The following is a 57671-nucleotide window of genomic DNA, read 5'->3' on the forward strand; positions in this document are numbered from 1 at the left end:
AATCTGGTGGCGTCGACCATTGCGAAGTTTGAATTCCAGACAGATCGCGTCATCGCCTGTGTCAATAATCCGAAAAACGACTGGCTTTTTACGGCGGAAATGGGCGTCGACGTCAAGATCAGTCAGGCTAACCTCCTGGCCCGCGTCATTGCGGATCAGATTGATATGGATAATATGGTCACGCTGATGCGGTTAAATCATGGTGACAATTCAATTGTCGAAGTAACAGTCCATGGCGGCGCCAAAGCAGACGGCTTTGCCCTGAAAGATATTCCGATTCCGAATGAAACCGTACTCATCGCCATTCAGAGAGGAAACAAAAATATTGTTGCCCGGGGAAATACAGTACTGAAAGCAGGCGACCACATTCTGGCTTATACGAAAACAGCTGATCAAGGCGTTTTATTTGAGTTAATGCGCTGACAGGGAAAATCATAGGATACAAAAAACTGCTCTTCCTCAGGAGAGCAGTTTATTTAGTGTATATTTTTATCCCGCATTAACGGGCAGTAAGATCCCCACCTCAGAGTCATGTGGGTAAATGAAAATACCCGGGTGGGGATCACTGCCCGTAAAAGCCCGATGGGTTCAACGAACAATCCGTGGGGGATGAAGTAACCCCCCCACGGATTGAAGTTTCACCTATCTTCAGACTTCTGTGCCGACTCCTTCGTACGCATTTGTCAGAAGCTGTTTCAGCTCACTGATCAGGGGTTCTTTAGGGTTGGTCGAGGTGCACTGATCCTCATAAGCGAGTTCAGCGAGCTTGTCCACGGTTGCGTCAAAGTGCTTTTTCTCCACCTGATTATCTTTCAGATTCAGTGTAACATCGACATCATGGGCCAGTTTAATAAATTCCTGAACAAAACTTTCAACCAGCTCTTCTGTCGTGCTTCCTTTAAATCCGAGGAACCGGGCGATTGCTGCATAATCCTCATCCGCTCTGAAACGATTATATTTTGGCCAGATGGCAAGCTTCGTTGGTATCTTCGCATTGTAGCGAACAACCTGCGGGAACATAATCGAAATGGCAAGACCGTGTGGCAGACCGAACTCATCGCCCAGCTTATGAGCGAGCGAATGGTTAATCCCCAGAAAGGCATTGGCAATAGCCATACCGGCGATCGTTGAGGCATTATGCATGGCCTCCCGTGCATCCTGATCACCGGCATAAGAAGCGCGCAGATTCTCGAATACCAGCTTGATTGCCTGAAGCGACCAGCCGCGTGTATAATCCGAGGCGTAGACGGATACATAAGCTTCCACTGCATGCGTCAGCACATCCAGCCCGGACCAGGCGACCGTCCGTTTCGGCAGGGTCTCAACAAACTGCGGATCGATGATGGCGACGTCAGGCTGCAGCGCATAGTCTGTAATCGGATATTTGACATGCGTTTTCACATCCGTGATCACGGCATAGGGTGTTACTTCCGAACCTGTGCCGGATGTCGTCGGAATACCAATATATTTTACTTTTTTCAGTTCCGGCACTTTACAGGTCCGCTTATGTGTGTCATGGAATTTCTGCTTGGCGGCGGTAAATAAAACATCGGGGCGTTCGTAAAACAGCCACATCCCTTTTGCTGCATCCATCGCGGAACCACCGCCTAATGCGATGATCGTATCGGGATGGAATTGTTTCATGCTGTCCACACCACGGCAGATCGTATCCGTTGTCGGGTCCGGTTCAACCTGAGAGAAGATTTCAATCGATGGTGCTTCTCTGCGCCGGTTCAGCATGTCAACGACGCGATCAGCATAACCGAGCTTGACCATGTCGGGATCGCAGACCAGAAAGACACGATGGATGTCGGACATCTGTTTCAGATAGCGCAGCGCGTTCCGTTCAAAATAAATTCTCGGCGGCAGTTTAACCCACTGCATGTTATTACGCCGTTTCGCAACAATCTTAATATTAAGCAAATCGAAGTCGGACAAGTTGTGCGAAATCGAGTTATGCCCGTAAGAGCCTGTACCCAGGGTCAGCGACGGGACCATGTTATTGTACAAATTGCCCAGGCCACCGAGAGCAGACGGAGAATTGACGATAATTCGGCAGGCCTTCATTTCAATTCCAAACCGTTTAATCAGTGCCTGATCCTTTGTATGTATCGCCGCCGTATGACCGGCACCACCAAAGTCCAGCAGCTGTTCAGCAATCTTAAATCCCTCTGCATGATCCTTTACCTTGTACATGGAGAGCACAGGGGACAGCTTCTCACGCGACAACGGATAGTCCGGACCTACGCCATCAATCTCAGCAATCAGTACCCGGGTTTCCTTCGGTACGCTGATCCCGGCTAATCTGGCAATCTCATAAGCGGATTTCCCGGCAATCGGCCCGCGGACGCTTCCGCGCTTTGGATCCATCATGGCGTCGCCAAGCGCGTCGTTATCCTTTTTATCAATAACTACGCTGCCCAGCCGCTTAAACTCATCCTTAACCGCCTCATAAATCGCCTCATCAACAATCACACTGTTTTCTGAGGCACAGATCATACCGTTATCGAACGTTTTGGAAAGGGTGATGTCATTGACCGCCTGTTTGATGTCTGCCGTCTTTTCAATATAAGCGGGACCATTCCCGGGGCCGACACCGAGTGCCGGCTTACCGGTTGAATACGCCGCCTTAACCATGCCCGGGCCACCGGTTGCCAGTACGGTCGCGACGCCTGGATGATTCATCAGCGCGCCAGTTGCCTGAATGCTGGGCTTTTCAATCCACTGAATACAATTTTGCGGCGCACCGGCTTTCACTGCCGCCTCGGCAATAATTCTGGCCGTTTCCACACAGGACTTCTGCGCCTGCGGGTGGAAACCGAAAATGATCGTATTACGTGTTTTCAGTGCAATCAGAGATTTGAAGATCACCGTCGATGTCGGGTTGGTTACCGGCGTGACCCCGGCAATGACGCCCACAGGTTCAGCAATCTTAACGATCTGTTCCTGATCATCTTCCTCAATGATCCCAACCGTTTTGTCGTGGCGAATCTTGTCCCAGATGTATTTGCTTGCATAAATGTTTTTGACATCCTTATCCTCAACAACCCCGCGTCCGGTTTCCTCTACGGCCATCTTCGCCAGTTTCATGTGATTGTCCAGTGCGGCAATCGCTATCGCTTCACAGATTTTATCCACCTGACCCTGGTTAAAATGTGCCAATGTATCCAGAGCTTTTGTTGATTTCTGAACCAGACTGTCAATATATTTCTTAATTGATTCCAGATCTGCCTCCGGGCGGCTTGGTCGACCTGCAGCTTTCTGTTCCAGACTTTTCTCTTTGTCATTTTGTTTAGCCGTCTTTAACATAATCAGCCTCTCCTTTGTGAATTTTTTCACAAGAAACTGTTAACAATAAGAGCTCCGGAAATAAAGCCCCTGTGTAAGCGGTTTCTCGGTATTCCAAGCATAATATCAATGGAACATGAAATCAATATGTTTTTGAAAATTCCTAGATTGCCACAATAACTTAGCCACCTGGATATCCGGCGGTCCCACTGGGTTTGTTCTGCCGCCTGGGCGCCAGAAATAAAAGACAGCTCAGTTCGCCCATTGCTGTAGTTCCATTTTGAACGCTTCAGCAGGTGTACGTTGGTTCAGAATTTTCCCTGGGGAGATGGACAATAGCTCGAATCATTCGGTATATTTTTCAATGGATTCCAGATCTGCCTCCGGGCGACTTTGTCGGTTTGCAGTTTTCTGTTCCAGACTTTTCTCTTTGTCATTTTGTTTAGTCGTCTTTAACATAATCAACCTCTCCTTTGTGAATTTTTTCACAAGAAACTGTTAACAATAAGAGCTCCGAAAATGAAAGCTCCTTCTGTAAACGGTTTCTCTATGCTCCAAGCATAATATCAAAGTAGCATAAAGTCAATATGATTTTTGAAAATTTTTTCTCTGCTCATAAATTTTTCTGAAACTCGCCGATGATGTAGCTCATGCTGACAGAGTGCTTAGATCATTTCAGTTATTTCTCTGCCTGACGTTACTGATGATCAATCGGCTGGCGGGTAAAGTGGGAATCCTCGACAGACTGATGCTCAAATCCTGAACGGGTACATGATACATGATTTGATTTGCCAGAAAATCCAGACTCGCCTCCATGACTTTAAGGGTTAACCATTCTCCAGCGCAGCGATGCCCATAATCTCTGTCTCCTCCCCCCTGAGGAATGAAGTCAAATAGACCGCCCGCCCAGTGATGAAAACGATCCGGCCGAAACTCATCCGGCCGATCCCAGAGGCGGGGATCATGATGGGTCCCATATACATCGAGCAGGACCAGTGTGCCCCGCTTGAATGGATACTGCTTCCAGGCGAATTCCCGGCGCACCCGGGCACCCACAAAGGGAGTAAAAGGATAGTAGCGGCGGACTTCCTGAACAAATGGGCGAACGTCCCCTTTTCCAGACTGCAGTTTGTCCATACATTCCGGATGTTCATGAAGCGCATGGGCACCAAAGGTAATATAGGTTGCGATCGCAACAATCGGCCTTAATATATTCAGCAGTTCTACTGCTGCAATTTGCGTGTCAAGGAGCCTGCCATTTGGCTCGCGATACCAGGCCATAGCGTATGCGGCTGCATCTTCCGGGGGATCCATCTCTCCCTTTCGAACGTGTTCAATGATTTGTCCGGCCCATTGTTCAGATCTTACCCGGGCACTTCTTCCCTGCCAGTGCCTCGGTCCCATTGCGCCAAAAGCGTCCACCATCTTGCCAAGATCGTTCGCTCTGTTTTTCACTTCCTGGTCGATGATTGAGACGCCTGCCCATTCGCAGGCGATTTTACACAACATTTCCTGCACTTCATCGAAGAGGACAACCTGATCCCTTTGCATCCACTTTTTACTCGTTTCCCGCCATTGTTTTTTTGTCAGATCGACAATCACCTGCAGGCGTTCAGGACTCATCAGTTTCATGAACATTTGTTTGCGGTGCCTGTGCCGGGCGCCATCCAGTCCCTGAACGCCGTTCTGTCCAAGCAGCGTTTTCTGGACTCTTTTTGGTGCCGCTCCCTTGCGAACAAACCGCTCTTCATCATAAAAGAGTTCTGCCGCTTCAGGTCCGGTCATGCAAATCACATTCTGAGCGAGAAGACGGGTTTGGAAAATATCAGTTTGCAACTGACGGCATCTGTTCCGGATAAACACATACCCTTCCCTTAACAAAGCCAGACTATTATCCAGCCCATCATCACGGGGGATTTCTGTTTCTGTAGTCATGCAGGCCATCTCCTTTGCCTTCAACTGGTTAAACATTATCTGTATTAACTTAGATGAAAGATTTTATTCATCGATTTCTTCGCTAAATTCCTCCTTTGGGTTGCCGCTTATCTCACAAAAAAGCCCGAATGATCAGATTTATATCCGTTCATCTGAATCATTCGGATTTTTATTTTCAAGAATTTCTGTATCCATTTTTTTCTGCACGAGAAACCACTATTCGTCTGATTTCAATGCACTGGACGAGGCCCTTTCGTTTTACTCATCATTCGCTGATCATTCTGCGTTCCTTTTAAACTTTGGTGGCGAGTCAAAGAGTGAAATCATCGCCGGAACAAAGATCGGAAGCATAATGAAGCAGAGTACGATCAGACCGGTAATGACAGCCGTTGCCAGCTCAATAAGGAGCACAATTCCTGACGGCATCAGTGTCGCGAAGGTTCCCCCAAGGATCACGAAGGCCGACAAAATGATGGTGCCCACTCGTTTTGCGGCTTCGACAATCGCTTCCTTGCCCGACATCAGCGGATATTCCTTATAACGCGCCAGCAGAAAGATGCTGTAGTCTACGCCCAGAGCAACGATCACGATAAAGGCGAAGAATGGAACGAAAGAGGAGATTCCCTCCAGGCCAAACATACTGATGAACAAAGCGTTCAGGACAAACATGGCCGCATAGTAGGCCCCCATTAGAGACACCGTGATAAACACCGGGATCCAGAAGGAACGCATCACAACGATCAGTACAAGCAACACGCCAATGAGTACAATAACCGTTAAGCGATTCAAATCTTTTGTCAGAACATTGTTTGTGTCATAGGTTGTCGAGCTTGGACCGGAAACGGCTGCCTTGGCATCAGTCAAAGTTGTTCCTTTCACTCCGTTCTCCACCGTTGTATTCATGTGCCTGATTGTATTTAAAGCTTGCTTTGAATAAGGGTCATTATCGAGAATCACCGTTATTTTGGTAATGGTCCGGTCTTTGGACATGAACGCATCCAAAGCCTGCTGATACTGTTTATCTTTCAGTGCTTCATCTGGTATTGAGAAGCTTCGATTTGTATTAAGCTGCGTGAGAAAAGTGTTGGTCTTTCCCAGGCCGCTGGATATTTGATCCAATCCTTTATTGACATCCGCCAGCTTGTCGCTGAATGTATGGAACCCGTTAAGCCCATCTGCCAGCTTCTGCTGACCGGATTTCATTTGTCCCAGTCCGTCCGTTACCTGGTCCATATTGGTAACGATCTTTCCGATGCCTGAAGAGGCGCTGTCAAGACCGCTTTTCGTTTTTACAAGTCCTTCCGCCATTTTGGACAGGCCGGCACTCATCTCAGCCAGATGCGTGTTCGCCGTTTTGAATCCGGTCGTCAGTGCATTGTAGTTCTTGTTCAATGCATTGATGCCTTCCGGGGTGATCCTGGCCAATGATGCAGACAACTGATCGATGCCTGCTTTTAATTGAAGATAGTTCTGATCACTGGCAACTCCCGGACTGCTTTCACCGAGCGCCGCCGTCAGCATTTGCATCTGCGTGAGTGCATTCTTGACGCCGAGCAGCGCTTTTGCGGTGTCTTGATAACTGGTGCCCATTTTTGCATAGCCGGACTGCATCTGATCATAGTTATCAGCGAGTGTATGCACAGCACCACTCATTTTTTCAAGATTACTTTCAATTTGTCCGATCCCGTCACTGATATTTTGTGATTGACCGGTGCCTCCGAGCCCATTTTGAATTTGCTTAAGTCCGCTGGTGAGAGCAGTCATGCCATTCTCAAGTCTGGCTGTTCCGTCGACCATCTTATTGACTTTAGAGAAATCAGCCGAGCCAAGTTTTTCCTGAGCCGTTTTCAGACCGCCGCCGATCTGATCGACGCCCTTCCGTGTCGCGGACAATCCCTCTGTGACCGACTTCGTCTGATCACCGATGTAAAACCCATTCACTTCTTGTCCCTGAGGCCTGGTTATGGAAGAAACTTCTTTAACGCCTTTAATTTTTTCCAGTTGCCCGGTTAGTCGATCGATTGCCGCCAGAGATTCGTTATTGTCTAAAGCTTTTTTATTCTCAATGACGACAGTGGCCGGCATTGCATTACCTTTGCCAAAATGATCCGCCACAATATTCATGGCTTTAGAGGAAGGATAGCTGTTGCCCAGTTCGCTGATCGTATCAAAGTTTAATTTTTCCTGATAGAAAAACACGGCCGGAACAATAAGTACAGCCACAACGATTACGGAAACAATCGGATGCTGGGTGGCGAGCGTTGCAGTTCCTGCCCACATTCTGTTCTCCCCATGTCCTTTACTACTTTTGGATGGCCAGAACAGCCTTTGACCGAGCAGTTTCATCGCAAACGGAGTCAGGGTGATCATCTCGAGCAACAGAAACGCAACACCAATGACCACGACAATGCCCGACCGATAGATTGGCGATTGAGAGAATATAAGTGCCGCAAAAGCGATAAAGACAGTCAGGATACTGTAGAAAATCGTTTTTCCGGCCGTTTGGTAAGTCGAGACAATCGCATCGTCAATAGACAATCCTTTTGACAGTTCTTCCTTAAAGCGGTTTAACAGCAATATATTATAATCGGTCCCAATGCCGAACAGGATCAGAATAAGCAGCATCTGCGTCAGACTGGTTAGCGGGAAACCTGCTTTGTCAATCAGCTGAGCAGCGACCCCCATTGAGCAAAGGTAGGAGAACATAACCGCAAGTAACGAAATGACCGGTGTCACGATGGATCGAAACATAAGGACAAGAACAATTAAAATGAACAGAACGGTCAGTGCCGCACTTTTCTCAACTCCGCCCTGAGATGCCTTTAAATAGTCATTATTAATGAAATCCTCGCCGGTCAGATAATGAGTAACCGTGACCTTGTCCAGCCGCTGATCAATAGCTTTCTTAATATCATCGATTTCTCGAGACTTTTTATCTAACTTGAAGCTCACCATTACCGTTGTTTTATCTTTCGAAATCAGCGAATTTTTCGCTTCAGGCAGGCTGAAGGGATCCATGATTTCGGCAACTCCGAGCGTGTCTGCATCATCACGTAATTGTTCCACACCCTGCCTGATCTGATTCAGCTCATTATTGGAAATTTTATTCTTATCATAAAAGACAATAAGGTCATTGGTTCCCTTCGACCTTTCCATTTTACTCAATATGGCGTCGGCTTGTACCGACGGGCTGTTTTCGTTTAATGCCTTCTGCCCTCTGTCTCTCAGGATGGCATTGATATCCGGCTGCATAGCAACGAGCACAACCGTTGCAACAAGCCATAAGGATAAAATGAGCCAACGCGCTTTAATGATTCCTCTCACTTCTGATCCTCCCCGTAAAAACTAAATGAATTTCACCTGTTCATGAAGACGACTCATAAGCAGATATCGTCTTTTCTCGATTTAACATCTATGTTCAGCAATTTATTTATTATGGAGAGGCATTGTCGAATCTCAGTGGTGCATCGTTTAAATGTATGCTTATCTTCTAAAAACCTCATTTATTCTCCTCTTAGAATTCATTGAACACAGTGTTGATTTAATACCATGCTGATAGTATAGTAAACGTAAAAGTTAAGTTCAATATGTAATTTTTCGTTTTCTGTTATTGAATAAACAAACACATCACGTATTGTTTAATAAATGAAGGAAAGGGTGAATCTGATGGTGGGTACAAAGAATAACAGACGCACCCAATATACGATCCAGGTAATCAAGGAGGCCTTTTTACGTCTTCTGAACACGAATGAGCTCTCCAAAATAACGGTTACTCAAATTTGCAGGGAAGCGGATGTCAATCGGGGAACCTTTTATTTGCATTTTAACGACCCGCTTGATTTATTTCATAACATTGAAACGGATCTGACCAATCAAATCCGACCGGTTTTAGCCATGCGTCCGCAAGAACAGCTTCATGACTGGCTAAAAAGACTGATTATTATACTTAAAGATAACGAAGCAGTTAGCCAATTGATTTTGGCAAATTACCGTGACGGTATCATGATCAATGAGTTGTTTTCTGAAGTACAGGAACAAGCGATCGAGGAATTTAAAGAGGATTTTCATGAGCAGGATCCTCACATTCTAAAGTATTACTTTTCCTATTTTGTCAATGGTTCAATTAGCGCTATTTTAAGTTGGTTCGCAGATGAGGAGGATCAATCGATTGAGGGAATTACTAAAGCTTTAGCAAACGTCTTGTCGCGATCAACGGAATAATTGGAAGAGATAAATGGATATTATGGGTCAATGCCGGCATCTTGCACCTCTGCTTTTATTCTCAGCCGGGACCCTGTTATATTTACATGGCAAAGGTGCTTCACAGTCAATAAACCAGTGAAACACCCACATCGTTGTTTTGTATCTGATTAGATAAATAGATTCACATTAGATTTTGTTGCTTCGCCCAGAAGCCGGCCAAACCGCCGAACGTAACACCCCCTCACGTGCTACGCCCATTCACTCCATACTTATCATACAGGCAACCATTTTAACAGCTGAGAACATATTTTTTGTTTTTAGTCCTGATTCATTTCCCCGGCTTGTTGTCGGTAAAGAGATTAGTCATGAATCAGACTCATAATCCGATTTGGATCAAATCCGAGTACCCATTGTCCATTCACGTTTGTTTGGGGTACGCCCATTTGTCCGGTTGTTTCGACAAGACGCTGACCGGCAGCCGGGTCTTGCTGGACATTCACTTCTTTAAAAAGCAGCCCTTTTTCTCTCAGAAAGTTTTTTACCATATGGCAGAAGGGACAGGTATTAGTCGTATACACAGTAATTTCATTCATCGTTAATTACTCCTTTAAAAGTTTTTTCACTCTTAATCAGTCAATCGTTTAATTATTAATCGTCGCTCGGATCATTTATTTATTGCACTTCTGTAACCGCTGCCGGCTTCATCGAATGAATAAATTATTCTTCTTTCCTCATTCCGTTACTTTCTCCGGAAAAACAGTTTTATATAGTTTATATCCTCCATCTAAATTCTTAACCCGATAGCCTTTCTGAGCAAGAATACGAGATGCGAGATAGCCGCGAAGGCCCACCTGACAAGTCACAATCAAATCACGGTTTTTCGGAATCTCACGTAATCGTTCACGAAGATCGTCCAAAGGAATATTCACCGCTCTCTGGATGGTTCCGTTCCCGTATTCCTGTGCTGTCCGAACATCAATGAGCATTGCCCCCTGTTCTACCAGCCGGTCGACCTCATTCCACTGAACATGCTGCACTTTGCCTTCCAGCAGATTTTCTGACGCATAACCGATTAAATTAACCGGAGCCTTTGCCGAGTTAAACGGCGGCGCATAGGCAAGTTCAAGCTCAGTCAGGTCATGAACCGTCATCTGTCCATGGATCGCCGCGGCAAGCACATCGATGGTTTTATCGATCCCCTTTTTGCCAACCGCCTGAGCACCCAGTAACTTTCCGGATTCCGGGTCAAAGAGCAGCTTAAGTGTCATCTGCGAGCTGCCCGGATAATAAGACGCGTGATCCGGCGGACTGGTGTGCAGCGCTTCATAAGGGATCTGATATCTCTGCAGCATTTTTTCACTTAATCCTGTTACAGCGGCAGATGTATCAAAAACTTTCACAATAGATGTACCCAGAGTCCCCTTGTAACTGCGTTTCATACCGCTTAGAATATCAGCAACCATTCGTCCCTGGCGATTGGCCGGTGAGGCGAGTGGAATAACTGCGGCTTTCCCGCTGATTGTCTGAGTCACTTCGATTGCATCACCGATCGCATAAATATTTGGATCACTGGTCTGTAGCTGATCATTAACCGATATGCTGCGGCGGATACCCAGCGCTAAGCCTGCTTGCTCAGCTAAGGCTGATTCTGGAACGACGCCGACTGATAAAAGGGTCAAATCTGTCGCTATGCGCCGCCCATCATCCATCACCAGAACGGCACCCTTTTCTTCAAAACCCGTGACGGTTTTTCCTTTGAGCACCTCAATACCGTGCTCTTTCAGTTCAGCTTCTACGCTGGCCGCCATTTCCGGGTCAAGCGGGGGAAGGACTTGATGCTCCCGTTCAATGATCGTCACTTTAAGTCCGCGTTCTGCAAGGTTCTCGGCCATTTCCAGGCCGATAAAACCGGCACCGATAATCACGGCCCGATCTGCTTGACGCTGCTGCAGATCGTGAACAATGCGTTCAGCATCCGGAACATCGCGTAGCGTGAATACATGCTCCGCCTGGTCCATTCCTTTAATTGGCGGACGCATCGGGTGCGCCCCGGTTGAGAGAATCAAAGCGTCATAGGTTTCTTTATAAGTCTTTCCATGATGAGTAATGGTCACTTCCTTTTGTTCTCGATTAATATGTGTTGCTTCACTTTCTGTCCGCACATCCAGACGAAAACGCTGGTACAGCTTTTCTGCCGTCTGCACAAGCAGCTGTGACCGTTCCTGGATCACGCCGCCAATAAAATAAGGAAGACCGCAGTTGGCAAAAGAAACATAAGGACCGCGTTCCACGACAATAATCTCTGCTTCTTCATTTAATCGGCGAAGCCGCGTGGCTGCCGACATCCCACCGGCCACCCCGCCAATAATGACGTATTTCATTGCATTTCCCTCCTTAGCGTTCAATCGGTCCGTGCCAGTTCATCATTCCGCCGGCCATATTTTTCACCTTAAATCCATTTGCGGACAGGATGGCAGAAGCCACATCGCTTCTGTTTCCGGATTGACAAACCATGATGTGTTCTTGCTCTTTGTTGATTTCACCGATTCGGTTCGGAATCTCATTAACCGAAATATTGATCGCCCCCGGAATATGTCCCCCGGCAAATTCAAACGGTTCACGGACATCAATAATACTTAACGGTGTATGGTTGCGCACCAGACGTTCGACTTCTTCAGGTGTCAGTTCTTCATACATGCTGTTTTCCTCCCTGGATCATTTCTTATCAAAAACCTGCACAGCATTATACCCGTGGGGGTATAATTTACTCCATAAAAAAACTACCAGCGATTCATCCCGCCGCGTACATTGGTCACTTTTTCATAGCCCGCTTTTTTCAAAAACTTGCAGGCGACTGAGCTTCTCATACCGCTTTGACAGATGACGACGACTTCTTTTTCTTTCGGGATCTTGTTGAGATGATTTTTCAAAGTTTGCAGCGGAATATTGATAAAGCCCGGGATGGATCGACTGCTGAACTCCGGCTTTGTGCGCACATCAAGAAAGTATTTTCCCTTTTTATCAGGCAGATAAGTCTCTTTTAGTTCCGAAGTGCTTATCTTCTTTATTTTAGGTCTGCAAAAGAACAGGCATTTCATATTTATTTTTCCTCCCTTCGCCATCGATTCACGGCATCTTGATTCCTTAGCGACTTTTCACCAGCATTTGAACCGCTTCATTTACGATGGATTCAGTTGATCCTTTACCGCTCTCAATCTGCTCCCGCAGACAGGCTTCCAGATTCTTTCCAATAACTAAACCAAGTGCACGATCCATTGCCGTCCGGGCAGCAGTCATCTGGGTCACTACACTGCGGCAGTCTTCACCTTGTTCCATCATGTTAAGAATTCCGCGGATCTGACCATCAATTCGTTTCAATCGATTTTTCATTTGCGCTGTATACTCCATGAACAATCCCTCCTTATACCCCTATGGGTATAATAATTGATACATTTTTTCCTGTCAAATAAAAGGACTGTAACCAAATAATTGGGATATCCTTTAGATTCCACGAAGTAAAGAACCTGACGAAATTCATCATTCCGTCAGGTCCATCTATCTCGATCTTGTCTTATTTATAGCTTTGGGTGATGCTTTTTATGCTGTTCAGCGGTGTGGTGCAATTAAGTAACTATTTTCAAAGAATGCGCATTCCAGAAACAAGCGCCTAATAAAACGACTTAAAACCAGGCGGGTTTGTCACCGTCGGTATGCGGTTTATCTATTCCGACCGAAGCGTGCACTTCTTTTGAAGGATCCTGGATAAGGCGGACAACAAAAGCAGCAACACTTTTTCTGGAAACTTCCGTCCCCTTGAACAGCTCACTCTTCTCGGTCGTTTCATAGTCAATTTCATCTTTATTTGTCAGCCAGGCGGGACGAATGATCGTCTCATCCAGACCTGAGTTTTCGATGACTTTTGCCGCTGCGCCGTAGCGATCCAGATAGCTGCCCAGCTGCTGTTTGTTCCATTTACCGAAGTTGCCCGGAACCTCATCATAGATACCGAGCGTTGAAATCCAGATGAGTCTCCTGACACCGCTCTTATTCATGGCGGCGGTCACTGCTCTGGCCTGCTCTTCAATATTCTGTCCAGCCAGATTGGCATAGACCACATCAATCCCGTTCATCGCTTCGATAAGCGCACTCTGATCAGTCGCGTCACCACCGATGACTTTTTCTCTGCGGGCATCGGCCGGCGTCAGTCGATTCGGACGACGCAGAAAAAGTGTTAATTGCGCCTCTGTCTCCGCAAGCAGCAGCTGCTCGGCAAGTCGGGCAATCTGACCATTGGCACCTAAAATAAGTACACGAACCATCGATCCAGCCTCCTTGATTTTTATAAGAACAGGTTTCATCCCTGTGCCTTTACTTACTATTGTTTGCAATTATAGTCTATCTTCTTACAGGCCAGTTGTAAAATCAGATCAGCTGGAACTGAAGGGTTCGCTGATCCTTATGGCTATCTATTCATCCCTCAATCTGTTTATTCTCTACAATCACTCGATCCAGCCAGGTAAACAAAGCCTTTACAGTCCGGCACATCAATAGGTACATGTACTTCATGGCTTCCTTCCCAAAATCAGGCAGGTCCCGATACTTTCTGTTTCAATAAATTCGAAATTATAATGTTTGAAAGCTTGCAAAAAAAACTTTTTGGCGTAAAATAGGGTTCAACTAAACAAGTTAAAATGATTCATTTTCTTATCTAGAGAAGTTGAGGGACTGGCCCGATGACGCTTCAGCAACCGCCGTATCTACGTGATCCGGTAAGGTGCTAATCCCAGCAGACACAGTGATGTGACTGAGGGATAAGAAGAGACATTCGAGCGTATGGCTCTCTTCTTCCCGAAGAGAGCCTTTTTATTTTACGCAATTGCTTCAACAAATTTTTTGAAAGAGGTGCCTGTCAATGGCTGACGATTATCAGTTCCCGACCCGGATTGTCCGCGACACTGTCCGGGTAGATCCCGAGACTGGTGCGGCAAATGTTCCTGTCTATCTGTCATCCACATTTCATCAATCAGATTTTGATCACTTTGGGAAATATGATTATACACGATCAGGAAACCCGACACGTGACGCTTTAGAAAATGCCATTGCCGATCTGGAAGGAGGCGTCCGCGGTTTCGCCTTTGCCTCGGGAATGGCTGCTATTTCCACAGCATTTCTGCTTCTGTCAGCGGGAGATCATGCCGTTGTTCCCAAGAATGTCTACGGAGGAACCTTTCGTATTTTAACTGAAGTACTTGGACGTCTCGGTATCGACCACACCTTTGTCGATACAACCCGGCTCGATGAAGTAAGGGCAGCCATCCGTCCGAACACAAAAGTCATCTATGTCGAAACACCGTCCAATCCAACGCTTAAGGTCTCAGACATCCGCGCCATTGCGAAAATTGCAAAAGTTCATCGATGTTATACCTTTGTAGATAACACCTTTATGACGCCGGTCTTTCAGCGGCCGTTGCAGTTAGGTGCCGATCTGGTGCTGCACAGTGCGACAAAATTTATTTCCGGACATAGTGATGTTATTGCCGGTCTGGCCGTAGCCGGAAATAAAGAATTGGCAGACAAGCTGTATTTTTTGCAGAATGCACTGGGTGCCGTGCTCGGCGTCCAGGATTCCTGGCTGCTTTTGCGAGGCCTGAAAACACTGGATGTACGGATTAAAAAGTCGGCGGCATCCGCCTTAAAAATCGCTTCATTCTTCTCGGATCGTCCAGAAGTCAAAAAGGTATTCTATCCCGGATTACCCGGACATCCCGGCTCGAAAATCCAGAAGCAACAGGCAATGTCCGGCGGCGCCGTGCTCTCCTTCGAACTGGAAAACGAGGCGGCGGCGCGCACGTTTGTCAACCACATTTCTCTGCCGATTTTCGCCGTTAGTCTCGGCGCCGTCGAGTCGATCCTCTCCTATCCACCGAAAATGTCTCATGCGGAACTCAGCGAAGAAGAGCGAATCAAAGCTGGTATCGGCAGCGGTCTGCTCCGTCTGTCCGTCGGTCTGGAAGATGCGGATGACTTGATCAAGGACTTCACCAGGGGCCTTACAGCAATCAATGAAAAGAAACAGGAAACAGTGACCAGCGTTAACTGACCAATATCTCATTCAGGAGGAAACAAAAATGGCTATCACAACAACCAAAACAGTACCCTTTCGATTCGACCAGGTAGGCAGTCTGCTAAGACCTGATGAACTTAAATCCGCCCGCGAAAAGTTCCTTTCAGGAGAAATTACCCGGTCAGATCTGACCAAAGTAGAAGATGAAGAAATACGGAAAGTTGTCGCGAAACAAGTCAATCTCGGATTGAAAGCTGTTACGGACGGTGAATTCCGTCGCAGCTGGTGGCACCTGGATTTTCTGGCAGGGTTGAATGGTGTTGAAACCTATTCACAACACGCCAGCTATAAATTTAAGGGGGCAAAAACACGCGATACGAATGTTCGTTTCTCGGACAAAGTGTCTTATAATCCGGATCATCCTTTTTTCAAAGCCTTTGAATTTCTGAACAGCATTGTTCCCAAAGGGATTCTGGCAAAACAAACCATTCCCAGCCCCACGCTCTATTTCCGTGACCATCGCGACGACAATGCCGTTAAGTTCTATGCTTCCCGCCAGGATTTTCTGAAGGACCTGGCAGTCGCCTATCGTCAGACCATTCGCCATTTCTATGATCTCGGCTGTCGCTATCTGCAGCTTGACGATACAACCTGGGCTTTTCTGATCAATCAGATCATCAACGCCAAAAGTGCTGAAGAAAAGGCAAAATATGAACAAATTGCCAAAGACAGTGTGACCGTCATCAATGGTGCTCTTCAGGACCGCCCGGAGGATATGACGATCACTACCCATATCTGTCGCGGAAATTTCCGTTCCACATTCCTTTTCTCCGGCGGTTACGGACCGGTGGCAAAATACCTGTCGCAGCTGAATTATGATGGGTATTTCCTGGAATACGATAACGAACGGTCCGGAGACTTTTCACCGCTCGGCGATATTTTCACCAAGGGTTCGGATAAAAGGATTGTTCTTGGTCTGGTCACGTCTAAATTTCCGGAACTTGAATCAGAGGAAGCATTGGAAAAGCGCGTCAGGGAAGCGACTCATTATGTTCCGCTGAACAATCTCTGCCTGTCTACACAATGCGGGTTTGCTTCTACTGAGGAAGGGAATAAATTGACTGAAGCTGAGCAATGGGCCAAATTAAAACGTGTTATCGACACGGCTCAAAAAATCTGGTCAGAGGCCTGATGATTAAAAGAGAACCCTTAAAAGATGCACGGCGCACCCACTATTTGGAATGCACCGTGTTGTTTCGTTCTTTAACAAATCTAAATAACACAGGCAAAAATAATTTCTCCAAGATGCTCAGATGCTTGATCTGATCACTTTTCTCGATCGCACCCTGTGCATGAAAAAAGTGTACGAAAAAAGAATCCAAATCTGGTAAAATTAAATCACCACACAGCCAGAGAGGATCCTTCTTTTGAGTACGTTTTACGCGAAAAAGCAGACAAAATCAGGTCACCCTGGTGCGCTGATGATCAAGAATCGACGGTTTATCATGACCAATATTAGCTGTCTAACGATCATATGGCCAATTAACGATTGCATGAAAACGCTCAACGATTAGAGAAAGAGGATGTCACAAAGGTCTATGACTGTGCGACATCCTTCTTTACTTTGCAGCTGCATAAGGACACAAAATGAAGGTACAGACTGCTTGCTAAGCTGGCCGGTATAAACTTTGCCTGGAAGGGCCTGAATTTGATGAACCTGATCGGGTATCCATTAGAGTGAGGATAGATAAGCACCATAATTATTAACTGCATGCCCGCCATGTCGGACGATCAAACGGAAAAAGGAGTTGCTTTCGAGAAAATGAGTCTGGATGATCATGCGGCCACGCCGATGTCAGATAATGCCAATGGATCGCTTAAAGCGGAAACCATCAGACTGGCTAATCTGATTGATACTCATTCTTCACATGATGGGACCTATGCCGCGCGAATCCCCGGGTTATATGTCAATCGCTATTCGCGAATAGAAGCCGCGGATTATGTGCATACCATTTACTCGCCTGCTGTCGGCATTGCAGCACAGGGTAAAAAAATCATAACTGTCGGAAGGGATGTCTATGAATACGGAGGGTCACGGATTTTTATTGCTCCCGTTGCCTTACCGGTTGCCATGAAAACCATTTTGGCCAGCCCTGCCGAACCGTTTCTGGGAGTAGGGCTATATCTCGACCCGCAAAGGATCGCGGTGTTGGTGTCGAAAGTATATCCGCAGGGCTTGCCAACGATTCGTAATCGGCGTGCGGGTTATGTCATGGATGCTGATTTGGCTCTGATTAATGCCATGGCAAGACTGGTCGATTGTCTCTCTAGTCCCGGCGATGATCATTTAATTGCCCCGCTCATCACGGATGAGATTTTCATTCGACTTCTTCGCAGCCCCATCGGCGTTTACGTTGCTGAGACCGTTTTTGCGGAATCCAGCATACAGCGAGTTGTGAAAGCAATGGACTGGCTCCAGAACAACTTCTCCCAGCCATTTAAAATCGCTGATTTGGCAGAGATGGTCCATTTGAGCGAGTCCTCTTTCCGTGAGCATTTTAAGTCCGTCACCGCGATGAGCCCCTTGCAATACCGTAATGTACTGCGTCTTCAAGAAGCCAGGCGGCTGATGTTATCCAATCAAATGGATGCGACAACTGCATGCCGAATTGTGGGATATGCGAGCGATTCCCAATTCAGCCGGGAATACAGTCGCTTCTTTGGAAGCCCGCCAAACAGAGATATCGCCAGATGGCGCCAGAAAAGACAGAATTTAAACTGACCAGGATGCCTCGTCGCCCTTTTTTCATATCCTCGCTGCTTCAAGGCTTGGCGCTTTTTTTGAACAGGTTTCGTTAAATCGAGCAATAACTCAATCAGAACACGCAAACATCCAAGTGAACCCTCTTCTATAATTAGGTTAACCATGAGACGACCGTGCAACTCGCTTACGGCACTGAGCATGGTTCAAACCACCCAATTATAACTGCTTATAAGGAGGTTTTTCATATGCGTGTTTTTGTTACGGGAGCGACCGGATTCATCGGATGGGCGGTTGTTCGTGAACTAATGGATGCCGGCCATCATGTTATCGGCCTTGTTCGTTCCGGGGAAGCTGCCAAAAGGCTTATTGCCCTTGGTGCAGAGGCTCACCAGGGTTCAATCGAAGACCTGGGAAGCTTGCGCAGCGGTGCTGCCGCTGCAGATGGCGTCATTCACACAGCCTTCTTCCATAAGTTCTCTCATGCACGACTATCAACACGCCTGCGAATAATGTTTGGTGGAACCCCCCGTCAGGCGCCATTGCGATTCATGACGGCAGCTGTCGAGACGGACCGACGTGCCATTGAGACACTGGGTACCGCGCTTTCCGGCCGCGACCGCCCTCTTGTTGTCGCTATGCCGACACTGACCCTCACTCCCAATCAACTCGGAACGGAGGACAATGCGGCTGACCCTGATTCCGCTGGAAAATTACGCGTCCCGTCGGAAAAGACAACGCTGGCGTTAGCCGATCAAGGCGTTCGTTCCTCAATTGTTCGTATCCCTCCACTTGTACACGGTGATGGCGATAAGCATGGGTTCGTCCCGAGCCTGACCGACATCGCTCGCAAGAAGGGCATTTCAGCCTACATTGGAACTGGAGCCAACCGTTGGCCAGCTGTGCATCACCTCGATGTGGCACATCTTTTTTGCCTCGCTTTGGAAAAGGCCCCGGCAGGGTCGCGGTTTCACGCTGTTGCCGATGAGGGCGTGCCCTTTCGTGATATCGCCGTCGCCCTTGGCCAACATCTCAACCTGCCGGTAAAAAGCATAGACGCGAAAAAGGCAAATTCGCATTTCGGATGGCTGGGCGACTTCGCATCAGTCGACAACCCTGTATCAAGCGCATTAACCCATAAACGCCTGGGGTGGCGCCCCGTGCATCCCTCTCTAATTGAAGACATTAATCAAGGTTACTATTTTCAGAGATAATAGGATCTCTCTTCCGGCCTTTGTGCTGATCAGACCACTTTTCAAGTATCACTTTCGCTTCTAAAAACAAAGCGCTTCCCTTGATTGGGAAGCGCTTTGTTCATTCCATGATCTTTAGATTTCTGTGCGGTGCCTTCGTATGCGTCTTCGAGGATCCGCTTCTTTCATTAAGTTTTCGTCGTTTTAATGATACATCGGATTTTATGATGGCGTTTTATTACTTCAACCTAACTGGCTAATTTGATTTTACAAGTGGCCAAATTTTTTATTTTTAGAAAAAGCAGTTTGAATATCACCGGGAGAAAGACCTTCGGTGGAAGATTCCTGTAAAAAAGCCACCATCTGCCGGCGATCCGCTTCCGAAAGCGTACCTGGCAATAGATAGAGCCGCGTTCCCGCTTTAGCGTTGGCCAAAACATCATGACTTACTTCAATCCCCAATTTGGACAAATAATTGGGCGATACGGTAAAGTACCAGAACGGCCGAAGCGGAATTTTTCCGTCTATTCATCTGATCGTATGCTTAACCGAGTCCCCTAACTGATAAGAGCGGATCCCGGAAAGCCTCCGTCTGTATTTTTCATATTGGGGTAAATCGTCCCTTATTTTTGACCATACGACTTCAGATTTGCCCTCTGTTTTGGGAGAAAATAATTTCAGAACTTCTTCAAATACGTAGATGAATTCATTGCCGATGATCCTGCGCTTTTTCTCAGTATCACCGACATCCGCCAGCTTGTCCAAGAAACGCTTTTGGCATCGACAGGGATAAAGTTCATTTGAAAACGGTTTTTGAATGTATCGATGACGCCTTCCGCTTCCCCTTTTCGGAGCAGTTCGTGATCGACAAAAACCCAGGTAAGCTGGTCGCCGATCGCTTTGTGGACAAGCGTTGCCGCAACCGATGAATCGACTCCACCGCTCAGCGCGCACAGCACTTTGCGGTTGCCGACACTCTTGCGGATCTCTTCAGCTTTTTCATCGAGAAAATGTTCCATTGACCAGGTGGCATTCGCGCCACAGATCGAAAAGATAAAATTGCTCAGCAGATCATTGCCGTACTTTGTATGACGCACTTCCGGGTGATACTGAACGGCATAGACATTTTTCGCTGCGTTGCTCATAGCCGCAACCGGGCAGGACTCGCTTATGGCGAAGACTTCGAATCCTTCCGGCGGTGTCTTAACCAGATCGTCGTGGCTCATCCAGACCGACTGCCCGGCAGGCTGTCCTTTAAAGAGCAGGCTGCCTGTATCGGTAATGATGTCTGCCTTGTCATACTCACGATGCACCGCGCGCTCCACCTCAGCGTCAAATTGCCTATTGATCAGGTGCAGGCCGTAACAGATGCTCAGAATCGGAACACCCAGATCAACAATCGCCGGATCACACTTTGGTGCCCCCCTCACCGTACACACTGCTTGGACCTCAGTAGAAACTGATGCCCGTCGGCTGCTTCTTTCTGATCTGTGCTGCTGTGAGCGTATTCGGAAGGAGTTCGCTGTATACGCCTAAATCACGGATGCGCCTGGCAATCAGTTGATTGTACTGGCCGGAAAAGTCCATCACAATTATCAAGTCGTTCTGATCCATCCCCGCCTTGCACCCTATCTCTGATTTTTCTTTAAATTACCGAATAGATAAAGCCGGAAACCCGATCAGGGGCTCCGGTTATGAAATCTGACTTTTTCATGATGGCCGCCGATTTGTCAAAAAGTGTTCAGCGAACCATTGAACCATTTCTCTATTTTATCAATCTCAGAAGCTTCATCAAGTCCGTATCTGATGTAAGTGCAGCCTTTATCCATTAACTGAATGTCTCTCCTCTATGCCGACTTGTTTTTTTATAGCTGATTGTAATACTTGAGAATAATTCACGTTGTTTTCCTTAGCAAGATCATCCAGCCACTTAGGGATGGTCAATGTTTTCTTCACGGACTGGTTAAAAATTTGCTGAAGATATGGGGCCATTAATACATCGACCAGGATAACGCACTGATGCTTTTCTATCTTCAGGTCTCTAATACTTGAAGCTTCCGGAATATCTTCTCCGTCCTTATCCATTCCGTATAAGTGCAACGCAAGAGCCTCCCTCGCGTTTTTCTGAACCTCTTCCAAAGTTGAACCATAAGGAAGGCACCCAGGCAAGTCAGGAAATTGAACAGAGTAGCCTTTTTCCTCTTCTGTTAAAATAGCAGGAAATATATATTTAGACTTTAAACCCATAGTCAGATCAACTCCTTTTTTACGGGTAGAAAAAGAAAAGGTTAGGAAAATCGAACTCCTGATTGCTTTTCAATACTCATTAAAGTTCCGGTTGGTATATCCTTTCTTGGATGAGTCAGTGTAACCCTTCCCTTTTTCGTTGGATGCTTCAATTGAACATGATCCCCAACAGTATCAACAATATACCATCCGTTTTTTTTGAGTATCTTAAGGACTTCTCTTGAGGAATATGATTTCATAACCTAACCTCTTTCTCCTGTATCTTAACACGTGTTATAGTACGTGTCAACAAAGACGAAATGAGACAACTTCGTGATCTATATACGTTGACCATAAGATTGTCATCTTTCTGCCGCGTGACTGGCGGGAAGGATGTCTTTAAAACTTTTCTGTGAAAAATGTCAATCAATATTCGTGAGGATTAAGCATTATCTTACATTACACTGATAATCGGCGTCCTGTGTGATTATGCTCTCTCCGATTCAAGATTTATTTTTACAAACTTCCTTTTGCCAACCTGAACGACCATGCCATCATGTACATTAATTTTTGCTCCGATGTCGGACAGTTTCGTCTGATTAATTTTTACGCCGCCGTTCTGGATCATCCTGCGCGCCTCTCCGTTACTTTGAAAAAGGCCAAGTCTCACCAGAAAAGCAACCACCCAGATCTGTTGCGTGGAACCGTTCCAATGCACTTCCGGAAGATCGCCCGGAAGCGCGTGTTGACGGAACACCTCTGCAAACTGTGCGCTCGCCTGATCTGCCGCTTCCTTGCCATGATACATGTTCACCAGTGTCCAGCTTAGCCGTTCCTTCACATCCCTCGGATGGATGGAGCCATCCTTTAATCCAGCCGCCAGACGGTTGATCTCTTTAATGGGCAGATCGGTCGCCAAAGTAAAGTACTTGATCATCAGTTCATCCGGCAGAGACATCGCCTTGCCGAAAATCTCATCCGCTGATTCGTCAATGCCGATATAATTGCCAAGCGACTTGGACATTTTCTTCTTTCCATCCAGCCCTTCCAGAAGAGGGAGCATGATCGCCACCTGTTTTTCCATGCCGTAAGCTTCCTGAATATGCCGTCCCATCAGCAAATTAAACTTCTGATCCGTGCCTCCGAGTTCAATATCGGATCGAAGTGCAACGGAGTCGTACGCCTGCATCAGAGGATAGAAGAACTCATGAATCGATATAGACTGCCCTGACCGGTAGCGATTGCTGAAATCGTCACGTTCAAGCATGCGCGCCACCGTTGTTTTGGCGGACAAGTCAATGACATCGGAAAAACTCAGGCGGGACAGCCATTTCGCGTTAAAGGCAACGGTCGCTTTCTCCATATCGATAACCTTGCTAAATTGTTCAAAGTATGTCTGTGCATTCGCCTGAACTTCTTCATCCGTTAATTGCCGGCGTGTCGCCGATTTGCCCGTCGGATCGCCGATTTTTCCTGTAAAATCGCCGATCACGAGCTGAACCTGATGGCCGAATTGCTGAAACTGGCGCAGTTTATGCAGCACCACCGTGTGTCCGATATGCACGTCCGGAGCCGATGGATCAAGGCCCAGTTTAACATGCAACGGCTTTCCGGTCGCCACTGACTTTTTCAGTTTTTCTCTAAGCTCAGCCTCAGGAACAATTTCCGCTGCACCCTGTTTCAGAGTGTCAAACTGTTGTTGGACAGCTTCCTGCTGTGAAACCGATAAATGAATCTCAGCATTCATTTCTCCCACTCCATTTCCGTTATTCTTCATACGTTTTCGATGAAAGCCGCCGACACGAACCATGAACTGCTGTCACACCCGTAAAACAGGAATAAAAAAACGCCCCCTCTGAAAAGGGACGAAAATTCCGCGGTACCACCCTCGTTGAGCGCTCAGCCAGCTCTCCACTTGTTCCGTTAACGGCAGCAACCGTTTTCTGCTACTGGCTTGAACGAAGACGGCGTTTGCAGAAAAACTCAGGGAAGTAATTCATGACTGCCTTTGTGCCGGCTCGCATCGTCCGCCGGCTTTCTGGAACAGGGAAACAGCCACTACTCATTCCAATCATCGCGATCAATGTGAAATTATTCTTATCCTATGACAGAATTCTACGTTCTGTCAACAGCCTACATCGCAATTAGCTCCCCGTGGGCTTTTTATTTTTCAGGAACATCTACACTCACTTACGATACGGTTCACCGTATCGCAGCAAAATGAGGTTCTCCCCGATTTTTTCAACGATCAAAAAGAACACTCAATCAACCCGTCTCGCAGGGATTTTCATCTCACTTTCTTGTATGTCCTTAATGGAATCACGAGCAAAAAGTAAAATAAGCGGATGTTTTCCGGTTAGATGCAGAATGGGACTCTTTTCGGGGGTATATAAGGGGAAGTTTTCCGGTTATGCAAAACAAAAAGCTCCATTCACCCTTTTTTCAAGCTAATAGGCGGAACCCTTCCGTCTATTTTAGCTGCTTTTCATTTTATTTACCAAGTAAGTGGAATTTTTCCGTCTATTCATCTGAGCGTATGCTTAAACATCTAACTTCTGATATCTTTCATACTCTTCTTTAGACATTGAATGCTCAGGTGGAAGGCTTGTTCCGGATGCCTTTCATAATTCTTAATTCGATCCGCAACTTCCTTATAGATCAGTTTATCTTCAAGGTAGTTTATCCGTTCAAACATATTTTCGTATTCCCGATAGTCAAGAATGATTGAGTCAAGCTTATGATTGTCAGTAATCACTTGCGGCTTTTTTTTGGCCCGTTTGCGAACTGAACTGAATGTCTTAACCGCCACAGAAGATGGAATAATCTGGTCTTCAGAAAATTAGGTTTGACCACGATTGATTCATCATCCATAACTTTGACACCTCCGTTCGATTATTTCCCTTTCAACATTTATTATGCAACTTTTTTCATTCGATGTGTCATTAAATGATATCGTTTTATGTTAGTAAAGAATGACTCTGCTTCTACTGAGGTGTATATACACACAATAAAAGACTTGATCCAGAGATAAATATTATATGGTCGTCAAAAAGGAAAACGACGAAAAAGGTTTAAAAAGACTCCCATTAAAGCAAAAAACACCCTGCCAGATCATTCATTCTGGCAGGGATCTTGGCAGGAACCATTAAATTTTAGCAGTTTTTATCCGCTTTACATCACAATAAGCCTTGTGAAACAGGCATTCTCTCTCTAATTTGTATTTTCCTTTTATTCCCACTCAATTGTGGCCGGCGGCTTGGAGGTAATATCATACACAATACGGTTGACGTGCTCCACCTCATTCACGATTCGGTTCGATATTTTTTCGAGAACCTCCCATGGGATGCGTGCCCAGTCGGAGGTCATGCCGTCGATTGAGGTGACAGCGCGGATGGCGATACAGTGATCGTAGGTACGTCCGTCCCCCATAACGCCGACACTCTGGATGTTCGGCAGCACGGTGAAGTACTGCCAGATATCGCGGTCGAGACCGGCTTTTTTGATTTCCTCACGCAGAATGGCATCTGATTCACGGACAATCGCCAGCTTGTCCTCGGTGATCGCGCCGAGTACGCGGATGCCGAGGCCCGGTCCCGGGAACGGCTGGCGCCAGACGATATCGTCCGGCAGGCCGAGCTGGGTGCCGAGCTCGCGTACCTCATCCTTGAACAGCGTATTCAGCGGTTCAATCAGCTTAAATGTCATATCTTCAGGAAGCCCGCCGACATTATGATGCGACTTGATGGTCTGTGAGGAGCCGCCCGCGCCGCTCTCTACCACATCCGTATAGAGCGTGCCCTGAACAAGAAACGAGATATCCTTAAGCTTGCTTGCTTCTTCTTCAAAAACATGGATGAATTCATTGCCGATGATTTTGCGCTTTTTCTCCGGCTCGCTGACATCCGTCAGCTTGTCCAGAAAGCGCTGTTTCGCGTCGACAAAGATAAAATTCATATGGAAGCGGTTTTTGAATGTCTCAACAACGCCTTCTGCTTCGCCTTTGCGGAGCAGACCGTGATCGACAAAAATGCAGGTCAGCTGATCGCCTATGGCCTGGTGTACCAGAGCTGCAGCAACCGAAGAATCAACTCCGCCGCTCAATGCACAGATTACTTTCTTATCGCCGACAGTGGACCGGATCTTCTCCACCTGCTGATCGATGAAGTGTTCCATCGACCAGTTCTTTTCCGCTTTACAGATGTGAAAAATAAAATTATTCAGAAGATCATTCCCGTATTCTGTGTGGCGGACTTCAACGTGGTACTGCACTCCGTACAGATTTTTTGCGACATCACTCATCGCCGCCACCGGACACGATGCGCTTTTCGCATCGACTTTGAATCCTTCCGGCGGCGTTTTAACGAGATCGCCATGGCTCATCCAAACCGTCTGCTTTGCCGGCTGCCCCTGGAAAAGGGCACTGTCCGTATTCGCGGAAATTTCTGCTTTACCATATTCTCTGTGGGAGGCATGTGCGACATCCGCCCCGAAGTGCAGGCTCATCAGTTGCATCCCGTAACAGATACCGAGAATCGGAATCCCGAGGTCATAGACCGCCGGATCGACTTTCGGCGCGCCCTCCCAGTAGACACTGCTCGGCCCGCCGGAGAAGATGATCCCTTTCGGCCTTTTTTCTCTGATCTGTTCCGCCGTCATCGTATTCGGCAGAAGTTCACTGTATACACCAAGATCACGGACACGTCTTGCGATCAGCTGATTATACTGACCGCCGAAGTCCATGACAATGATCAAATTCTCAGGTTGTCCCATCCCCGTTTGCACCCCGCAATTTTTTATATAAAGAATAAGGATGCACCTCGCTCGAAGGCGTCCTCTTGTTTCCACTGATTTTGTATTACGTACCTATTTTAACAATCCGGCGCTGCTGCGGCAACCTCACATCAGGTAACGGAAATAAACATAGAGCGTTGAGATGACCAGCGACAGGAGCATCACCGGCAGACCGATTTTCATAAACCCGATAAAGGTAATCGGATGCCCTTCTTTCCCGCGATTCCCGCCACAACGAGATTGGCGCTTGCGCCGATTAATAGACCGTTTCCACCAAGACAGGCCCCGAGCGACAGGCTCCACCAGAGCGGCTCCAGATTGGTCATTCCCATTTCGCCCATATCCTTAATCAGCGGAATCATTGTCGCAACAAAAGGAATATTATCGACAAAAGAGGAGACAATCCCGCTCATCCACAGGATCAAAAAGGTGGTCGGCAGCGGTTCCCCGCCGGTCAGGTCCAGTGCACCGTGCGCGAGCCGGGTCATGACACCCGTTTCAACCAGACCGCCGACCAGGACAAACAGCCCGATAAAAAAGAAAATGGTTGTCCATTCAACGTCTGACAAAGCCTTCTCAAGATAGCGCTCGCCGGTCAGAAGCAGCAGCAGAAAGGCACCGGAGAGCGCTATGGTTGCTGTTTCAACCCCGAGCATCTGATGCAGGAAAAAGCCGATCACGGTCAGAATAAGCACGATCAGTGATTTGGCAAGCAGAACGGAATCCGTGATTTCCTCCCGGGCATCGAGGCCGGCGAGCACTTCCCGGGCATCCGGCCGCCCGTTAAGTGAATTCCGGTAAATGAAGCTCAGCAGGATCAGGACAGCGATGATGATCAGTACAATCACCGGTGCCAGGTTGGTGATGAAATCAATAAAGCTCAGGCTTTTGACCGCGCTGCCGATCATGATGTTCGGCGGATCACCGATCATTGTCGCCGTGCCGCCGATATTCGACATCAGGATCTCAGACATCAGAAACGGGACAGGCGACATCTTCAGTTGTCTGGCAATACTGAACGTTACAGGAGCGATCAGAAGAACGGTTGTCACATTGTCGAGAAAAGCTGAACCGAACGCCGTAATCAATGAAAAGATGACAAGCAAAGCAAACGGCTGCCCGTCCACTTTCCTGGCTGCCCAGATCGAAACAAAACGGAACAGTCCGGTCTGTGACGTGATAGAGACAATGATCATCATGCCAATAAGGAGCCCCAGTGTGTTGAAATCAATGTGGCGGATAGCTGTCGCCTGATCGATGACGCCAAAGAACAGCAGAGCCGAAGCGCCGAGCAGGGCGATGATGGTCCGATGAATTTTCTCTGATATGATAAAACCATAGGCAACAAGAAAAATGCCGATGGCAAGTAATGCGTGATTCCCCAATAGAAAACAGACCTTTCTGAATAGATTGCCTGTACTTGTTAAGCAGATTTCCGCCTGCTTCCGCCCCGGATCAGCCCGTCAGCCAGCGGATGGATCGCAGCAACTGCAGCTGAAACAGATGGGCGAGAAACGGAACATAAGCATCCCGCCGGACGATCACCTGCCACGTCCGTTCCCCGCGGCTGTAGAATAGAATATCCGAATAAACTTTATCACGGTCAAAGAACGCCCTCAGCTGATGCAGGCAATCGACTGCTTCACTGGTTTTTGCCCGGATCAGAAAGTCAGTATCCTGTTCGTTCCGTTGTTCCCGCAAAGCAATCTGCTGATCATTGATTTCATAACGAACCGGTTTCATGAGGCCACCTTCTTTTTTTATTCATTGTAGCATGTTCTTCAGGCTGCTTCATGATCTCTTTCATTGGCAAAGAGCCTGCTTAAGGCGGGCGGCGTCACCAGCGTGGTGATCAGAACGACAAGGATCAGCGGGGTATAATACATCTCATCCAGAAGGCCTGAAGTCATACCGATGGAGGCAAGGATCAGGGCCACCTCTCCACGCGAGATCATACCCGCCCCGATTTTCGCTGCGCCGTGAAAATCAAATCCGGTCATCCAGGCACCCAGACCTGAACCCGCAAGTTTGGTGAAAATGGCCAGAAGCGAAAGGGCGATAATGAACCAGATGTGACGGTCAAGTCCGGTAAACGTGACATTCAGTCCGATACTGACAAAAAACACCGGAACAAAAATGCCATATGAAATCGGCTCAATCTTCTGTTCCACCTTCTCCTTAAAGGGTGTCTGTGCGATAGCCGCCCCGGCGATAAAAGAACCGATGATACCCGCCACGCCAAGCCATTCGGCATAACAGGCAAAGAAGAACCCGATCATGACTGCCGCGCTGACCACCGGTTCGGAGACCTTCAACCCGCCGAACCAGCGCATGATCCATGGAACAGCTTTCCAGCTGATCAGGAGGATGGTGGCAAAGAACAGAATTTTCTGTCCAATTACAAGCAGTGTACTCTCATCTGATCCGCCGAAAAAGCTCATGACAAAAGCCAGCAGAACAATGACCAGAACATCGTCGAGTACCGCGGCCCCGAGGATGGTCGTACTTTCCCGCGTCTGAAGCTTGCCCATTTCCTTCAAAGTCTGTACCGTAATGCTCACTGAAGTCGCAGAAAGAACCAGCCCCAGAAAGATCCCCTGATTAAGCGGCATGCCCATCCCGAGTCCTGCCAGCGTACCAAATCCAAGCGGAAAGATAATCCCTCCGACGGCCACAGCCGTCGACGGCCGGGCATTTTTTCGCAGATCGTCAAGGTCAGCTTCAAGTCCGGCAATGAACATCAGCAGGATCACACCGGCTTCGCTGATGATATGGATCATTTCCGAATTGGGTATCCACCCCAGAACAGCCGGGCCAATCAGAATGCCCACCAGTAATTCCCCAAGCACAGCCGGCTGTTTCATCAGGACACTCAGATGTCCGGCTATTTTGGTCGCAAGTAAAATGACAGCCAGTTCAAAAATAAAGTCCATCGGTTCCCCCCTGTGATGAAATGATAAAGTGAAACGTCAATCCGTGAGGGACTTTCGAGCACACAGGGCACCCTCATTTTTAGCCTGCGCGCATCCCTCCGCTGATTGTCTGTTGGACCCATCGTGCTGCAGCAGGCAGTGATCCCACACCCGGGCAAGAGGGCACTGCCCGTTCAGGCGGGATAAAAAAAGCAAAAAAGGAGCCTGTGCTGACAGGCTCCACCAGAATCGTGCATATTTATCTTTATATTGTTTATCTCTACTTTATCCTGAGACAGGTGGCTATGTCAAATATTAATAAAAAAAAAGAGCCCCTGTTCGGGCTCAACAATCTATATCATAAAAGGGGGGAAGCCAAAAGAACAACGCATTGCTTTAACAGTTATTATCATACTGCATCCAGCTGATTATTGGCACAATATGGCATAATTTTGATAAACATCACAGATTTCTCATATCATTTGAAAACTTCCCTCGGGACATGGATATGAATGATTCCGTTTGAATAAGGTGCAACTTCATATTCCTGAAAAACCAGCGTGATGCCATCCCTGTCGAAGTAAAACTGCCCCTCTTTTTGATCGATGCCTTTGAAGCTGTCAATAAAGAAATCATATCGACCCGCTTTTTTCAGTTCAATCATTTGATTCTTCACATAATCATTGACCTGATCAAGCTGCGTTTGATTTGTCACGACATCCCCGAGTTGTAACTGTTCCCCTGTGTCCGTTTTGAAATTATAAGTTTTTTCATAATGCATGCCGTGCGCTCCGCCGGTGTAAGCTTCATCGACAAAAGAAACACTGAGCAGCCGGCCGTCATTGAAGCGCACATAAGGTCTCGTACTGGCATAATACGGTCCCGGGATACCGGTCAGCTTGTCTTTTTCGTACTGTTTTCGGTATGCCTGATCTTTTCGCCATATGGCATCCGCGTGCTCCAGAAAAGCCTTATTAATGTTTTTTCGAATCGATTCCTGATCGATTCCGGACCTCACCACAGGATAGAAGATCCCGTTTGACAATTTCTGAATGCTGATCTTCACCGGGGACGGCTGGTCTGCCGCCACAGCCTGTCCCGCCGGCGGCCACCATCCCATCAGCACAAGTACCATCACTAGTGCCATCATGCTTTTCCCTGTCACACGCTTCACCCCAACTCGCCTTTATTATTCCTAGTATGTCCTTATGATCTTACGTTATAAAAAAGGGCAGAGTCATTTATCATTCTTTTTTCAGAACGAAACCGTTAGAATAGAAGATGAGGTGAATCAGATGATCATTATTCACGCAACCTTTCATGTCAGACAGGAAAACCGTGATCTTTTTCAGACAGAATCAGTCCCGCTGATTACCGGATCCCGGATGGAATCTGGAAATATCCGCTATACCCTTTACGAAGATCCCTCAGACAGGAACAGCTTCATCCTGGTTGAAGAATGGAAAGATGAAAAAGCTGTTCAGCGCCACAGACAGTCTGCACAAGTTACCGCATTTATGGCCAGAGCGGACCTGCTTTTCGATCGTCCGACAGCGATTAGCTGTTATTCAGCCAGAAAACTGCCTTCTGAATGAGGTGCGGTCATGTCACAGAAACTTAAAGCGCTCGCCCACTTGTCAAAAGAACGATTGTGGATCCCTTAACGCCTCAAAAGACAGACGGACACCATGGTATGCGAAAGCCTTTGCCTGTGCATCGTTGCCTGCGCGTTCAACCCGATTGATCCGATTCCAGACTTCATCCCGATTCCCCGCTATCTGGATGAGTTCATAATCACCCCTTTTGCCCTCATGCTGGCTGTAAAATGTATTCCTGAATCCGTCATGACGGACGCAAAAATAAAAACACAGCAACGAAAAAGAAATACAGGAACGCCAAAATTCAGAACAGCTGTTTCAGGCTTCTCTGCCTGCACGGATTCTGTACTGGATTTTCTTATACTGGCTTTGATTCTCCGGCCGGATGATTTGTGCATTCGGTCGGATCTTCGCCATTTCCACCGGATTATGGCCTGAACTGACCGGAATCCCGATATTTCGGCAAGTTCAGTACCCTGCGCCCTCTTCTCGGGGATCAGGAGACAGTTCAGTTAGCATGTGTTTCAGATGATTCACTTCAATCTGTCCAGGCGCGGAAACCTCGTTCAGGCTTCCGAAAGTGACAGCGGATCCGGTGAGCATTCCGCTGATTCGGGAAACTTTACCCAGACTGCCCATTGCCATCGTAATAATCGGAATCGTCATTGACTCCCTCGCCTCCAGAGTTGCCTCCATCAGTGTCAGCACGTCGCCCGGTAAACGGGGCATCACCGCTATTTTTGCTATATCCGCCTTTCCCGCTTCCATTTTTTTCAGTTTTGTGACGAGGTCATTCCGGGAAGGGGTATGGGAAAAGTCATGTGAACTGATGATCACTTTCCCTCCTGCCCGGTGTACCGCATCAATAAGGCGTGCCCTTCCCCTTGAAGGGCGTGTCTGTTCCAGATCAACAGCATCAGCCAGTTTCCGCTCGATCAGCCTCTCGTACAGCTGAAAATATGCCGGATCACTAAGCGGCTTCTCCCCGCCTTCGCGTGAGCTTCTGAAGGTGGCCAGCAGCGGCTTTTCGCCAAGGACCTCCCGCAACCGTCCGGCTGCATGCAACAGGGATGCAACGGACAGATCCTTCATGTAGTCGATACGCCATTCGGCAAAGTCGGCCGGACCGGAGGCGATCTGTGCTGCAATATGCGCCGCTGCTTCACAGGACGTTCCCGTGATCGGTACACAGATCTTCGGTATGCCGGAACCGATGGTCAGATTTTTTAACGTAACTGTTTTCATATTCACCCTTCTTACAGCCGTTTCTGTTATCGCGAGCGTAGCATGCAGCTGACGGACTGTCAATCAGCCTGAAGAGCCCGGCGAGCCCCTGTTTTCAGATATTGTCCATGATTCTCTGTCAGGATACCTTTCCATTTTTCAAACTTGTCTTGACATTTTTAATATTTACTGCTATCTTATTAACACTAACTGATTGGGAGTTTTGATGATGGTTCATGCAGAACAAGGGTGTTGTTTTCAAATGAATCGATACTATTACTTTGGCTGGTTTATTTAGGTGTTTGCACCTCGCCCGCAGCAGATGCAAACACTTCCGTTTGCATCTGTGCCGGCCAAAGCAGTTTCGCATGTGTCAGAAAAACGAGCCGCACAGATGTTGTCCAGACAGATAAGGACAATAAACTGTGCGGCTTTTCCCGGTTCAGAGTAAGAAATCGAAAAAGGCCCACGGTTTATTGAAAACCGTGGGCCCTTTTTTCAGTACGTCCGTCGCTGCCGGGATTGACAAGAAACAGAAAGGAGTGAAGCTACAATGAAGTTTGACGAAATTGACGAAAGTTGTGTGAATGCGATACGTATGCTGAGCTGTGAATGCATTGAACGTGCCGGTTCCGGACATCCGGGACTTCCTCTCGGTGCCGCTCCGATGGCCTACGTGCTGTGGCGCAATCATTTACGTCTGAATCCGGATGATCCGGAATGGTTTGATCGCGACCGCTTTGTCCTGTCGGCCGGTCATGGCTCAGCCATGCTTTACAGTCTGCTGCATTTGTCGGGATTTGATCTAACCATGGATGATTTGAAACATTTCCGCCGGTTCCGCAGCAGAACGCCCGGACACCCGGAACGGGGAAGCGCGCCCGAAGTTGAGGCAACAACTGGTCCACTGGGCCAGGGCCTTGGAATGGCAACAGGTATGGCTATGGCTGAAGCCCATCTGGCAGCTGTCTGTCACTCAGGCGAGGAGGTGATCAATCACCGGACATTCGTTCTGTGCGGAGACGGAGATCTGATGGAAGGCGTTTCCTATGAAGCTGCAAGCCTCGCCGGTCATCTGAAACTGAACAAATTAATGGTCCTGTATGATTCGAACAGCGTCTCACTTGATGGCCGGGCAGACCGATCATTTTCTGAAGATGTACGCGGCCGTTTTAAAAGCTGCGGCTGGAATTATCTGCGGGTGGAAGACGGCAATGATCTGTCCGCCATCGACGCGGCGATTGAACGCGCAAAACAGCAGAGGAATGGACCGACGCTGATAGAAGTCCGGACGGTCATTGGTTTCGGTGCGCCGGGTCAGGGAACAAATCAGGTCCACGGCACCCCGCTCGGAGAAAAGGGATTGGCAGAACTTCGCCGCCGGCTGCACTGGGATCATCCTGAATTTACTGTTCCCCGGAACGTTCGGGAACGCTTCAGGCAGTGCATCGGCCAACGGGGAGGGCAGGCTGAAGCTGAATGGAAGTGCCGGGTGAATCAATGGGCGGCAGGTCATCCGGATAAAGCCGAAAAGTTAACGCAGGCATTGAACCATCAGCTGCCTCCGGACTGGAAAGAGGGACTCCCGCGCGAGGTGACCGGTTCCGAGTCCGGACGCGTGACCAGCCATCGCATCATTCAGATTCTGGCAGATAAGCTTCCCTTTCTGTGGGGCGGATCAGCCGATCTCGCCAGTTCGAATAAAACAAATATTGAACGCAGCGATTTGTTCCGTGCGGAGCGCCGTGAGGGACGAAATATTGCCTTCGGTGTCCGTGAGTTTGCTGAAGCATCGGCGCTGAACGGGATCGCGCTTCACGGCGGCAGCCGGGTATTCGGCGGCACCTTCTTCGTTTTTTCCGATTACATGCGTGCCGCCATCCGCCTGGCAGCCCTTCAGAAGCTGCCTGTGATCTATATTTTCACCCACGATTCGATTGCCGTTGGAGAAGATGGTCCGACCCATGAACCGGTGGAACAGCTGATGAGTCTGCGGGCGATGCCCGGTGTGTCGCTCATCCGTCCCGCTGATGCGAATGAGACCGTCGCAGCCTGGGAAGCAGCAATAGAGACCTCAGACCGGCCAACGATTCTCGCCCTGTCCCGCCAGAAACTGCCTGTACTGAGCGGAACCGCGGAACAGGCTGAAGAAGGGGTCCGGCACGGCGGTTACGTGCTTTCCCCGCAGGAGGGGGCATGGCCCGAGGGGATTCTGATCGCCACCGGATCGGAAGTCCGGCTCGCTATCGGTGCACAAAAGTTGCTGCGCCAGTCCGGGCATGATGTTTCCGTAGTATCGATGCCCTGTTTCGACCGGTTTGAGAAACAGAGTCAGGCCTATCGTGAATCGGTTCTTCCTTCCACCGTGCGCCGGCGGATGTCGATTGAAATGGGGGCGACATTCGGCTGGGAACGTTATGTCGGCCTGCAGGGCATCTCCCTTGGCGTCGACACATTCGGCGCCAGCGGATCTGCAGAAGATCTGATGAATCATTTCGGTTTTACAGAAAATCATATTGTCACGCTTTACACGCAGGCAGCCGAGAAGCCTGTCAACCTGGTTCATCCGCAGGTTGGCTGACCGGCCCCGGCAACGTAAAATTATATCAACCTATACCAAAGTGAGGTCATACAACATGATTATTCAATTCAAGGAAAACGTGACGCCAGACACGCAGAAGGCATTTGCAGCAAAATTCAGCCGGCTTAACAAGCAGGTTTTAACTGCAGGGTCAAGAATGGCCGTCACAGAGCTCAACCATTGCGAATTCTCGGATCATGAAGCATCCGCCATCGATAAAATCGTCACGGATACACCGCCCTATGTCCTGGCGAGCCGCCTGTTTCATCCTGAAGATACGGTGATTCGGCTCCCGCATTCAGTGATCGGCGGCCCTGCTTTTACCCTGATGGCCGGTCCCTGCTCCGTTGAGTCGGAAGAACACATCCGCCATATGGCCCGCGTCGCCCGGGAAGGCGGCGCAACCGTTCTGCGCGGCGGTGCGTTCAAGCCCCGCACCTCCCCCTATTCTTTTCAGGGTCTCGGTGAAGAGGGGCTGCGTTACCTGCGCGAGGCCGCTGATGAAAACGGAATGGATGTGATTACGGAGGTCATGGACGAGACCCATGTACCGCTTGTAGCCAAATATGCTGATGTGCTGCAGATCGGTGCCCGCAACATGCAGAACTTTTCACTGTTAAAAGCCGTCGGGAAAACCCGTATCCCTGTCGCACTGAAGCGGGGCATGGCGGCCAGTATCGACGACCTGCTGAACGCCTCTGAATATATCGCAAGCGGCGGTAATCATAACATCATGCTGATCGAACGCGGGATTCGGACGTTTGATCACAAATATACACGCAATACCTTTGATGTCGCGGCCGTACCGGTTCTGCAGAAGCTGACGCACTACCCGGTTCTTGTCGATCCGAGTCATGCCGCCGGTGTATGGGATCTGGTGGCACCGCTCGCCTGCGCAGGAACCGCAGCCGGTGCCAGCGGAATGATTGTGGAAATTCATGACCGACCGGAAGAAGCGATGTCCGACGGTCCTCAGGCCCTGAAGCCAGACACGTACCTGAGGATGGTCAGACGTATTTCAGCGCTCAGACAGCTTATGGAAACCTGGGAGGGATGATTTTGGAAGTCTCTGTAAATCTGCCAGACAAAACCTATAAGGTGCTGATTCACCGCGGCCTGATTCATCACCTGGGAAATCGGCTCAGCCGGATCTGGACACCCGGGAAGGTCGCTGTCATCAGCGACAGTACGGTTGGCCCCCTTTATCAGGATCAGGTCATTCGCCAGCTGCGAACCGCGGGCTTTCTGGCGACCGGTCTCAAGGTACCGGCCGGAGAGTCTTCGAAAAGCTGGGAGACAGCTGTCACACTCTACCGGGCACTGATCGATCATCATTTTACACGATCAGACGGCATAGTCGCTTTGGGTGGTGGCGTGATCGGTGATCTTGCCGGTTTTGTCGCCTCAACTTATATGCGCGGCATCGCATTCGTCCAGGTCCCGACATCACTTCTGGCACAGGTCGACAGCAGCGTCGGTGGTAAGACGGCGGTTAACCTCGATACAGGCAAAAATATAGTGGGCACGTTTTATCAGCCTGATGCCGTCTTTATCGATCCCGACACTCTTGAAACCCTCCCGGATCGTTACATCGCCGAAGGATACGCGGAAATTGTCAAAATGTCTGCCCTGTCAGGCGGTTCATTCTGGGAGACAACCGGACAGATCCATCACCCGGAAGACATTGTTGCCCGGGCAGAGGTGCTGATTCAGAAAAGTGTCGCTTTTAAAGCCCGTATCGTCATTGCAGACGAGAAGGAATCCGGTCTCCGGCAGATTCTTAATTTTGGCCACACGATCGGCCATGCGATAGAGCTTCAGGCCAAAGGCAGACTGGCTCACGGCGAAGCCATCAGTATCGGTATGGCAAGACTGTCACAACTGTTCGAGAACTACGGCCTGACCGAATCCGGTACCTCCCGCAGCCTGATTCAGCGGCTGCAGGAAGTGGGACTGCCGCTTGACTCTTCATTGATTGGCACTTCGGACTTTTACCATAAAATTATTTCGGACAAAAAGAATCACGGCGGCCGCCTCAATCTTGTCTATTTAAAGAAGCCGGGTGAACCGGCCCTGTATCCTGTGCCGACTGACCAGCTCCAATTGTTTTTCTCGGGAAAGAATTCCCTGGAATCTTAACCGGCAGAACATTGAGAATCCTGAACGCCATATTCAGAAAAAAACCTCTTTTTCATCAGCAGAGAGGTTTTTTTCCTGCCTATCGTCATGTTTATGAGACAGGCTATGGATCATTCCTCTTCCTTTTTCCCGAAAAAAAAGACTTCCTTTGTCGCAGATATGGATCAAGGCTTACGAATCCGGGAAAAGAAGAAAGGATGTGAATCGTTCTCTATTAAATGATCGCCTCAGTAACCACGGACAAATAGCCCACATACAGTAACTGTGTTGTGAAGAAAAACTTGCCGACTGGCCGGTCGCAGGCGCCGCCTGAAGTTTCGTTTTTCTGAACCTTTTTTCTACAAAAAGGATAAAAAAGAATCAGGAGTGATCATCTATAATGAATTATGACTATCAGAATCCTTATCACATGGACCGGAATCCGAATGACATGACTCAGAACCCCTATTATAGGAACATGAATCCGGATCCTATGAATCCAGGTTACATGAATCCGGATCCTATGAATCCAAGTCACATGAATCCGGGTCATATGAATCCAAGTCACATGAATCCGGGTCATATGAATCCGGGTTATATGAATCCAAGTATGAATCCAGGTCAAGTGAATCCGGGTCATATGATGCCCAATCCGAATAGTCATCCTGCACATCTGAAAGATCGCGTCCTCAGTGCCGTTGCCCCTGTTCTCCAGTATGGGATGAAAGAAGCCATGTACACCTCTCATCATCACGCAATGACAGAAGTCGCCGCAATCACGTATCTCATGGGCATGGGCTACGATCCCCGGATGGCAAGACAGATTGTCGAGTCATGGGAGATCGATGAAGCCTTTTATCCACGTCAGGAAAATCGTTAAATCTGAACAAAAAGGCATTTCCCCCGTCATATATCAGGACACCCGGTGATGGGTGCCCTTTTAAACATGACGAACCCGCCACATTTTTACCCCATTCCAAAATGACATGTACCTGTCCGGACGGGTTGTAGAAAGAGTCGGGCAAAGAAGCACGATGAGAAGAGGGGTTCTCCTCTGGGGGCGGGCTGCTTGCGTAAACGGCCGTCTCTCCACCCAGCTGTTTCGGCGCGATCAACAACCAACTAACCAGACAATGGACAGGATCGTTAGTTGTGAATCCAGTCGTTTGCTTAATAGGCAGAGATTTTCCGCTTAAATGCAGAATGGAACTCGTATCAGAGTATCATAAGCGGAGATTTTCCGATTAGGCAATGAAAAATCCCCCCTTTTCATGTTTTGTTGAGTCAATAGGCAGAATCCCTCCGTCTATTGAAATTCGCATTGATCCTTTTTACTGAGTTAGACGGAATTTTTCCGCCAAGCGGTTTTGCGCCTGCTTCGAACCCGAAACAGCCGGCGCTCAGCACCGTGCTGCCGTGCTTACCTCACCCGAACTGCTGATGTCCTCATTTATTGAGCCACCGGGCAGCAATGCCGGGCCATCCTGGGTGAGACCGTAATCCTTAAGTTTTGTCTGCATTAAAAAAAGGGGGCCGATCGTCACTGCTGTTCATAACCATGGATGTGCAGTCTGCCGGGCACACAGGGGAGCCATTCAGGAAAGAGTTTTGTTGCTGCAGCAGATGCCGGTCTCTTTAACTTCAAAAAAAGGCACGAAAAAAGAGGCCCTCATCAGTAGACTAACCTCATGAGAAACCTCTTATTTCCTTATTAAATCAGTTTACAGCACATAGATGGCAGATTAATATCCGAACTATGCCCGGGTCCCCTGGGGGTCAGGCATGATTACATCATGCCGCCGCCCATGCCTCCTGGTGCCTGCGGTGCCTGAGGAGCAGGATTTTTTTCCGGTTTGTCGGCAACAACAGCTTCAGTGGTCAGCATCATGGCTGATACGGAAGCAGCGTTCTGCAGAGCCGAACGGGTTACCTTAGTCGGGTCAACGATACCGGCTTCAATCATGTCTACCCATTGATTCTTGGCGGCATCGTATCCGACACCCGTTTTCTGGGTCTTCAGCTTTTCAACGATTACTGAGCCTTCGAGTCCGGCGTTTTCGCCAATCTGACGAACCGGTTCTTCAAGAGCGCGAATCACGATATTGACACCGGTCTTTTCGTCGCCCTCAGCTTCGACTGCCGCAACGTCTTTGATGACATTGGCAAGGGCTGTACCGCCTCCGGCAACAATACCTTCCTGAACCGCCGCACGGGTTGAGTTCAAGGCATCTTCAATACGCAGTTTGCGTTCCTTCAGTTCTGTTTCAGTAGCCGCGCCGACTTTGATCACGGCGACACCACCGGCCAGTTTAGCCAGGCGTTCCTGAAGCTTTTCCTTATCGAAATCGGAAGTTGTTTCTGCCAGCTGAGCTTTGATCTGGTTGACACGTCCGGCAATCTTTTCAGAATCTCCGGCGCCTTCAACGATCGTTGTATCGTCCTTCGTTACGATCACTTTTGCAGCCGAACCTAACTGATCAAGGGTCGTTTCTTTCAGTTCAAGGCCAAGGTCGCTCGTGATCACCTGACCGCCTGTCAGCACAGCAATATCTTGCAGCATAGCTTTCCTGCGATCACCAAATCCAGGTGCTTTAACAGCGACAGCTGTAAATCTGCCCTGCAGTTTGTTGATAATCAGGGTTGCGAGTGCTTCACCTTCAACATCTTCTGCGATGATCAGAAGTGATTTACCCTGCTGAACAACTTTTTCAAGTACAGGAAGGATTTCCTGAATATTTGAAATCTTCTTGTCGGTAATTAGAATGTATGGATCTTCGAGATTGGCTTCCATCTTATCCTGATCTGTTGCCATATATGCCGAAGCATAGCCGCGATCGAACTGCATCCCTTCTACGACATCCAGTTCCGTTGCGAAGCCTTTGGATTCTTCAATTGTTACCACACCGTCGTTTCCGACTTTTTCCATTGCTTCTGCAATCAGTCCGCCGACTTTTTCGTCAGCTGCGGAAATTGAGGCAACCTGAGCAATAGAAGCTTTGCCTTCAATTGGTTTGGAAATCTTTTTCAGGCCTTCTACAGCGGCCTGAGTCGCTTTTTCAATACCGCGGCGAATACCCATCGGATTCGCACCGGAAGCAACGTTTTTCAGACCTTCGCGGATCATGGCCTGTGCAAGAACCGTTGCAGTCGTCGTTCCGTCGCCGGCAACATCGTTCGTCTTGCTGGCCACTTCGGAAACAAGACGGGCACCCATGTTTTCAAATTTATTTTCAAGTTCAATTTCTTTCGCAATCGTCACACCGTCGTTCGTGATCAGCGGTGAACCATATTTTTTATCAAGTACGACGTTCCGGCCTTTCGGTCCAAGCGTTACCTTTACCGCATTTGCCAGAGCGTCTACACCATTCAGCATCGAGCGGCGCGCTTCTTCACCAAACGTAAGTTCTTTTGCCATTATTTAAATTCCCTCCTGATATGATTTAACCGTTTCATTCAATGACTGCAAGAACGTCGTCCTGACGAACAACCAGGTAGGCCTTACCGTCATATTTCACTTCGGTACCTGCATATTTTGAAAAGATTACTTTTTCTCCTTCTTTCACATCAAGCGCGATACGTTCGCCCTTATCGGACACTTTGCCCGTTCCGACTGCGACAACCCGTCCTTCCTGCGGCTTTTCTTTGGCCGAGTCAGGCAGCACGATGCCACTTGCCGTCTTCTCTTCCTTTTGCTGTGGTTCGATGACGATCCGATCACCTAATGGCTTTAACATGAAAAAACCCTCCTTAAAAAGGTGTTAAGTAAGTACTTTGTTAGCACTCTCACCCTCTGAGTGCTAATCCATCTAATATAATAATCAATTCCCTTCTTTTTTGCAAGTTTTTCCTTAAAAATTTATCGCACCCGATGCACCGCTTCAGGAAGGGCTTTGCGGGCTTCCGTCCGTTCATTGCAGCCGGAGATTGTGTCAATCAGGCGCCATCAGCAGATTGTTCTCTGATGTATGCTAAAATAAAGTGAAACGCCAACCAGTGAGGGGTCCCTTTGAACCCATCGAGCTGCTGCGGGCTGTGATTCTCCACCCGGGCCGGTTCGTTTACTTTCATAACTTTAAGATGGGAGGCTCACTGCCCGTTCATGCGGGATACATATTACCGTTTCTGACGTGCTTTTTTCATTCTAACAGAGATATGAGGTGTCCGGGATTTGCTGAAACGCTATATTATGATTGTGGTTATTTATTTACTATGCTTTATCTCCCCTTTTATACCAGGTTTCATGTGGCTTGCCGGCCGGTTCCCGACGATTCAGCAGGGATATGGAACGGTTTATACCGGCGTCTTTCTGATCACACTGGCGGTTGTTCTGCTGCTGCTGCTTCCTGAGCGGCACATGCGTTCAGATAAAAAAGCTTCTCCGCTGATCTCGGTCGTCTGGGCGGTACTCGGCGTCTTCGCTCTCTACCTGATTCAGGTTCTGTCTGTGTTGATCAATTATGCCGCATTTGGACAGATTCCGAAATCGGAACATACGCAGGACATTATTTCTCTGGCCCGTATGTCCCCGATCTTTATTTTAACGGTCAGTATCGTCGGCCCGCTGCTGGAAGAAATTGTTTTCCGTAAGATCTTCTATGGCAGCCTGCGCAGAAAAACAGGTGTGATCCTGGCGGCAATTATCAGTTCCCTCGTTTTCGCATTGATGCATGGTGATATCCGCAATCTGATCATCTATTTCAATATCGGACTTTTCCTCTGCTTTACCTATCAGATGACGAACCGAATCGTGGTCAATATGTTCATGCATGCCGCCATGAATGCCGCAGCTGTGCTGATCAGCCTGAATGCTCCGGCCATATCAGGCCTGGCTCTCTCCTTCTTCCGCTGAACCTGTCCTGTTGACAGGGGTAGCTTTTCGCCTCATAACGAAGAACAATCTGCCGGCTGACAAATTGCGGACACCGCCGGAGGCTTTGTTTTTCTGAAACTTATTCTGGAAAAAAACTTTATACTAAAAAAAGGATTCCACTTCCAGCGGAATCCTTTTTACAGCCCTGTTTATGCTTCATCATCAAGGGTGGTCAGAATTTCCGGACCATCCTTTGTAATGGCAATCGTATGCTCATATTGTGCGGAAAGTGAACCATCCACCGTCCGTGCTGTCCAGCCATTGTTATCAACTTTCGCCTGCCAGCCTCCGGTATTCAGCATCGGCTCAATGGTAATCGTCATGCCGTCCCTGAGTCTGAGACCGCGGCCCGCTTTGCCATAATGGGCGACGGCCGGATCCTCGTGCATGGTCGGTCCGATCCCATGACCCACAAATTCACGGACAACGCTGAGTCCACGCGTCTCCGCGTATTCCTGGATCGCATGGCCGATGTCCCCCAGCCGGTTGCCGACGACGGATTGCTTTATTCCTTCATAGAGGGCTTCTTTTGTCGTATCCAGCAGGTGCTGCGCTTCATCAGAAATATTTCCAACTGCATAACTCCATGCGGAATCGGACAGTGCACCGTTCAGGTTTACAACCATATCAATCGTCACAATGTCACCGTTTTTCAGTGGCTTTTTGTTTGGAAAACCATGGCAGATTTCATCATTGACCGAGGCGCAGGTTGCATATTTATAGCCCTGAAATCCCTTTTCCTCCGGAGTGGCACCGTTTTTTTTCAGAAAATCATTGACGAATTCTTCGATGTCCCAGGTGGTGACCCCCGGCCTGATCATCGATCTGATTTTCTGATGCGTCAATGCAAGTAATCTGCCGGACTTTTTCATCTCGGCTATTTCATTTTTTGATTTTAACTGAATCATCCGTACATTCCACCTTTATCTTTCCCGTGTCTACTTTACCAGAGCATAACACTTTGTATTGTAACACTTTATCAGCTTTAAGATTATTGAGATTGCTTTTCTTCTATTGCATGATTCAGGAAATAAATCAGCGCCTGGAGCTCTACCGTCATGTCGACATGGCGGACATAAACGTCAGGCGGCAGCTGCAGGCGGACCGGAGCAAAGTTCAGAAACCCGTGTATACCCGAAGCCATGGCAAGTTCCGCTACTTTCTGCGCCTGGCCGGCCGGAACCGTCAGAATGGCCGCTGCGATGTCGGTGTTATCGTCCGTCTTCAGTTCATCCAAGGTATGAATCTTTGTTCCGCCAATCTCCTTCCCCGCTTTCGAAGGATTGACATCATAAGCTTTCACAATCCTTGTATTATCATTTTTTTGTAAGTTGTGGTTCAGGAGCGCTGTACCAAGATGACCGACACCAATTAAAATCACTTTCGATAATTCATCCTGATATAAAGTCTTTCTCAGAAATTCCATCAGATGCCGGGTATTATACCCGTAGCCCTTTCTCCCGAGCGCACCAAAATAAGAAAAATCCTTGCGAATGGTTGTGGAATCTATCTGCACAATTTTACCAAACTCAGAAGATGAGATGCGTGTTTTTCCATTTGCCACCAGGCGCTGAAGCGACCGGTAGTACACCGGAAGCCGTTCCGCAGTCGCCTGGGGTACTTTTTGAACTGCCATGACTGTCCTTCCTCCCCGCTCTGTATCAATCCACCTGTATCTCTTTAATTATATTCATTTTTGAAAGCGGATCATTCTTTTTTACTATACATCAATACGAAACATATTTGTTCCTCTTTTCACAACCGATATTCCCGGTTGCCTGATAAAACGGGAATAGGATACAATGATGAGTGTGAATGCTTATTGCGTACCTGAGGTGATCATGATTGATACTCCTGCAGACAAATGGGATCAGCAAATCTTTTGCTACTGAACTTATTTTATCTGATATTAATATAGAAGTGAAATATGGTGAACGTGTTGCGCTTGTCGGAAGAAACGGTGCCGGAAAATCGACACTTCTGAAAATCATTGCCGGTGTGATGCGTGCGGACAGCGGCGAAGTCATTATGCCGAAAGACCGCACGATGGGCTATCTGCCGCAGAACGCGACATTAAACTCGACACGGGGCATCTTTGACGAACTGCAGACCGTATTTGAGCCGCTCATTGAAATCGAGAAAAAAATGCAGCAGATGGAGAAACAGATGAGCGACCCCTCCCGGTTTACCGATGACAAAGCGTACAACCAGCTGCTCAAATCCTATGACACGCTTCAGGCAGAATACAAGGCAAAAGGCGGATATACGTATCAGGCTGAGATCCGCAGTGTACTGAACGGACTGAATTTTGCCGATTTCCCTGATGACACACCGGTCAACAACCTGTCCGGGGGCCAGAAAACTCAGCTGGCGCTGGGTAAGCTGCTCCTTCTCAAACCGGACCTTCTGATTCTGGATGAACCGACAAATCACCTGGATATCGAAACGCTGAACTGGCTTGAAAACTACCTTCAGCGCTATCCGGGCAGTATCCTCGTCGTCTCCCATGACCAGTATTTTATGGATAAAATTGCGACGAAAGTCTATGAAGTGGTGCATCATACCGTTCATAAATATGATGGCAATTATACCCGCTATCTGGAACTGAGGGCGGCGGAATACGAAAATGCGATGAAGCGCTACGATAAACAGCAGAAAGAAATCGAACGGCTGAATGAATTTGTCCAAAAGAATATTGTCCGGGCGTCGACGACCCGACGCGCACAGAGCCGCCGTAAACAGCTGGAAAAAATGGACATCATGGATAAACCACGCGGAGATGAAAAGTCGGCTGCTTTTTCTTTTGACATTGAAAAACAGAGTGGAAACGACGTCCTGTCTGTTTCAGACCTGTCCGTCGGCTACTCCGCGGATTCCCCGATTGTCTCCGGCCTCCATTTTCGCATCACGCGGGGAGAACGGGTAGCTCTTGTCGGGCCAAACGGGATCGGCAAATCAACGATCTTAAAGTCTATTGCCGGAGGATCTACCCTGATTTCGGGTCACGTCCAGCTCGGCAGCCAGGTTACTATCGGTTATTATGATCAGGAACAGACAAGTCTGATCCCGGAAAAGACGGTTCTGAATGAACTCTGGGATGACTATCCGCTGAAACCGGAGAACGAGATCCGAAATGTCCTCGGCGGATTTCTCTTCTCGGGTGATGACGTCAAAAAATTAGTTGCTCAGCTCAGCGGCGGAGAAAAAGCAAGGCTTCTTCTGGCCAAACTGATGATGCGCCATGACAACCTCCTGATTCTGGATGAACCGACCAACCATCTGGATCTGGACAGTAAAGAAGTCCTTGAGGCGGCACTGATGGATTATCCCGGGACTATCCTTTTTGTTTCGCATGACCGGTATTTTATCAATCATCTTGCGACCCGTACTCTTGAACTGTCCAGAGAGGGGATCACCGAGTATCTTGGAAATTATGATTATTATGTAGACAAAAAGGAGGAGCAGCGGGAAATTGAAGAACTTGATGCACAGGATGGGCAGAGTGCTCCTGCAAAATCCGAGAAAGCTCCTGCTTCGTCAGGGAAACAGCATTTTCTGAAGGATAAAGAGAAGAAAAAGAAACGGAGACAGCTGCTGCGTACCATTGAACAGACCGAAAAAGAAATCAGCGGTCTTGAAGCCGATATTGACAAGGGCGAAAAATCGCTCCTGTCGCCCGCCGTTTTCAACGACACGAAGAAGGCAAAAGAAGTGCAATCGCAAATTGATCAGAACAATGCACAAATCGAAACGCTGATGGAGAGATGGGAGTCAGATCAGCAGGAGCTTGAGAACCTTGGCGAATAGACCGGGAATCACTAGTCACGAAAAAAGGAACGGGGATGAACAAGGAGGTCCTGAACATGTTTCACCAGCTCGCATCATTAAATCCAATACTGCTTGCACTTATTGCAGGTCTGTTTACATGGGGCTGCACAGCACTGGGCGCCTCGCTCGTCTTTTTCTTTAAAAATCTGAACACAAAAATGGCTAATGTGATGCTTGGATTTGCTGCCGGGGTGATGATTGCGGCCAGTTTCTGGTCTCTGCTCTCACCGGCTATTGAATTGAGTTCCGGTCTTGGCAAACTTTCATTCATTCCCGCACTCGTCGGTTTCTTACTTGGCGGAGTCTTCCTGCGCCTCGTTGACCGGCTGATCCCTCATCTGCATTTCGGCTTTCCGGAAGTTGAAAAAGAAGGGCCGAAAACAAAGCTGCGGAAAATCATTCTGCTCGTTCTTTCCATTACCATTCATAATATTCCGGAAGGTGCCGCTGTCGGCGTCGCCTTCGGAGCTGTTGTTACCGGAAATACTGAAGCGCTCATCGCCGCCCTGGTTCTGGCCTTCGGTATCGGGATCCAGAATTTTCCTGAGGGTGCCGCTGTTTCCATACCTCTTCGCGGCGAAGGCCTTTCACGAGGCAAAAGTTTCTGGTACGGCCAGCTGTCTGCCGTTGTCGAGCCCATCTTCGCCGTCATCGGTGCGTTCCTTGTCGTCGTTGTATCGCCGGTTTTACCCTATGCTCTGGCTTTTGCTGCCGGCGCGATGATCTTCGTCGTCATTGAGGAACTGATTCCCGAATCCCAGCGGGAAGGATCTACAGATCTGGCTACAGCAGCAACCATGATCGGATTTGCTATCATGATGACGCTCGATGTGGCACTCGGCTGATCCGATTTTAAAAAGGCGATGGACTTGATGCCCATCACCCTTTAGAAGGTATAAAACTTTTGAGAAAAAAAAGGTTCAGAAAAACGAAGCCTGCGGGCGGCGTCTGCCATTTACCCCGCCGGCCGGTTTTTCTTCAGTATCAGGTCTGCCTGAAGCCATGGAGCAAAAGGCCGAAAGAATCAAAAATCTTCGATCCGCAGATTTGCGCTTCCATTTAAGGACAGGTCCGCCCTTGTCCCCTTGAGATAGCCAATGGTTCCGGCCGCCGCAATCATTGCCGCATTGTCTGTGCATAATTTAAGCGGAGGAATCGACAGAGGAATACCGCGCGTCCGGGCGGTTTTTTCCATTTCGCTTCTGATTCTGCTGTTCGCCGAAACACCTCCGGCAACAAGGATCTGCACGGCACCAAATCTTTCTGCAGCCCACATTGTTTTTTTCGTCAGGACTTCGGAAACACTTTCCTGGAAACTTGCCGCCACATTTGCCCGGTCAATATTCCGGCCTCGCTGCCGCTCATTGTGAATATAATTGATCACCGAAGATTTCAGCCCGCTGAAGCTGAAATCAAGCGACCCTTCTTCAAGCCACGCTCTTGGGAAAGGAATCACCGCTTTTCCCTCCCTTGCCAGCCGGTCGATTTCCGGTCCGCCGGGATAAGGGAGCCCCAGCGTACGTGCTACCTTGTCAAAAGCTTCACCTGCAGCGTCGTCTCGGGTTGTACCGACGACCTGATACGAGCCATGTTCCTTCATATAAACAAGCTCCGTATGGCCTCCGGAGACAACCAGCGCAATCAGCGGGAACCTGAGCTCATGAACGAACCGATTGGCGTAGATGTGTCCGGTGATGTGATGAACGGGAACAAGCGGCAGATGATGGGCAAAGCAGAGCGCCTTGGCTCCATTTACGCCAACCAGCAGTGCGCCGATCAGACCCGGCCCCTGCGTCACGGCCACAGCATCTAGATCCTTCCATGTCACACCCGACCGGTTCATCGCCTCTTCGCAGACCACCGTAATCTGATCAACGTGATGGCGGGAAGCCACTTCAGGCACCACCCCGCCAAATCTTCTTTGAATATCTATCTGTGAAGCAACGGCATTAGAACGAATGATCGTTCCATTTTCAACAACTGCCGCCGCCGTTTCATCACAACTCGTTTCAATACCAAGAATCATTGTTTTCTGATCGATTTTTATCATTATAAATTCACCCACATAACCAGAGCATCTTCACCGTTATTGGAATAATATTTTTCACGGATTCCTCCGTGACGAAAGCCGAGTTTCCTGTACAGATTCTGCGCGATGAAGTTACCCGCGCGCACTTCCAGACTCATTGTTCTGCAACGCCGGGAGCGTGCCAGCATCATGACTGTACGAAGAAGGGTCTCTCCCGTTTTTCGCCCTCTGTACCCGGCAAGGACAGCCAGATTCGTGATATGAGCTTCATCGACAATCAGCCAGACCCCGCAATAACCGATAAGCTTACCTGCAACATCTGCCACATAATAGAAAGCAAAGTGATTATGCTTCAGTTCGTTCTCAAACGCCTGCCTTGACCACGGCACGTCGAATGCACTGTGTTCCACCAGCATAACCTGCTCAATATCAGCAAAGGTCATGGGCCGGATCGTTATGGATTGCTGCTGCATCATCTGCTTCACTCCTGACGCTGGCGTTTCAGCCAGTTTGCCTCGGCCTCAGCCAGGCGAAGATAGGTGGGCAGAAAGTGATGAATGTCTGACTCCGGCTCTTTTTCTATGCCCAGGCGTGCCAGTTCCCCGGCCCTCGGCACCCGTTCTGCCGGGCTCCCGGTGTGAGCCTGCGGGAAGCCCTTAAGCCGCTCCTGCCACTTACTCAGATCATTGCTTAAGAAAAGAACCGGTCTGGCAACGTTTTCCAGTTCTGCCAGCCAATCCTCCATAAGCAGCAGCCGATCAGACATCACCGGTTCCATATGACCGTTTCTGTTCTGATACAGTCCGGCAAAAACCTGGCCGCGACGCGCATCAAAGAACGGAGCAACAAGGCCATTAAAATACCGCCCGTTCTGAGCGACGACCTCAAGGCTGGATACACCGGCAAGCTCTTTCTTCAGCGTCCAGGCGAGCATTTTGGCAATGGTAATGCCGATACGCAGCCCGGTATAGGAGCCCGGTCCCTTTGCGACAACAATCCGGTCGAGATCTTCCGGCCCTATACCGACATCTTCCAGCAGTCTGGAAATAGCCGGCATCAGCCGTTCCGAATGATTTTTTTTACTGTTCGTCATGAGTTCACCCAGAACTTTATCTTCTGTTGCAACCGCAACACCCATGACCAGGTTAGATGAATCAATGGCCAGTACATGCATCGTGCATTATCTCCCTGTATAAGGTTTCCGATCTTGCGCCATGAGCAGAAAGCATCAGTGATCTTTCAGTCTGACCTGTTCTGGCAATCGCAACAGACAGATAATCCCCGGGAAGCCAGGAAGGAATATTCTCAGCCCATTCAATCACCGTTACACCACCCTGATCATAATAATCTTCAAGCCCGATATCCTCATCATCACTGATCCGATAGACATCCATATGAAAAAGGGGCAGTCGCCCGCTTCTGTATTCCTTTACTATGGTAAACGTCGGGCTGCTGACCATTTCTTTAATGCCCAGGCCCCTGGCCAGACCCTTGGTAAAAACGGTTTTCCCCGTACCAAGTTCCCCGGACAGCGTCAGCACATCATTTGCTGTCAGATGTTCCGCCATTTTTTCCGCAAAGTTCATTGTCTCTTCTCTTGAATGGACGATCCACTGTTTCATGGCTCCCACCTTCTCATTATCCAGACGGGTTCACTCCCGCCTGACATATGGTTAGTGTACCATAACTGACTTTTTTTCGCTCCCGGGTTCGCCTCGTGGATCGTGCCCGGGTGATTCATCTCATTTTCCCCGGCTGAAATATGGCGTACACCGGCTGATATATCCGGGAGTCCCGCTGAATTATTTGGGGTATCGGCTGATAACCAGTGGCAGCTGGCTGAATTCCATTCCCCCGGCTAAAATATGGCGTAATCCGGCTGATATATCCCGGAGTCCCGCTGAATTATTTGGGGTATCGGCTGATATACAGTGGTAGCTGGCTGAATTCCATTCCCCCGGCTGAAATATGGCGTAATCCGGCTGATATATCCCGGAGTCCCGCTGAATTATCCGGGGCATCGGCTGATAACCGGTGGCAGCTGGCTGAATTCCATTCCCCCGGCTGAAATATGGCGTAATCCGGCTGATATATTCCGGAGTCCCGCTGAATTATTTGGGATTGATATGTCATTTGGATCAATCATACAATTTTTATGCACGTCAAGACGACTTTATCGATACAACTTTCGGCGTTCGTGTTTGATTGCATAGTTGATGCTAGTGTGTGACGAAATTGATGGATCTGTCCGGAAGAGATTTACCGGTCAACATTCAAGATTTATCAGTCTATGTTCAGAAATTATCAGCCAGATCGCCGGCTTCAATCAAAAGCACCGTCCGATCCTGCTGCGTCATGTCATCCGTTTTCAGAAAAGCACTTACTCATCCAATAACAACTTAAATCTAATTGTAAAGCACTTTATTCACATGTCACACATGATTCCTGTCACGGGAAATCCCGGGACGATCAGAAGCGTTATCAGATGAAGAATCAGGATCACCGACGAAAAGAGGCATTCCCCACTTTTCGGGAAATGCCTCTTTAATCATTTGCCTGGCAGTGACCTACTCTCACAGGGGGACAGCCCCCCACTACCATCGGCACAGAAGAGCTTAACGACCGTGTTCGGGATGGGAACGGGTGTGACCTCTTCGCTATGACCGCCAGACTTGAAAATCACCCGGGGCCAGACGACCCCTCAAAACCGGTAACGAAAGATACAGCACGTCTTTTTTCCTTCTGTCCGCTGACTTTGGGTTAAGCCCTCGGCCGATTAGTATCTGTCCGCTTCACGCGTCACCGCGCTTCCACTCCAGACCTATCCACCTCATCATCTCTGAGGGGCCTTACCAGCTTAAAGCTGTGGGAAATCTCATCTTGGAGGGGGCTTCATGCTTAGATGCTTTCAGCACTTATCCCGTCCACACATAGCTACCCAGCGTCTGCTCCTGGCGGAACAACTGGTACACCAGCGGTGTGTCCATCCCGGTCCTCTCGTACTAAGGACAGCTCTCCTCAAATTTCCTGCGCCCGCGACGGATAGGGACCGAACTGTCTCACGACGTTCTGAACCCAGCTCGCGTACCGCTTTAATGGGCGAACAGCCCAACCCTTGGGACCTACTTCAGCCCCAGGATGCGATGAGCCGACATCGAGGTGCCAAACCTCCCCGTCGATGTGAACTCTTGGGGGAGATAAGCCTGTTATCCCCAGGGTAGCTTTTATCCGTTGAGCGATGGCCCTTCCATGCGGTGCCACCGGATCACTAAGCCCGACTTTCGTCCCTGCTCGACTTGTGGGTCTCGCAGTCAAGCTCCCTTGTGCCTTTACACTCTGCGAATGATTTCCAACCATTCTGAGGGAACCTTTGGGCGCCTCCGTTACCTTTTGGGAGGCGACCGCCCCAGTCAAACTGCCTGCCTGACACTGTCTCCGGACCGGATCACGGTCCCGGGTTAGAATGTCGGTATCGAAAGGGCAGTATCCCACCGGCGCCTCAGCCGAACCTGGCGGTCCGGCGTCAAAGGCTCCTGCCTATCCTGTACAATCGATACCCACATCCAATATCAGGCTGCAGTAAAGCTCCATGGGGTCTTTCCGTCCTGTCGCGGGTAACCTGCATCTTCACAGGTACTATAATTTCACCGGGTCTCTCGTTGAGACAGTATCCAAATCGTTACACCTTTCGTGCGGGTCGGAACTTACCCGACAAGGAATTTCGCTACCTTAGGACCGTTATAGTTACGGCCGCCGTTTACTGGGGCTTCGGTTCAAAGCTTCTCCCCGAAGGGATGACCTCTCCTCTTAACCTTCCAGCACCGGGCAGGTGTCAGCCCCTATACATCACCTTTCGGTTTAGCAGAAACCTGTGTTTTTGGTAAACAGTCGCTTGGATCTTTTCACTGCGGCTCAGAGGGCCCGAAGGCCCTTTGAGCACCCCTTCTCCCGAAGTTACGGGGTGATTTTGCCGAGTTCCTTAACGAGAGTTCTCCCGAGCGTCTCAGAATTCTCTTCTTGCCCACCTGTGTCGGTTTGGGTACGGGCGCTGGTTCACTCGCCAGAGGCTTTTCTAGGCAGTGTAGGTTGTGGCCCTTCGGTACTTAAATTTCCCTCCTCATCACCGTCCGGCCTCAGGCAGCGGGATTTGCCTCGCTGCCGGCCTCGCGGCTTGAACGCACGCTTCCATCCGTGCGCTGACCTCGCCTTCCTGCGTCCCCCCTTCACTCAAACGTGTTCCAGCGGTACAGGAATATCCACCTGTTGTCCATCGCCTACGCCTTTCGGCCTCGGCTTAGGCCCCGACTGACCCTGGGCGGACGAACCTTCCCCAGGAACCCTCGGGCTTTCGACGGAGGAGATTCTCACTCCTCTTTTCGTTACTCATACCGGCATTCTCACTTCCAGACGCTCCAGCCTGCCTTCCGGCAGACCTTCCCGGCCTCTGGAACGCTCCCCTACCATGACTCTGAAAGAGTCATCCGCGGCTTCGGTGCTGCGCTTAGCCCCGTTACATTTTCGGCGCGGCGCCACTCGACCAGTGAGCTATTACGCACTCTTTAAATGGTGGCTGCTTCTGAGCCAACATCCTGGTTGTCTGGGCAACGCCACATCCTTTCCCACTCAGCGCAAACTTAGGGACCTTAGCCGGCGGTCCGGGCTGTTTCCCTTTCGACGACGGATCTTATCACTCGCCGTCTGACTCCCGGAGCCTGAGCGTCTGGCATTCGGAGTTTGACTGAACTCGGTAATCCTGTGGGGACCCCTTATTCAATCAGTGCTCTACCTCCAGACCTCTTTCTCCGAGGCTAGCCCTAAAGCTATTTCGGGGAGAACCAGCTATCTCCGTGTTCGATTGGCATTTCACCCCTACCCACACCTCATCCCCGCATTTTTCAACATGCGTGGGTTCGGGCCTCCATCCAGTGTTACCTGGACTTCACCCTGGACATGGGTAGATCACACGGTTTCGGGTCGGCAACCCTGAACTCATTCGCCCTCTTCAGACTCGCTTTCGCTGCGGCTCCGCCTCTCCGGCTTAACCTTGCTCAGAATCGCCACTCGCCGGTCCATTCTACAAAAGGTACGCTGTCACCCCCGAAGGGGCTCCAACTACTTGCAGGCACACGGTTTCAGGATCTCTTTCACTCCCCTTCCGGGGTGCTTTTCACCTTTCCCTCACGGTACTGGTTCACTATCGGTCACTGGGGAGTATTTAGCCTTGGGAGACGGTCCTCCCGGCTTCCGACGGGGTTTCTCGTGTCCCGCCGTACTCAGGATCCACTCCGGAGAGCGCGCCTCTTCGGCTACAGGGCGTTTGCCTTCTTCGGCCGGCCCTTCCAGGCCGTTCGCCTGAAACGCGCTTTTCTGACTCCATGCGGAGTGTCCTACAACCCCAGGGGGCAAGCCCCCTGGTTTGGGCTGTTTCCTTTTCGCTCGCCACTACTCGGGAAATCGCATTTGCTTTCTCTTCCTCCGGGTACTGAGATGTTTCAGTTCCCCGGGTCTGCCTTGACGCCCCTATGAATTCAGTGCGTCATCCTGTCCGTCAGGACAGGGGGTTTCCCCATTCGGAAATCTCCGGATCAAAGCCCACTTACAGCTCCCCGGAGCTTATCGAAGTTCGTTCCGTCCTTCATCGGCTCCCAGTGCCAAGGCATCCACCGTGTGCCCTTTAAAACTTAACCACCGACACAATCATTGATTGTATCCTGGACAAAATGGAATTCTTGACGTGTTTTCTGTATCTTTCGTTATCCAGTTTTCAAGGATCGTCCCGCGTGCCCTGCGGCACGCCGGGTATTGAAGGAATGACTCCTTCAAAACCAAACAAAAGCCCAAACGTTTCGCTATCGATCGTTTCCTTAGAAAGGAGGTGATCCAGCCGCACCTTCCGATACGGCTACCTTGTTACGACTTCACCCCAATCATTTGTCCCACCTTCGGCGGCTGGGCCCATAAAGGTTCCCGCACCGACTTCGGGTGTTACAAACTCTCGTGGTGTGACGGGCGGTGTGTACAAGGCCCGGGAACGGATTCACCGCGGCATGCTGATCCGCGATTACTAGCAATTCCGGCTTCATGCAGGCGGGTTGCAGCCTGCAATCCGAACTGGGGGCGGCTTTATGGGATTGGCTCAGCCTCGCGGCCTCGCTGCCCTTTGTACCGCCCATTGTAGCACGTGTGTAGCCCAGATCATAAGGGGCATGATGATTTGACGTCATCCCCACCTTCCTCCGGTTTGTCACCGGCAGTCACCCTCGAGTGCCCAACTGAATGCTGGCAACCAGGGTCAAGGGTTGCGCTCGTTGCGGGACTTAACCCAACATCTCACGACACGAGCTGACGACAACCATGCACCACCTGTCACTTCGTCCCCCGAAGGGGAAAACCCGATCTCTCGAGCGGTCGAAGGATGTCAAGACCTGGTAAGGTTCTTCGCGTTGCTTCGAATTAAACCACATGCTCCACTGCTTGTGCGGGCCCCCGTCAATTCCTTTGAGTTTCAGCCTTGCGGCCGTACTCCCCAGGCGGAATGCTTAATGTGTTAACTTCAGCACTAAGGGGTTGGACCCCCCTAACACCTGGCATTCATCGTTTACGGCGTGGACTACCAGGGTATCTAATCCTGTTCGCTCCCCACGCTTTCGCACCTCAGCGTCAGTAACAGACCAGAGAGCCGCCTTCGCCACTGGTATTCCTCCACATCTCTACGCATTTCACCGCTACACGTGGAATTCTACTCTCCTCTTCTGTACTCAAGCTCCCCAGTTTCCAATGCCCGCCTGCAGTTGAGCTGCAGAATTTCACATCAGACTTAAGAAGCCGCCTGCGCGCGCTTTACGCCCAATAATTCCGGACAACGCTTGCCACCTACGTATTACCGCGGCTGCTGGCACGTAGTTAGCCGTGGCTTTCTGGCCGGATACCGTCACGACGCGGACATTTCCTCCCGCATCCGTTCTTCTCCGGCAACAGAGCTTTACGATCCGAAAACCTTCTTCGCTCACGCGGCGTTGCTCCATCAGACTTTCGTCCATTGTGGAAGATTCCCTACTGCTGCCTCCCGTAGGAGTTTGGGCCGTGTCTCAGTCCCAATGTGGCCGATCACCCTCTCAGGTCGGCTATGCATCGCAGCCTTGGTGGGCCGTTACCCCGCCAACAAGCTAATGCACCGCGGGCCCATCAGTCAGTGATGGCCGAAACCATCTTTCAGCTCCGCACCATGCGGTGCGGAGGATCATCCGGTATTAGCTGCGGTTTCCCACAGTTATCCCAGTCTGACCGGCAGGTTGCCCACGTGTTACTCACCCATCCGCCGCTCACCTCAGGGAGCAAGCTCCCCTCTGTGCGCACGACTTGCATGTATTAGGCACGCCGCCAGCGTTCGTCCTGAGCCAGGATCAAACTCTCCAAAAAAGTGTTGCTTCTTCCGGATCCCTTTCGGCATCCGGGTCAGTCTTTTTCGTTCATCAGATCCATAGCAAATTGAATTGATCAGGGGATAAACCCCTTAAATCACGCTTGGCTTTTGTTCAGTTTTCAAGGAACATTCCAGAATAAAAAGCAAAAATAATGGTGGGCCTGAGTGGACTTGAACCACCGACCTCACGCTTATCAGGCGTGCGCTCTAACCAGCTGAGCTACAGGCCCACATTATAAAAGAAAATATGGAGCGGGTGATGGGAATCGAACCCACGACCAGAGCTTGGAAGGCTCTTGTTTTACCACTAAACTACACCCGCAAAAAAGATGAATGGTCGGGAAGACAGGATTTGAACCTGCGACCCTCTGGTCCCAAACCAGATGCTCTACCAAGCTGAGCCACTTCCCGATAATGGTGCGCCCTAGAGAACTCGAATCCCCAGCCTTCTGATCCGTAGTCAGACGCTCTATCCAATTGAGCTAAGGGCGCATAATAAAATTGGTGCGGTCGAGAGGACTCGAACCTCCACGAAGTTTCCTCCACTAGCCCCTCAAGCTAGCGCGTCTGCCATTCCGCCACGACCGCATAACTATTAAATTTTTGAATATGGTGCGGGTGAAGGGACTCGAACCCCCACGTCGCAAAACACTAGATCCTAAATCTAGCGCGTCTGCCAATTCCGCCACACCCGCTAAAATGAGCCACGAAGGATTTGAACCTTCGACCCTCTGATTAAAAGTCAGATGCTCTACCCCTGAGCTAGTGGCTCACATTAAGAAGCGACTGTCTCATCTGGAACACGATAGGAATCACACAAGCTTTTATATAGAAGCCAGAAGCCGTTGCGCTTTATCATCGCTATATCCTGTACATTACCCATCTCTGAAGTTTAACGCACATCTATGAAATCAGTCAATGGTATTTTTTTCAGTGACCTGTGCGGGACTTGAACCCGCGACCCATTAATAAGATGGTGCCATAACCGTTTGACGAACGGGTCACAATTAAAAATGGCGGAGAAGGAGGGATTCGAACCCTCGCACGATTCACACCGTCTACTCCCTTAGCAGGGGAGCCCCTTCAGCCAGCTTGGGTACTTCTCCATAGCTCCACAGGCAGGGTTCGAACCTGCGACCAATCGGTTAACAGCCGATTGCTCTACCGCTGAGCTACTGTGGAATAAGTGTTTTTTCTTGCAAAGTCAAATGAAATTATACACAACTTAAGTCCACCTGTCAACGTCGTTCAACAAGCCTCAGGGTTGCCTTGTCCTTTTGACGACCTTAATAATTTAACACAAAAGGAGAGAACGCGTCAACCCTTTTTTTATTTATTTCACCCTTTCCCGTATTTTCCCGGAAGCTCTTTTTTAACGAATTGAATCTTCCCGCCACAGGACGCGCACCTGTATCGGCGGGGATCCATCCGTCTTTTTCTGGAAAAAAGGGCCCCGCAGTTTTTACATTGGTATGTATAGTGCAGCACCGAATGGTTTCCTGTCCCCGGAATCGAACCGCAGAAACGCGAGCCTCCGACTTTTTTCAGGAGTTGCCTGAAATCCGCATCCCTGTGCCTGTAACCCCGTCCACTCAGATGGAGGTGGTAATGACACAACTCATGTTTGATGATTTTTACAAAGGCGTCCAGGCCGAAATACTGAAGCTGCAACACATTAAATTCGAGATAATGACTGTTCAGTAAATAGCGTCCACCTGTTGTCCTCAGGCGGGGATTAAAGACGGCCTTATGGACAAAAGGGCGGTGAAAACTTTTCAGAGAAATCTGCTGTACCAGTTTCTGAAGTTCCTCATCTGTCATTGGGTCTGCCTCCGACGGTGAATTAATGCCGCATCAGGTGCGTGCTGATAGTTTATTATGTGGCAGGAGTCGTTCTGTTGTCAATCATACTTAGCGACACTCTGCCCTTCTCAAGGTCAACACTGTCCACCCAGACAGTCACTACCTGTCCGACATGGACGACATCAAGCGGATGTCTGACAAAATGTCCGGCAAGTTTTGAAATATGAACAAGTCCGTCCTGTTTGAGACCAATATCAACGAAAGCTCCGAAGTCGACTACATTACGCACAGTACCTTCCAGTCGCATGCCCTTATACAGATCTTCCGGTTTCAGAACATCTGCCCGCAGCTGCGGCTGATCCGCTTCATCACGCGGATCACGCCCGGGGCGGCACAGCGCTTCAATGATGTCACGCAATGTCGGTTCCCCAATGGCAAGTTGCGCTGCGGCCCGAGAAAGATCGAGCTGCCCTATCCTTCTCCTCAGCGACTCCTTATTGAGGGCTTCCGCTGATAGGCCTACAGTCCCGAGAAATTTTCTGGCTGCATCGTAACTTTCGGGATGAATTGAAGTTCCGTCGAGCCGTTCGCTTCCGCCGGTTATCCTGAGAAAGCCGGCGCATTGTTCGAACGTCCGCGGTCCCAGACGCGGCACATCTTTCAACTGCCGGCGTGAATGGAAACGGCCCAGTTTGTTTCGCACCCGGATAATATTCTCTGCAGTTGTCCGGGACAATCCCGCGACATACTTCAAAAGTTCAGCTGAAGCTGTATTAAGATTGACACCCACTCTGTTTACCACAGTTTCAACCACAAACCGGAGT

The 57671-nt window shown here is 49.1% G+C and carries 43 protein-coding genes, 9 tRNA genes, 3 rRNA genes, 2 pseudogenes, 1 riboswitch and 1 other annotated feature (2 of these 59 running past the window's edge); of the genes and pseudogenes, 15 read left to right on the plus strand and 42 right to left on the minus strand.

The features are described from left to right. Positions 1 to 423, plus strand: partial view of a TrkA family potassium uptake protein gene (locus tag ABNN70_RS01190; protein ID WP_353948488.1) — the 3' portion only. The gene continues 237 nt to the left of window position 1, outside the view; 423 of the gene's 660 nt are visible here — the last part of the coding sequence; its start codon lies off the left edge, out of view; its stop codon occupies positions 421 to 423. Between the two features lie 225 nt (positions 424 to 648). Here ABNN70_RS01190 and adhE read toward each other — a convergent pair whose 3' ends face one another. From adhE to ABNN70_RS01205, 3 genes are all read right to left on the minus strand, one after another. Next, the gene (adhE, locus tag ABNN70_RS01195) at positions 649 to 3309 is read right to left on the minus strand and encodes a bifunctional acetaldehyde-CoA/alcohol dehydrogenase (RefSeq protein WP_353948489.1); all 2661 of its coding nucleotides are present in this window, start codon (positions 3307 to 3309) and stop codon (positions 649 to 651) included. A 654-nt stretch (positions 3310 to 3963) separates the two neighbouring features. Then, positions 3964 to 5223 carry a cytochrome P450 gene (locus ABNN70_RS01200; protein WP_353948490.1) on the minus strand — a complete coding sequence of 420 codons (1260 nt, stop codon included), beginning with the start codon at positions 5221 to 5223 and terminating at the stop codon, positions 3964 to 3966. 276 nt (positions 5224 to 5499) lie between these two features. After that, positions 5500 to 8547, minus strand: coding sequence for an MMPL family transporter (locus tag ABNN70_RS01205; RefSeq protein WP_353948491.1), 3048 nt, complete (start codon positions 8545 to 8547; stop codon positions 5500 to 5502). A gap of 342 nt (positions 8548 to 8889) precedes the next feature. On the opposite strand from ABNN70_RS01205, the gene ABNN70_RS01210 reads away from it, so the two are divergent. After that, positions 8890 to 9444 (plus strand): TetR/AcrR family transcriptional regulator, encoded by a 555-nt coding sequence (locus ABNN70_RS01210; RefSeq protein ID WP_129930201.1) that lies wholly within the window; start codon positions 8890 to 8892, stop codon positions 9442 to 9444. 341 nt (positions 9445 to 9785) lie between these two features. Here the strand turns inward: ABNN70_RS01210 and ABNN70_RS01215 are convergent, their stop codons facing one another. From ABNN70_RS01215 to ABNN70_RS01240, 6 genes are all read right to left on the minus strand, one after another. Beyond that, positions 9786 to 10019, minus strand: coding sequence for a glutaredoxin family protein (locus ABNN70_RS01215; RefSeq protein ID WP_010631441.1), 234 nt, complete (start codon positions 10017 to 10019; stop codon positions 9786 to 9788). 138 nt (positions 10020 to 10157) lie between these two features. Further along, entirely contained in the window at positions 10158 to 11807 is a 1650-nt protein-coding gene (locus ABNN70_RS01220) for an FAD-dependent oxidoreductase (protein WP_353948492.1), read from the minus strand. A 13-nt stretch (positions 11808 to 11820) separates the two neighbouring features. Then, a complete protein-coding gene (locus ABNN70_RS01225; RefSeq protein WP_129930203.1) occupies positions 11821 to 12123 on the minus strand; it encodes a rhodanese-like domain-containing protein in 303 nt (100 codons plus the stop codon). An 83-nt stretch (positions 12124 to 12206) separates the two neighbouring features. Further along, a complete protein-coding gene (locus ABNN70_RS01230; protein WP_129930204.1) occupies positions 12207 to 12524 on the minus strand; it encodes a rhodanese-like domain-containing protein in 318 nt (105 codons plus the stop codon). Positions 12525 to 12570: 46 nt separating this feature from the next. Beyond that, positions 12571 to 12834, minus strand: a complete 264-nt coding sequence (locus ABNN70_RS01235) for a metal-sensitive transcriptional regulator (RefSeq protein WP_129930205.1) — start codon at positions 12832 to 12834, stop codon at positions 12571 to 12573. Positions 12835 to 13106: 272 nt separating this feature from the next. Next, entirely contained in the window at positions 13107 to 13745 is a 639-nt protein-coding gene (locus tag ABNN70_RS01240; RefSeq protein WP_353948493.1) for an SDR family oxidoreductase, read from the minus strand. Positions 13746 to 14127: 382 nt separating this feature from the next. Next, a riboswitch (SAM riboswitch) is annotated at positions 14128 to 14244 on the plus strand. A 94-nt stretch (positions 14245 to 14338) separates the two neighbouring features. On the opposite strand from ABNN70_RS01240, the gene metC reads away from it, so the two are divergent. The 4 genes from metC to ABNN70_RS01260 all read left to right on the plus strand — a co-directional run bounded on the left by metC (position 14339) and on the right by ABNN70_RS01260 (position 19465). After that, positions 14339 to 15526 carry a cystathionine beta-lyase gene (metC, locus tag ABNN70_RS01245; RefSeq protein WP_353948494.1) on the plus strand — a complete coding sequence of 396 codons (1188 nt, stop codon included), beginning with the start codon at positions 14339 to 14341 and terminating at the stop codon, positions 15524 to 15526. Positions 15527 to 15554: 28 nt separating this feature from the next. Continuing rightward, positions 15555 to 16682 carry a vitamin B12 independent methionine synthase gene (locus ABNN70_RS01250; RefSeq protein ID WP_353948495.1) on the plus strand — a complete coding sequence of 376 codons (1128 nt, stop codon included), beginning with the start codon at positions 15555 to 15557 and terminating at the stop codon, positions 16680 to 16682. Positions 16683 to 17270: 588 nt separating this feature from the next. Continuing rightward, the gene (locus tag ABNN70_RS01255) at positions 17271 to 18272 is read left to right on the plus strand and encodes an AraC family transcriptional regulator (RefSeq protein ID WP_353948496.1); all 1002 of its coding nucleotides are present in this window, start codon (positions 17271 to 17273) and stop codon (positions 18270 to 18272) included. A gap of 227 nt (positions 18273 to 18499) precedes the next feature. Continuing rightward, positions 18500 to 19465 (plus strand): SDR family oxidoreductase, encoded by a 966-nt coding sequence (locus ABNN70_RS01260; RefSeq protein WP_353948497.1) that lies wholly within the window; start codon positions 18500 to 18502, stop codon positions 19463 to 19465. 246 nt (positions 19466 to 19711) lie between these two features. On the opposite strand, the gene ABNN70_RS01265 is transcribed toward ABNN70_RS01260, so the two are convergent. The 10 genes and pseudogenes from ABNN70_RS01265 to ABNN70_RS01310 form a co-directional block, all read right to left on the minus strand. After that, complete coding sequence (locus ABNN70_RS01265) at positions 19712 to 19879, minus strand: hypothetical protein (protein WP_353948498.1); 168 nt, start codon at positions 19877 to 19879, stop codon at positions 19712 to 19714. 249 nt (positions 19880 to 20128) lie between these two features. Beyond that, positions 20129 to 21058: pseudogene (guaA, locus tag ABNN70_RS01270) on the minus strand (glutamine-hydrolyzing GMP synthase); the annotation flags it as partial. 207 nt (positions 21059 to 21265) lie between these two features. Continuing rightward, entirely contained in the window at positions 21266 to 21691 is a 426-nt protein-coding gene (locus ABNN70_RS01275) for a type II toxin-antitoxin system HicB family antitoxin (protein ID WP_353948499.1), read from the minus strand. A gap of 41 nt (positions 21692 to 21732) precedes the next feature. Then, on the minus strand, positions 21733 to 21930 hold the full coding sequence (locus ABNN70_RS01280; RefSeq protein WP_353948500.1) for a type II toxin-antitoxin system HicA family toxin: 198 nt from the start codon (positions 21928 to 21930) through the stop codon (positions 21733 to 21735). 227 nt (positions 21931 to 22157) lie between these two features. After that, positions 22158 to 23417, minus strand: coding sequence for a tyrosine--tRNA ligase (gene tyrS, locus ABNN70_RS01285; protein ID WP_353948501.1), 1260 nt, complete (start codon positions 23415 to 23417; stop codon positions 22158 to 22160). A gap of 111 nt (positions 23418 to 23528) precedes the next feature. Next, positions 23529 to 23754 (minus strand) — a binding site (T-box leader). Positions 23755 to 24898: 1144 nt separating this feature from the next. After that, complete coding sequence (gene guaA, locus ABNN70_RS01290) at positions 24899 to 26440, minus strand: glutamine-hydrolyzing GMP synthase (RefSeq protein WP_353948502.1); 1542 nt, start codon at positions 26438 to 26440, stop codon at positions 24899 to 24901. Positions 26441 to 26566: 126 nt separating this feature from the next. After that, positions 26567 to 27846: pseudogene (locus ABNN70_RS01295) on the minus strand (ArsB/NhaD family transporter). A gap of 70 nt (positions 27847 to 27916) precedes the next feature. After that, the gene (locus tag ABNN70_RS01300; RefSeq protein WP_353948503.1) at positions 27917 to 28204 is read right to left on the minus strand and encodes a hypothetical protein; all 288 of its coding nucleotides are present in this window, start codon (positions 28202 to 28204) and stop codon (positions 27917 to 27919) included. A gap of 38 nt (positions 28205 to 28242) precedes the next feature. Continuing rightward, positions 28243 to 29394 (minus strand): cation:proton antiporter, encoded by a 1152-nt coding sequence (locus ABNN70_RS01305; RefSeq protein ID WP_353948504.1) that lies wholly within the window; start codon positions 29392 to 29394, stop codon positions 28243 to 28245. Between the two features lie 457 nt (positions 29395 to 29851). Beyond that, positions 29852 to 30547, minus strand: a complete 696-nt coding sequence (locus tag ABNN70_RS01310; protein WP_353948505.1) for a DUF3298 and DUF4163 domain-containing protein — start codon at positions 30545 to 30547, stop codon at positions 29852 to 29854. Positions 30548 to 30668: 121 nt separating this feature from the next. Between ABNN70_RS01310 and ABNN70_RS01315 the strand changes: the two genes are divergently transcribed. Together ABNN70_RS01315 and ABNN70_RS01320 are read left to right on the plus strand one after the other, a co-directional pair. Then, positions 30669 to 30968 (plus strand): putative quinol monooxygenase, encoded by a 300-nt coding sequence (locus tag ABNN70_RS01315; protein WP_165364317.1) that lies wholly within the window; start codon positions 30669 to 30671, stop codon positions 30966 to 30968. A gap of 93 nt (positions 30969 to 31061) precedes the next feature. Continuing rightward, complete coding sequence (locus tag ABNN70_RS01320) at positions 31062 to 31409, plus strand: YkvA family protein (RefSeq protein ID WP_353948506.1); 348 nt, start codon at positions 31062 to 31064, stop codon at positions 31407 to 31409. A 30-nt stretch (positions 31410 to 31439) separates the two neighbouring features. Here ABNN70_RS01320 and aroD read toward each other — a convergent pair whose 3' ends face one another. Then, positions 31440 to 32216: a type I 3-dehydroquinate dehydratase gene (gene aroD / locus ABNN70_RS01325; RefSeq protein ID WP_353948507.1), complete on the minus strand. Its 777-nt coding sequence runs from the start codon at positions 32214 to 32216 to the stop codon at positions 31440 to 31442. Positions 32217 to 32748: 532 nt separating this feature from the next. On the opposite strand from aroD, the gene tkt reads away from it, so the two are divergent. The 4 genes from tkt to ABNN70_RS01345 all read left to right on the plus strand — a co-directional run bounded on the left by tkt (position 32749) and on the right by ABNN70_RS01345 (position 37774). Then, positions 32749 to 34776 (plus strand): transketolase, encoded by a 2028-nt coding sequence (gene tkt, locus ABNN70_RS01330; protein WP_353948508.1) that lies wholly within the window; start codon positions 32749 to 32751, stop codon positions 34774 to 34776. Positions 34777 to 34831: 55 nt separating this feature from the next. Further along, positions 34832 to 35833, plus strand: a complete 1002-nt coding sequence (gene aroF / locus ABNN70_RS01335) for a 3-deoxy-7-phosphoheptulonate synthase (RefSeq protein WP_353948509.1) — start codon at positions 34832 to 34834, stop codon at positions 35831 to 35833. Then, complete coding sequence (gene aroB, locus ABNN70_RS01340; protein WP_353948510.1) at positions 35830 to 36915, plus strand: 3-dehydroquinate synthase; 1086 nt, start codon at positions 35830 to 35832, stop codon at positions 36913 to 36915. Before aroF ends, aroB begins: the two co-directional genes overlap by 4 nt. Positions 36916 to 37294: 379 nt before the next feature. Next, complete coding sequence (locus ABNN70_RS01345) at positions 37295 to 37774, plus strand: hypothetical protein (protein WP_353948511.1); 480 nt, start codon at positions 37295 to 37297, stop codon at positions 37772 to 37774. A gap of 906 nt (positions 37775 to 38680) precedes the next feature. Here the strand turns inward: ABNN70_RS01345 and groL are convergent. Further along, positions 38681 to 40309, minus strand: coding sequence for a chaperonin GroEL (groL, locus tag ABNN70_RS01350; protein WP_353948512.1), 1629 nt, complete (start codon positions 40307 to 40309; stop codon positions 38681 to 38683). A gap of 34 nt (positions 40310 to 40343) precedes the next feature. Then, a complete protein-coding gene (gene groES / locus ABNN70_RS01355; protein WP_353948513.1) occupies positions 40344 to 40628 on the minus strand; it encodes a co-chaperone GroES in 285 nt (94 codons plus the stop codon). A 434-nt stretch (positions 40629 to 41062) separates the two neighbouring features. Between groES and ABNN70_RS01360 the strand changes: the two genes are divergently transcribed. Further along, a complete protein-coding gene (locus tag ABNN70_RS01360) occupies positions 41063 to 41743 on the plus strand; it encodes a type II CAAX endopeptidase family protein (RefSeq protein WP_129930226.1) in 681 nt (226 codons plus the stop codon). Between the two features lie 170 nt (positions 41744 to 41913). On the opposite strand, the gene map is transcribed toward ABNN70_RS01360, so the two are convergent. Both map and ABNN70_RS01370 read right to left on the minus strand, forming a co-directional pair. Further along, positions 41914 to 42672: a type I methionyl aminopeptidase gene (map, locus tag ABNN70_RS01365; RefSeq protein WP_129930227.1), complete on the minus strand. Its 759-nt coding sequence runs from the start codon at positions 42670 to 42672 to the stop codon at positions 41914 to 41916. Between the two features lie 83 nt (positions 42673 to 42755). Beyond that, entirely contained in the window at positions 42756 to 43400 is a 645-nt protein-coding gene (locus ABNN70_RS01370; RefSeq protein WP_353948514.1) for a redox-sensing transcriptional repressor Rex, read from the minus strand. 209 nt (positions 43401 to 43609) lie between these two features. Between ABNN70_RS01370 and ABNN70_RS01375 the strand changes: the two genes are divergently transcribed. Both ABNN70_RS01375 and ABNN70_RS01380 read left to right on the plus strand, forming a co-directional pair. Further along, the gene (locus ABNN70_RS01375; RefSeq protein ID WP_353948515.1) at positions 43610 to 45571 is read left to right on the plus strand and encodes an ABC-F family ATP-binding cassette domain-containing protein; all 1962 of its coding nucleotides are present in this window, start codon (positions 43610 to 43612) and stop codon (positions 45569 to 45571) included. A 56-nt stretch (positions 45572 to 45627) separates the two neighbouring features. Next, complete coding sequence (locus ABNN70_RS01380; RefSeq protein ID WP_353948516.1) at positions 45628 to 46437, plus strand: ZIP family metal transporter; 810 nt, start codon at positions 45628 to 45630, stop codon at positions 46435 to 46437. A gap of 179 nt (positions 46438 to 46616) precedes the next feature. On the opposite strand, the gene tsaD is transcribed toward ABNN70_RS01380, so the two are convergent. From tsaD to ABNN70_RS01470, 18 genes are all read right to left on the minus strand, one after another. After that, the gene (gene tsaD / locus ABNN70_RS01385) at positions 46617 to 47633 is read right to left on the minus strand and encodes a tRNA (adenosine(37)-N6)-threonylcarbamoyltransferase complex transferase subunit TsaD (protein ID WP_326407612.1); all 1017 of its coding nucleotides are present in this window, start codon (positions 47631 to 47633) and stop codon (positions 46617 to 46619) included. An 8-nt stretch (positions 47634 to 47641) separates the two neighbouring features. Further along, the gene (gene rimI / locus ABNN70_RS01390; protein ID WP_129930231.1) at positions 47642 to 48097 is read right to left on the minus strand and encodes a ribosomal protein S18-alanine N-acetyltransferase; all 456 of its coding nucleotides are present in this window, start codon (positions 48095 to 48097) and stop codon (positions 47642 to 47644) included. A 5-nt stretch (positions 48098 to 48102) separates the two neighbouring features. Further along, positions 48103 to 48795: a tRNA (adenosine(37)-N6)-threonylcarbamoyltransferase complex dimerization subunit type 1 TsaB gene (gene tsaB / locus ABNN70_RS01395; protein ID WP_353948517.1), complete on the minus strand. Its 693-nt coding sequence runs from the start codon at positions 48793 to 48795 to the stop codon at positions 48103 to 48105. Next, positions 48776 to 49243 carry a tRNA (adenosine(37)-N6)-threonylcarbamoyltransferase complex ATPase subunit type 1 TsaE gene (tsaE, locus tag ABNN70_RS01400; RefSeq protein ID WP_353948518.1) on the minus strand — a complete coding sequence of 156 codons (468 nt, stop codon included), beginning with the start codon at positions 49241 to 49243 and terminating at the stop codon, positions 48776 to 48778. Before tsaE ends, tsaB begins: the two co-directional genes overlap by 20 nt. A gap of 932 nt (positions 49244 to 50175) precedes the next feature. After that, positions 50176 to 50292 (minus strand): 5S ribosomal RNA (rrf, locus tag ABNN70_RS01405). Positions 50293 to 50377: 85 nt separating this feature from the next. Continuing rightward, positions 50378 to 53308 (minus strand): 23S ribosomal RNA (locus ABNN70_RS01410). Positions 53309 to 53489: 181 nt separating this feature from the next. Then, positions 53490 to 55040 (minus strand): 16S ribosomal RNA (locus ABNN70_RS01415). Together the 16S, 23S and 5S rRNA genes with 9 tRNA genes alongside form the textbook arrangement of a ribosomal RNA operon. Positions 55041 to 55197: 157 nt before the next feature. Then, a tRNA-Ile gene (locus tag ABNN70_RS01420) sits at positions 55198 to 55274 on the minus strand. Between the two features lie 18 nt (positions 55275 to 55292). Further along, a tRNA-Gly gene (locus tag ABNN70_RS01425) sits at positions 55293 to 55366 on the minus strand. 12 nt (positions 55367 to 55378) lie between these two features. After that, positions 55379 to 55455: transfer RNA gene (locus tag ABNN70_RS01430), tRNA-Pro, on the minus strand. Between the two features lie 4 nt (positions 55456 to 55459). Further along, a tRNA-Arg gene (locus ABNN70_RS01435) sits at positions 55460 to 55536 on the minus strand. Between the two features lie 10 nt (positions 55537 to 55546). Further along, positions 55547 to 55632, minus strand: a tRNA-Leu gene (locus ABNN70_RS01440). Between the two features lie 22 nt (positions 55633 to 55654). Beyond that, a tRNA-Leu gene (locus ABNN70_RS01445) sits at positions 55655 to 55739 on the minus strand. A 5-nt stretch (positions 55740 to 55744) separates the two neighbouring features. Continuing rightward, positions 55745 to 55816, minus strand: a tRNA-Lys gene (locus ABNN70_RS01450). Between the two features lie 242 nt (positions 55817 to 56058). Continuing rightward, positions 56059 to 56150 (minus strand) — tRNA-Ser (locus tag ABNN70_RS01455). A 4-nt stretch (positions 56151 to 56154) separates the two neighbouring features. Continuing rightward, positions 56155 to 56226: transfer RNA gene (locus ABNN70_RS01460), tRNA-Asn, on the minus strand. 156 nt (positions 56227 to 56382) lie between these two features. After that, a complete protein-coding gene (locus ABNN70_RS01465) occupies positions 56383 to 56865 on the minus strand; it encodes a SprT family protein (protein WP_129930426.1) in 483 nt (160 codons plus the stop codon). A 55-nt stretch (positions 56866 to 56920) separates the two neighbouring features. Beyond that, positions 56921 to 57671, minus strand: the 3' end of a protein-coding gene (locus ABNN70_RS01470; protein ID WP_353948519.1) for a Tex family protein. It continues 1421 nt past the right edge of the window; 751 of the gene's 2172 nt are visible here — the last part of the coding sequence; the start codon falls outside the window, past its right edge; the stop codon is at positions 56921 to 56923.

The sequence above is a fragment of the Sporolactobacillus sp. Y61 genome, from assembly GCF_040529185.1.
In the GTDB taxonomy this organism is placed as follows: domain Bacteria; phylum Bacillota; class Bacilli; order Bacillales; family Sporolactobacillaceae; genus Sporolactobacillus.

What these genes read in the sequence shown, in the direction of transcription:
- adhE (WP_353948489.1), bottom strand. Translation starts at nt 3,309, where the DNA reads ATGTTAAAGACGGCTAAACAAAATGACAAAGAGAAAAGTCTGGAACAG.
- ABNN70_RS01200 (WP_353948490.1), bottom strand. Translation starts at nt 5,223, where the DNA reads ATGACTACAGAAACAGAAATCCCCCGTGATGATGGGCTGGATAATAGT.
- ABNN70_RS01210 (WP_129930201.1), top strand. Translation starts at nt 8,890, where the DNA reads ATGGTGGGTACAAAGAATAACAGACGCACCCAATATACGATCCAGGTA.
- ABNN70_RS01215 (WP_010631441.1), bottom strand. Translation starts at nt 10,019, where the DNA reads ATGAATGAAATTACTGTGTATACGACTAATACCTGTCCCTTCTGCCAT.
- ABNN70_RS01220 (WP_353948492.1), bottom strand. Translation starts at nt 11,807, where the DNA reads ATGAAATACGTCATTATTGGCGGGGTGGCCGGTGGGATGTCGGCAGCC.
- ABNN70_RS01225 (WP_129930203.1), bottom strand. Translation starts at nt 12,123, where the DNA reads ATGTATGAAGAACTGACACCTGAAGAAGTCGAACGTCTGGTGCGCAAC.
- ABNN70_RS01230 (WP_129930204.1), bottom strand. Translation starts at nt 12,524, where the DNA reads ATGAAATGCCTGTTCTTTTGCAGACCTAAAATAAAGAAGATAAGCACT.
- ABNN70_RS01235 (WP_129930205.1), bottom strand. Translation starts at nt 12,834, where the DNA reads ATGGAGTATACAGCGCAAATGAAAAATCGATTGAAACGAATTGATGGT.
- ABNN70_RS01240 (WP_353948493.1), bottom strand. Translation starts at nt 13,745, where the DNA reads ATGGTTCGTGTACTTATTTTAGGTGCCAATGGTCAGATTGCCCGACTT.
- metC (WP_353948494.1), top strand. Translation starts at nt 14,339, where the DNA reads ATGGCTGACGATTATCAGTTCCCGACCCGGATTGTCCGCGACACTGTC.
- ABNN70_RS01250 (WP_353948495.1), top strand. Translation starts at nt 15,555, where the DNA reads ATGGCTATCACAACAACCAAAACAGTACCCTTTCGATTCGACCAGGTA.
- ABNN70_RS01255 (WP_353948496.1), top strand. Translation starts at nt 17,271, where the DNA reads ATGTCGGACGATCAAACGGAAAAAGGAGTTGCTTTCGAGAAAATGAGT.
- ABNN70_RS01260 (WP_353948497.1), top strand. Translation starts at nt 18,500, where the DNA reads ATGCGTGTTTTTGTTACGGGAGCGACCGGATTCATCGGATGGGCGGTT.
- ABNN70_RS01275 (WP_353948499.1), bottom strand. Translation starts at nt 21,691, where the DNA reads ATGGGTTTAAAGTCTAAATATATATTTCCTGCTATTTTAACAGAAGAG.
- ABNN70_RS01280 (WP_353948500.1), bottom strand. Translation starts at nt 21,930, where the DNA reads ATGAAATCATATTCCTCAAGAGAAGTCCTTAAGATACTCAAAAAAAAC.
- tyrS (WP_353948501.1), bottom strand. Translation starts at nt 23,417, where the DNA reads ATGAATGCTGAGATTCATTTATCGGTTTCACAGCAGGAAGCTGTCCAA.
- guaA (WP_353948502.1), bottom strand. Translation starts at nt 26,440, where the DNA reads ATGGGACAACCTGAGAATTTGATCATTGTCATGGACTTCGGCGGTCAG.
- ABNN70_RS01300 (WP_353948503.1), bottom strand. Translation starts at nt 28,204, where the DNA reads ATGAAACCGGTTCGTTATGAAATCAATGATCAGCAGATTGCTTTGCGG.
- ABNN70_RS01305 (WP_353948504.1), bottom strand. Translation starts at nt 29,394, where the DNA reads ATGGACTTTATTTTTGAACTGGCTGTCATTTTACTTGCGACCAAAATA.
- ABNN70_RS01315 (WP_165364317.1), top strand. Translation starts at nt 30,669, where the DNA reads ATGATCATTATTCACGCAACCTTTCATGTCAGACAGGAAAACCGTGAT.
- ABNN70_RS01320 (WP_353948506.1), top strand. Translation starts at nt 31,062, where the DNA reads ATGGTATGCGAAAGCCTTTGCCTGTGCATCGTTGCCTGCGCGTTCAAC.
- aroD (WP_353948507.1), bottom strand. Translation starts at nt 32,216, where the DNA reads ATGAAAACAGTTACGTTAAAAAATCTGACCATCGGTTCCGGCATACCG.
- tkt (WP_353948508.1), top strand. Translation starts at nt 32,749, where the DNA reads ATGAAGTTTGACGAAATTGACGAAAGTTGTGTGAATGCGATACGTATG.
- aroF (WP_353948509.1), top strand. Translation starts at nt 34,832, where the DNA reads ATGATTATTCAATTCAAGGAAAACGTGACGCCAGACACGCAGAAGGCA.
- aroB (WP_353948510.1), top strand. Translation starts at nt 35,830, where the DNA reads ATGATTTTGGAAGTCTCTGTAAATCTGCCAGACAAAACCTATAAGGTG.
- ABNN70_RS01345 (WP_353948511.1), top strand. Translation starts at nt 37,295, where the DNA reads ATGAATTATGACTATCAGAATCCTTATCACATGGACCGGAATCCGAAT.
- groL (WP_353948512.1), bottom strand. Translation starts at nt 40,309, where the DNA reads ATGGCAAAAGAACTTACGTTTGGTGAAGAAGCGCGCCGCTCGATGCTG.
- groES (WP_353948513.1), bottom strand. Translation starts at nt 40,628, where the DNA reads ATGTTAAAGCCATTAGGTGATCGGATCGTCATCGAACCACAGCAAAAG.
- map (WP_129930227.1), bottom strand. Translation starts at nt 42,672, where the DNA reads ATGATTCAGTTAAAATCAAAAAATGAAATAGCCGAGATGAAAAAGTCC.
- ABNN70_RS01370 (WP_353948514.1), bottom strand. Translation starts at nt 43,400, where the DNA reads ATGGCAGTTCAAAAAGTACCCCAGGCGACTGCGGAACGGCTTCCGGTG.
- ABNN70_RS01380 (WP_353948516.1), top strand. Translation starts at nt 45,628, where the DNA reads ATGTTTCACCAGCTCGCATCATTAAATCCAATACTGCTTGCACTTATT.
- rimI (WP_129930231.1), bottom strand. Translation starts at nt 48,097, where the DNA reads ATGATGCAGCAGCAATCCATAACGATCCGGCCCATGACCTTTGCTGAT.
- tsaB (WP_353948517.1), bottom strand. Translation starts at nt 48,795, where the DNA reads ATGCATGTACTGGCCATTGATTCATCTAACCTGGTCATGGGTGTTGCG.
- tsaE (WP_353948518.1), bottom strand. Translation starts at nt 49,243, where the DNA reads ATGAAACAGTGGATCGTCCATTCAAGAGAAGAGACAATGAACTTTGCG.
- ABNN70_RS01465 (WP_129930426.1), bottom strand. Translation starts at nt 56,865, where the DNA reads ATGACAGATGAGGAACTTCAGAAACTGGTACAGCAGATTTCTCTGAAA.